Source organism: Faecalibacterium sp. Marseille-P9312, from assembly GCF_902497445.1.
Taxonomy (GTDB): domain Bacteria; phylum Bacillota; class Clostridia; order Oscillospirales; family Ruminococcaceae; genus Faecalibacterium; species Faecalibacterium longum.
In genome coordinates this window covers 1-56460 of the sequence record NZ_CABVEW010000011.1, presented here as the reverse complement: position 1 = coordinate 56460, position 56460 = coordinate 1, and the positions used below count along the sequence as shown (strand labels likewise).

Annotated in this window: 53 protein-coding genes and 3 tRNA genes (1 of these 56 only partly in view); 27 read left to right on the top strand and 29 right to left on the bottom strand. The window is 59.7% G+C overall.

Features of this window, described 5'->3' with window-relative positions; all coding sequences use genetic code 11:
- The 6 genes from gyrB to dnaA all read right to left on the bottom strand — a co-directional run.
- On the bottom strand, positions 1 to 453 hold the 5' portion of the coding sequence (gene gyrB / locus F3G95_RS09510; protein WP_149794739.1) for a DNA topoisomerase (ATP-hydrolyzing) subunit B. 1542 nt of this gene lie to the left of the window's left edge; 453 of the gene's 1995 nt are visible here — the first part of the coding sequence; it begins with the start codon at positions 451 to 453; its stop codon lies beyond the left edge, outside the window.
- A 70-nt stretch (positions 454 to 523) separates the two neighbouring features.
- On the bottom strand, positions 524 to 778 hold the full coding sequence (locus F3G95_RS09505; RefSeq protein ID WP_149794738.1) for an extracellular matrix/biofilm biosynthesis regulator RemA family protein: 255 nt from the start codon (positions 776 to 778) through the stop codon (positions 524 to 526).
- 4 nt (positions 779 to 782) lie between these two features.
- Entirely contained in the window at positions 783 to 1904 is a 1122-nt protein-coding gene (locus F3G95_RS09500; RefSeq protein WP_149794737.1) for a DNA replication/repair protein RecF, read from the bottom strand.
- Positions 1904 to 2119, bottom strand: coding sequence for an RNA-binding S4 domain-containing protein (locus F3G95_RS09495; protein WP_015565050.1), 216 nt, complete (start codon positions 2117 to 2119; stop codon positions 1904 to 1906). Before F3G95_RS09495 ends, F3G95_RS09500 begins: the two co-directional genes overlap by 1 nt.
- 13 nt (positions 2120 to 2132) lie before the next feature.
- Positions 2133 to 3239 carry a DNA polymerase III subunit beta gene (dnaN, locus tag F3G95_RS09490; protein WP_149794736.1) on the bottom strand — a complete coding sequence of 369 codons (1107 nt, stop codon included), beginning with the start codon at positions 3237 to 3239 and terminating at the stop codon, positions 2133 to 2135.
- 398 nt (positions 3240 to 3637) lie between these two features.
- Positions 3638 to 4960 carry a chromosomal replication initiator protein DnaA gene (gene dnaA / locus F3G95_RS09485; protein ID WP_015565051.1) on the bottom strand — a complete coding sequence of 441 codons (1323 nt, stop codon included), beginning with the start codon at positions 4958 to 4960 and terminating at the stop codon, positions 3638 to 3640.
- Between the two features lie 377 nt (positions 4961 to 5337).
- On the opposite strand from dnaA, the gene rpmH reads away from it, so the two are divergent.
- From rpmH to F3G95_RS09400, 17 genes are all read left to right on the top strand, one after another.
- Entirely contained in the window at positions 5338 to 5472 is a 135-nt protein-coding gene (rpmH, locus tag F3G95_RS09480) for a 50S ribosomal protein L34 (protein ID WP_005924258.1), read from the top strand.
- A 274-nt stretch (positions 5473 to 5746) separates the two neighbouring features.
- Positions 5747 to 6142, top strand: a complete 396-nt coding sequence (rnpA, locus tag F3G95_RS09475) for a ribonuclease P protein component (RefSeq protein ID WP_015565052.1) — start codon at positions 5747 to 5749, stop codon at positions 6140 to 6142.
- A gap of 2 nt (positions 6143 to 6144) precedes the next feature.
- On the top strand, positions 6145 to 6429 hold the full coding sequence (yidD, locus tag F3G95_RS09470; RefSeq protein ID WP_149794770.1) for a membrane protein insertion efficiency factor YidD: 285 nt from the start codon (positions 6145 to 6147) through the stop codon (positions 6427 to 6429).
- Between the two features lie 247 nt (positions 6430 to 6676).
- Positions 6677 to 7762, top strand: coding sequence for a YidC/Oxa1 family membrane protein insertase (locus F3G95_RS09465; RefSeq protein WP_149794735.1), 1086 nt, complete (start codon positions 6677 to 6679; stop codon positions 7760 to 7762).
- Between the two features lie 5 nt (positions 7763 to 7767).
- Positions 7768 to 8919, top strand: coding sequence for an RNA-binding cell elongation regulator Jag/EloR (gene jag / locus F3G95_RS09460; protein ID WP_149794734.1), 1152 nt, complete (start codon positions 7768 to 7770; stop codon positions 8917 to 8919).
- 297 nt (positions 8920 to 9216) lie between these two features.
- Complete coding sequence (locus F3G95_RS09455) at positions 9217 to 11028, top strand: 5'-nucleotidase C-terminal domain-containing protein (protein WP_149794733.1); 1812 nt, start codon at positions 9217 to 9219, stop codon at positions 11026 to 11028.
- Between the two features lie 131 nt (positions 11029 to 11159).
- On the top strand, positions 11160 to 12527 hold the full coding sequence (gene mnmE / locus F3G95_RS09450) for a tRNA uridine-5-carboxymethylaminomethyl(34) synthesis GTPase MnmE (RefSeq protein WP_149794732.1): 1368 nt from the start codon (positions 11160 to 11162) through the stop codon (positions 12525 to 12527).
- Between the two features lie 376 nt (positions 12528 to 12903).
- On the top strand, positions 12904 to 14775 hold the full coding sequence (gene mnmG / locus F3G95_RS09445; protein WP_149794731.1) for a tRNA uridine-5-carboxymethylaminomethyl(34) synthesis enzyme MnmG: 1872 nt from the start codon (positions 12904 to 12906) through the stop codon (positions 14773 to 14775).
- Between the two features lie 627 nt (positions 14776 to 15402).
- Complete coding sequence (gene rsmG / locus F3G95_RS09440) at positions 15403 to 16110, top strand: 16S rRNA (guanine(527)-N(7))-methyltransferase RsmG (RefSeq protein ID WP_149794730.1); 708 nt, start codon at positions 15403 to 15405, stop codon at positions 16108 to 16110.
- Between the two features lie 158 nt (positions 16111 to 16268).
- On the top strand, positions 16269 to 17063 hold the full coding sequence (locus tag F3G95_RS09435; protein WP_149794729.1) for a ParB/RepB/Spo0J family partition protein: 795 nt from the start codon (positions 16269 to 16271) through the stop codon (positions 17061 to 17063).
- Positions 17064 to 18017: 954 nt separating this feature from the next.
- Positions 18018 to 18869: a ParA family protein gene (locus F3G95_RS09430; RefSeq protein WP_223386565.1), complete on the top strand. Its 852-nt coding sequence runs from the start codon at positions 18018 to 18020 to the stop codon at positions 18867 to 18869.
- Between the two features lie 16 nt (positions 18870 to 18885).
- Positions 18886 to 19752: a ParB/RepB/Spo0J family partition protein gene (locus F3G95_RS09425; RefSeq protein ID WP_149794728.1), complete on the top strand. Its 867-nt coding sequence runs from the start codon at positions 18886 to 18888 to the stop codon at positions 19750 to 19752.
- Positions 19753 to 19907: 155 nt separating this feature from the next.
- The gene (gene serS / locus F3G95_RS09420) at positions 19908 to 21236 is read left to right on the top strand and encodes a serine--tRNA ligase (RefSeq protein ID WP_149794727.1); all 1329 of its coding nucleotides are present in this window, start codon (positions 19908 to 19910) and stop codon (positions 21234 to 21236) included.
- A gap of 229 nt (positions 21237 to 21465) precedes the next feature.
- Positions 21466 to 21542: transfer RNA gene (locus F3G95_RS09415), tRNA-Met, on the top strand.
- A gap of 91 nt (positions 21543 to 21633) precedes the next feature.
- A tRNA-Glu gene (locus tag F3G95_RS09410) sits at positions 21634 to 21705 on the top strand.
- Positions 21706 to 21901: 196 nt separating this feature from the next.
- Entirely contained in the window at positions 21902 to 22162 is a 261-nt protein-coding gene (locus F3G95_RS09405) for a DUF4160 domain-containing protein (protein ID WP_015565063.1), read from the top strand.
- 14 nt (positions 22163 to 22176) lie between these two features.
- Positions 22177 to 22473, top strand: coding sequence for a DUF2442 domain-containing protein (locus tag F3G95_RS09400; protein ID WP_149794726.1), 297 nt, complete (start codon positions 22177 to 22179; stop codon positions 22471 to 22473).
- Positions 22474 to 22541: 68 nt separating this feature from the next.
- On the opposite strand, the gene F3G95_RS09395 is transcribed toward F3G95_RS09400, so the two are convergent.
- The 6 genes from F3G95_RS09395 to F3G95_RS09370 all read right to left on the bottom strand — a co-directional run bounded on the left by F3G95_RS09395 (position 22542) and on the right by F3G95_RS09370 (position 27170).
- Entirely contained in the window at positions 22542 to 23342 is an 801-nt protein-coding gene (locus F3G95_RS09395) for an SDR family oxidoreductase (RefSeq protein WP_149794725.1), read from the bottom strand.
- A gap of 235 nt (positions 23343 to 23577) precedes the next feature.
- A complete protein-coding gene (locus F3G95_RS09390; protein WP_149794724.1) occupies positions 23578 to 24234 on the bottom strand; it encodes an HAD family hydrolase in 657 nt (218 codons plus the stop codon).
- 22 nt (positions 24235 to 24256) lie between these two features.
- Positions 24257 to 25636 carry a PH domain-containing protein gene (locus tag F3G95_RS09385; protein ID WP_149794723.1) on the bottom strand — a complete coding sequence of 460 codons (1380 nt, stop codon included), beginning with the start codon at positions 25634 to 25636 and terminating at the stop codon, positions 24257 to 24259.
- Complete coding sequence (locus F3G95_RS09380) at positions 25633 to 26064, bottom strand: PH domain-containing protein (RefSeq protein ID WP_149794722.1); 432 nt, start codon at positions 26062 to 26064, stop codon at positions 25633 to 25635. Before F3G95_RS09380 ends, F3G95_RS09385 begins: the two co-directional genes overlap by 4 nt.
- Positions 26061 to 26726: a TrkA family potassium uptake protein gene (locus F3G95_RS09375; RefSeq protein ID WP_149794721.1), complete on the bottom strand. Its 666-nt coding sequence runs from the start codon at positions 26724 to 26726 to the stop codon at positions 26061 to 26063. The genes F3G95_RS09380 and F3G95_RS09375 overlap by 4 nt, the downstream gene beginning before the upstream one ends.
- Positions 26727 to 26756: 30 nt before the next feature.
- A complete protein-coding gene (locus tag F3G95_RS09370) occupies positions 26757 to 27170 on the bottom strand; it encodes a TrkA family potassium uptake protein (protein ID WP_015565069.1) in 414 nt (137 codons plus the stop codon).
- A 227-nt stretch (positions 27171 to 27397) separates the two neighbouring features.
- On the opposite strand from F3G95_RS09370, the gene F3G95_RS09365 reads away from it, so the two are divergent.
- Positions 27398 to 28228 (top strand): undecaprenyl-diphosphate phosphatase, encoded by an 831-nt coding sequence (locus F3G95_RS09365; protein WP_149794720.1) that lies wholly within the window; start codon positions 27398 to 27400, stop codon positions 28226 to 28228.
- Between the two features lie 153 nt (positions 28229 to 28381).
- Positions 28382 to 29506: a DUF362 domain-containing protein gene (locus tag F3G95_RS09360; protein WP_149794719.1), complete on the top strand. Its 1125-nt coding sequence runs from the start codon at positions 28382 to 28384 to the stop codon at positions 29504 to 29506.
- Positions 29507 to 29575: 69 nt separating this feature from the next.
- Here the strand turns inward: F3G95_RS09360 and F3G95_RS09355 are convergent, their stop codons facing one another.
- Complete coding sequence (locus F3G95_RS09355; protein ID WP_149794718.1) at positions 29576 to 30178, bottom strand: hypothetical protein; 603 nt, start codon at positions 30176 to 30178, stop codon at positions 29576 to 29578.
- Positions 30179 to 30389: 211 nt separating this feature from the next.
- Here F3G95_RS09355 and F3G95_RS09350 point away from each other — a divergent pair, with 211 nt between their 5' ends.
- Complete coding sequence (locus F3G95_RS09350; protein WP_149794717.1) at positions 30390 to 31703, top strand: M18 family aminopeptidase; 1314 nt, start codon at positions 30390 to 30392, stop codon at positions 31701 to 31703.
- Positions 31700 to 32647, top strand: coding sequence for a tRNA glutamyl-Q(34) synthetase GluQRS (gene gluQRS, locus F3G95_RS09345; RefSeq protein ID WP_149794716.1), 948 nt, complete (start codon positions 31700 to 31702; stop codon positions 32645 to 32647). The genes F3G95_RS09350 and gluQRS overlap by 4 nt, the downstream gene beginning before the upstream one ends.
- Positions 32648 to 33391: 744 nt before the next feature.
- Here gluQRS and F3G95_RS09335 read toward each other — a convergent pair.
- The 3 genes from F3G95_RS09335 to F3G95_RS09325 form a co-directional block, all read right to left on the bottom strand.
- Positions 33392 to 34051, bottom strand: coding sequence for a phosphatase PAP2 family protein (locus F3G95_RS09335; RefSeq protein WP_188117540.1), 660 nt, complete (start codon positions 34049 to 34051; stop codon positions 33392 to 33394).
- Positions 34052 to 34320: 269 nt separating this feature from the next.
- Entirely contained in the window at positions 34321 to 35823 is a 1503-nt protein-coding gene (locus F3G95_RS09330) for a carbon starvation CstA family protein (RefSeq protein WP_149794714.1), read from the bottom strand.
- Positions 35824 to 36175: 352 nt separating this feature from the next.
- A complete protein-coding gene (locus tag F3G95_RS09325; protein WP_149794713.1) occupies positions 36176 to 37096 on the bottom strand; it encodes a LysR family transcriptional regulator in 921 nt (306 codons plus the stop codon).
- A gap of 130 nt (positions 37097 to 37226) precedes the next feature.
- Here F3G95_RS09325 and F3G95_RS09320 point away from each other — a divergent pair, with 130 nt between their 5' ends.
- Genes F3G95_RS09320 through F3G95_RS09310 form a run of 3 tightly spaced genes read left to right on the top strand, consistent with a single transcriptional unit; the run spans position 37227 to position 38922 of the window.
- Positions 37227 to 37436 carry a hypothetical protein gene (locus F3G95_RS09320; protein ID WP_015565077.1) on the top strand — a complete coding sequence of 70 codons (210 nt, stop codon included), beginning with the start codon at positions 37227 to 37229 and terminating at the stop codon, positions 37434 to 37436.
- A gap of 34 nt (positions 37437 to 37470) precedes the next feature.
- Positions 37471 to 38373 carry a 2-dehydropantoate 2-reductase gene (locus F3G95_RS09315; RefSeq protein ID WP_149794712.1) on the top strand — a complete coding sequence of 301 codons (903 nt, stop codon included), beginning with the start codon at positions 37471 to 37473 and terminating at the stop codon, positions 38371 to 38373.
- Between the two features lie 9 nt (positions 38374 to 38382).
- Positions 38383 to 38922: a histidine phosphatase family protein gene (locus F3G95_RS09310; protein WP_149794711.1), complete on the top strand. Its 540-nt coding sequence runs from the start codon at positions 38383 to 38385 to the stop codon at positions 38920 to 38922.
- 39 nt (positions 38923 to 38961) lie between these two features.
- Here the strand turns inward: F3G95_RS09310 and F3G95_RS09305 are convergent, their stop codons facing one another.
- From F3G95_RS09305 to F3G95_RS09275, 7 genes are all read right to left on the bottom strand, one after another.
- Complete coding sequence (locus F3G95_RS09305) at positions 38962 to 40317, bottom strand: MATE family efflux transporter (RefSeq protein WP_149794710.1); 1356 nt, start codon at positions 40315 to 40317, stop codon at positions 38962 to 38964.
- Positions 40318 to 40329: 12 nt separating this feature from the next.
- Positions 40330 to 40563: a hypothetical protein gene (locus F3G95_RS09300; protein ID WP_149794709.1), complete on the bottom strand. Its 234-nt coding sequence runs from the start codon at positions 40561 to 40563 to the stop codon at positions 40330 to 40332.
- Complete coding sequence (locus tag F3G95_RS09295) at positions 40560 to 43874, bottom strand: SbcC/MukB-like Walker B domain-containing protein (protein ID WP_149794708.1); 3315 nt, start codon at positions 43872 to 43874, stop codon at positions 40560 to 40562. Before F3G95_RS09295 ends, F3G95_RS09300 begins: the two co-directional genes overlap by 4 nt.
- Positions 43871 to 44479: a DUF4194 domain-containing protein gene (locus F3G95_RS09290; protein ID WP_149794707.1), complete on the bottom strand. Its 609-nt coding sequence runs from the start codon at positions 44477 to 44479 to the stop codon at positions 43871 to 43873. Before F3G95_RS09290 ends, F3G95_RS09295 begins: the two co-directional genes overlap by 4 nt.
- Positions 44463 to 45896: a Wadjet anti-phage system protein JetA family protein gene (locus tag F3G95_RS09285; protein WP_149794706.1), complete on the bottom strand. Its 1434-nt coding sequence runs from the start codon at positions 45894 to 45896 to the stop codon at positions 44463 to 44465. The genes F3G95_RS09290 and F3G95_RS09285 overlap by 17 nt, the downstream gene beginning before the upstream one ends.
- Before the next feature lie 436 nt (positions 45897 to 46332).
- Positions 46333 to 46659 carry an acylphosphatase gene (locus F3G95_RS09280; RefSeq protein WP_149794705.1) on the bottom strand — a complete coding sequence of 109 codons (327 nt, stop codon included), beginning with the start codon at positions 46657 to 46659 and terminating at the stop codon, positions 46333 to 46335.
- A gap of 6 nt (positions 46660 to 46665) precedes the next feature.
- Entirely contained in the window at positions 46666 to 48321 is a 1656-nt protein-coding gene (locus tag F3G95_RS09275) for a putative manganese-dependent inorganic diphosphatase (protein ID WP_149794704.1), read from the bottom strand.
- A gap of 281 nt (positions 48322 to 48602) precedes the next feature.
- Between F3G95_RS09275 and F3G95_RS09270 the strand changes: the two genes are divergently transcribed.
- A complete protein-coding gene (locus F3G95_RS09270; protein WP_149794703.1) occupies positions 48603 to 49961 on the top strand; it encodes an MATE family efflux transporter in 1359 nt (452 codons plus the stop codon).
- Positions 49962 to 50030: 69 nt separating this feature from the next.
- On the top strand, positions 50031 to 51047 hold the full coding sequence (locus F3G95_RS09265; RefSeq protein ID WP_149794702.1) for an ATPase P: 1017 nt from the start codon (positions 50031 to 50033) through the stop codon (positions 51045 to 51047).
- A 50-nt stretch (positions 51048 to 51097) separates the two neighbouring features.
- Here the strand turns inward: F3G95_RS09265 and F3G95_RS09260 are convergent, their stop codons facing one another.
- The 4 genes from F3G95_RS09260 to F3G95_RS09245 all read right to left on the bottom strand — a co-directional run bounded on the left by F3G95_RS09260 (position 51098) and on the right by F3G95_RS09245 (position 54148).
- A complete protein-coding gene (locus F3G95_RS09260) occupies positions 51098 to 52465 on the bottom strand; it encodes an MATE family efflux transporter (RefSeq protein WP_149794701.1) in 1368 nt (455 codons plus the stop codon).
- Between the two features lie 19 nt (positions 52466 to 52484).
- Complete coding sequence (locus tag F3G95_RS13810; protein WP_188117539.1) at positions 52485 to 52766, bottom strand: hypothetical protein; 282 nt, start codon at positions 52764 to 52766, stop codon at positions 52485 to 52487.
- 90 nt (positions 52767 to 52856) lie between these two features.
- Entirely contained in the window at positions 52857 to 53609 is a 753-nt protein-coding gene (locus F3G95_RS09250) for a carboxymuconolactone decarboxylase family protein (RefSeq protein WP_149794700.1), read from the bottom strand.
- A complete protein-coding gene (locus tag F3G95_RS09245) occupies positions 53609 to 54148 on the bottom strand; it encodes a flavodoxin family protein (RefSeq protein WP_149794699.1) in 540 nt (179 codons plus the stop codon). The genes F3G95_RS09250 and F3G95_RS09245 overlap by 1 nt, the downstream gene beginning before the upstream one ends.
- Before the next feature lie 117 nt (positions 54149 to 54265).
- On the opposite strand from F3G95_RS09245, the gene F3G95_RS09240 reads away from it, so the two are divergent.
- A complete protein-coding gene (locus F3G95_RS09240) occupies positions 54266 to 54733 on the top strand; it encodes a MerR family transcriptional regulator (protein WP_149794698.1) in 468 nt (155 codons plus the stop codon).
- Between the two features lie 266 nt (positions 54734 to 54999).
- Here F3G95_RS09240 and F3G95_RS09235 read toward each other — a convergent pair.
- Both F3G95_RS09235 and F3G95_RS09230 read right to left on the bottom strand, forming a co-directional pair.
- A tRNA-Arg gene (locus F3G95_RS09235) sits at positions 55000 to 55076 on the bottom strand.
- Positions 55077 to 55143: 67 nt separating this feature from the next.
- Positions 55144 to 55917, bottom strand: coding sequence for a type III pantothenate kinase (locus tag F3G95_RS09230; RefSeq protein ID WP_015565088.1), 774 nt, complete (start codon positions 55915 to 55917; stop codon positions 55144 to 55146).
- Positions 55918 to 56460 lie beyond the last annotated feature (543 nt).

Genomic DNA, 56460 nt, shown 5'->3' with positions numbered 1-56460 from the left:
GCGGCGGACGTTGACGGTCAGCCACTCCGAGCAGGCGTTGACGACGGACGCGCCGACGCCGTGCAGGCCGCCGGCCACCTTGTAGCCGGAGTTCTCGCCGCCGAACTTGCCGCCGGCGTGGAGGATGGTAAAGACGACGGTGACGGCAGGCAGACCGGTATCAGCCTGGATGTCCACGGGGATGCTGCGGCCATTGTCCGTGACCTGAATGATGTCGCCCTTCAGGATCTTGACCTCGATGTGGTCGCAGTAACCGGCCAGAGCCTCGTCGATGGCGTTGTCCACGATCTCGTACACCAGATGGTGCAGACCGCGCTCGCCGGTGGAGCCGATATACATACCGGGGCGCTTGCGCACTGCCTCCAGACCTTTCAGGACCTGGATCTCGCTGGCGTTGTATTCATGGTCCGTCGCAGTTTCTGCGTTGGTACTGGTAATGATTTCCTCTGCCATTTCCTTTCTCCCTTTTGTTTTGTTTCGTTTTTTCGTTACTATTTGTAAAAGCGATCAATCGCTGGTTGGCTTATTCCAGTTTCATCTCCGTGCGCCGTTTGAGCGCAGCCGGCGACAGCTCCGAGAGATAGACCGTATCCACCGGGGAATCTGCCAGCACATAGCTCTGGGGCAGCTCATCGGACAGGCTCACCACTGCCCCGTTTTTCTGGGCGTAGTTCAGAAACTCCCGCCCCCGGGGTGAGATGGTCGTCGTTTCCAGATTGAAGATGCCGATGATGTCCCGGTCGTTCAGGACATAATCGCGGCCAAGGTGTACATACATTGCATCACACTTTCGTCAGCACGCCGCCGTTCATCCGGTAGACCTCGCCGTCTGTTTTGAGGAAAGCGGTGTCGTCGCAGCTGGTCACGAAGGTCTGCTTTTCCCGCATCCGGGTGAGCAGATACTGCTTGCGGCCATCATCCAGCTCGCTGAGCACGTCGTCCAACAGCATCACCGGATGTTCGCCCGTGATGGAGGCAGCTGCGGCGGCTTCGGCCATTTTCAGGCTGAGCACGACGCTCCGCTGCTGTCCCTGACTCGCATACACTTTTGCAGGCTGACCATCCAAAAGAAGGTCCAGATCTTCCCGGTGAGGGCCGCAGAGGCTCTGCCCGGCCCGCAGCTCTTCGGGCATCTTCTGCCGCAGAAGCTGGGCCAGACCGCCCGGCTCAAACTGGGCCGCATACCGCAGACTCAGTGTTTCCGCCCCGCGGGAAAGTTCCTCATAGTTGGCACAGGCCAGCGGGGAGAGAGCGGCGAGATAGGCTCTGCGCCGCTGCTGGATGGCCTCGCCCTGCTGGGCAAGCTCCACATTCAGCACTTCTAATAAGGCCCGCTTTTCGGCATAAGGCCGCTCAATGCCATTGGAAGAGCGTCGAAGCAGCGCATTTTTCTGCTGCAAGGCCCGGACATAGCGGCGGTAGAGGGTCAGGTAGCCGGGGTAGAGCTGGCAGAGGGCAGCGTCCAGAAATTTCCGCCGCCCTTCCGGCGCGCCTTTTACAAGGCTCAGGTGTCCGGGGTCGAAGACCACCGCCGGAAAGCTGCCCGCAAGGCTGGCCGCCCGCTTGACTGCGCCCCCGTTCACCGAGACTGTCCGGCCCGGGCGGGGGGAATCCGGCGCGCCCACCGTCAGGCGGACGCGGTTCGGCTCTTCCTTTTCCTGCTCTTCCTGCTGTGCGCGGAGGGTGGACGCTTTGAGTACGGCGAAGGGTTCGCCCCGGCGCACCAGCTCTGCGTCCTTGCCGCCCCGGAAGCTCTTGCCGCCGGTGAGCAGCCAGATGGCTTCCAGGAGGTTCGTCTTGCCCTGGCCGTTGTTGCCGCAGATGACAGTCAGCTCCCGGCCCGGCGTCAGGCTGGCCGAGGCGATGTTCCGGTAATTTTCGACTTCGAGAGAGAGCAGCCGCATCAGCCGCCCATCCCGATCTCGATGGTCTGGCCGTCCAGCTCCACGGTGTCGCCCGGGCGGCACTTCTTGCCGCGCATGGTGCAGACTTCGCCGTTGACCTTCACGGCCCCGCCCTGAACGAGCTCCTTGGCTTCGCCGCCGGTCTCGCACAGTCCCGCATATTTCAGCAGGGCGTCCAGCTTGATAAATTCGGTATGGATGAGGATCTTTTGCATTTTATTACGCCTCTCAGTCGTTTTTGAAGCGGACGGGCAGGACCAGATACAGGAAGTCATTGCCCTCCACCGGCAGCACTTTCACCGGGCTCAGCGGGCCGCTGATCTCCATCCGCACTTTCTCGGTGCGGGCATTGCGCAGCGCGTCCAACAGGTAGCGGTTGTTGAAGCCGATCTCCACCTCGTCGCCCTCGCACTCGGCATTGAACTCATCGACGACGCGGCCCAGATTGGTCTGGCAGCGGACGACGACTTTACCCTCTGTAAAAGTGATGCGGAGGGGATTTTTTAAACGCTCTGTAATAATCAGAGAAGCGCGCTCGATGGTCTCGATGAACTCCTTGGTGTCGATGGTCACCCGGGTGCGGCTGCCTGCCGGAATGACATTGTGATAGTTGAGGAACTCGCCCTCGATGAGGCGGCTCATGATGGTGTAGCCGGCGGTCATGAACACGACGTAGCGGCGGTTGGCACAGATGTGGACCGGCTCTTCGTCGTCGTTGGGCAGCAGATGAGACACTTCGGTCATGGTCTTGCTGGGGACGATGATTCGGATGTCCTTGACGGCAGTGACGGGCCGTTCCACGATGGCCAGACGGTAGCCGTCCAGGGCAACGATGGTCATTTTATCCGGCTCGATCTCAAAAAGTTCACCGGTATGCGCAGGTTTTTTCTCATCCTGGCTGACGGCGTAGAGGGTGCGGTCGATCATATCGCGGAGCACGCCGGTCTTGATGGTCAGGGTCTCCTCGGCGCCGGTGTTGGGCAGCTCGGGGAAATCGGTGGCCGACATGGACTGGATCTCGAACTGCGCCACCCCGCTCTGGATGGTGGTTTTGCCATTATCGGCAGACTGGATGGTAATCTGGCCTGCCGGCATCCGGCTGATCATGCTGCTGAGTAGCTTGGCGTTCAGCACGATCTCACCGGGTTCTTTGACATTGGCTTCGATGGTGGTCACGATGCCCATTTCGAGGTCGTAGCCGGTGAGGGTCAGCTGGAAGCCTTCTGCCTTCAGTAAAATGCCCTCCAGTACCGGGATGGTAGAGCGCAGAGTGACTGCTTTGGATACGCCGTCAATGGCTGCACTCAGAAGAGTTTTGTCGCAGATGATGTTCAAATCTTCTTCTCTCCTTTTTTGCGTCAGTTTTGCTGTCGTTCCTCATGGGATCCGATGCAAAAACCTGTTTTCTTTATTGAACTTGTTGTAGTAATCGTAGTAGGGGGTGGGGAAGATGTGGAAAACTCTGCAAACCCTTGCCGGGATGCGGGGATTTGGTTTTCCACAGAGATGTTGAGGAACTGTGAATGGAATGTTGAATCGGGGAGAGCGGTGGTTCTTTCCACATCCGCTGTGAAAAACAGAAGTTGAATGTTGAAAACCATGTGGAAAGAGTGGAAAGTTTCGGCCTTTCACCACAATATCTAGGTTTATTTTCCCCTTTTTGTTCCTCTTTCTCCCCATATTTTGGGGTTTGGCCCCTGAATGAGTATGACTTTTACACCGACTCTGGTGCGTTAAGCCTTCACATTCTTGATGATGTCGCTCACCGTCTCCCGCAGGTGCTGGTCGTTCTTCATGTCCCGCTCCATGGTCTTGAGGGAGTAGACGATGGTGGAATGGTCACGGCCCGAGAACTCCCGGCCGATCTCCTCCATGCTCATGCCGGTGACCTCGCGCAGGATGTAGATGGCCACACGGCGGGCGGAGGCCACATTGGCGTTCCGCTTGGTGCCGCGGATGTCGGCAGGGGAGACGTTGAAGGTGCGGGATACCTCACCCACGATCTTCTCGATGGTGACAGGCACGGGCTGGGTCTCGTTGAGGATGTCCTTGATGGCATTCTGTGCCACGCTGATGACCGGCTGGATGCCCTCGAGCATATAGTAGGCATTGAGCTTTTTGACCGCGCCTTCCAGCTGGCGGATGTTATTTTTCAGATGGTTGGCGATGAATTCGGCCACATCCTCGGGCAGATCGAGGTGGAGAAGCTCCGCCTTGCGCTTGACGATGGCCACGCGGGTCTCGAAATCCGGCGGCTGGACGTCGGCGGTCAGGCCCCACTCGAAGCGGGTGCGCAGACGCTCTTCCAGGCTCTTGATCTCCTTGGCCGGGCGGTCGGATGCGATGACGATCTGCTTGTGGGCATCGTGGAGGGAGTTGAAGGTATGGAAGAATTCTTCCTGGGTGGACTCCTTGCCCGCGATGAACTGGATGTCGTCCACCAGCAGCAGGTCGGCCACGCGGTACTTCATCCGGAAGTCCTCGGTGCTGCCGGCGCGGATGGCCGCGATCAGCTCGTTGGTGAACTGCTCACAGGTGACATACATGATGACGAAGTCGGGGTGGGTGCGCTTGATCTCGGTCTGGATGGCCGTCAGCAGATGGGTCTTGCCGAGGCCCGAGCCGCCGTAGATGAACAGCGGGTTGTAGGCACCGGAAGGGTTGGCTGCAACAGCCTGCGCCGCAGCAAACGCAAACTGGTTGGACGGGCCTTTGATGAAGTTCTCGAAGGTGAATTCATAGTTGCCCTGCGGGGAGGCGGGGTTCGCCTCGTACTGCTGGGCCAGCACCACTTCGTGGGGCGGCGTGCTGGGGACGACGAGGGTGATGTCCACGTCAAAGCCCAGCACTGTTTTGAAGGCCTCTTTGAGCAGGCCGAGATAACGGTCCGTCACGATCTTGCAGATGAAGTCGTTGCGCACCGAGAGGGTGATATGGCTGGAGTCCTCAAAGCTGATAGGCTCCAACCCGTCGATATAGAGATTATACGTCGGCTCCGCCATCTGCGCCTTGCAGTAGCTCTGGGCAGCCTCTAAAACGTCCTTGAAAGAATCCATAGTACATCCACTCCATTGAAGTTTTCAACAATGCTGCTGATACCAGGTTAGTATACCACAAAAATCCCCCTGCGTCTATATTATATAAGGTAATTTATAATACATAAAAAAGACATACCTGCGTCTGGGAAACAGCCTTGTGTCCAAGGCGGAGAAAAGCCACAAGATATTGTGGATAAAAAGTTTTCCACGGGAAATGGGTGAAAAAGTTGAAAGTTTCTCCACAGAGGTTTTTCAAAAAAGTTTGAAGGAAAGCGAAAAAAATGCTTGACAGAAGGCCATAGTGTGCGATATACTGTTGAATTGCAAGCCTGTCCCCATTTTGGGACCAGAATAGACCCCATACCGGGGACGAGTTTTTACGGAGGAAATACACCATGAAGAGAACTTTTCAGCCCAAGAAGCGTCAGCGCAAGGAAGTTCATGGCTTCCTGACCCGCATGAGCACCAAGAACGGCCGCAAGGTCATCAACGCACGCCGTGCTAAGGGCCGCAAGAGCCTGACCGTCTGATCCTGAGCAGTATGCATCAGGTCCGGCGCAGAATGGAATATGCGCAAAAAGGCCGCTGATATTGGATTGGCGGTCTTATTTTTTTACCCGGCATTCGGGAAAAAGGCCGGAAAGCTGCGGTGAATAGTCGCATTGCCTAAAAAAACTGTCAAAGATTTGGCAGAGAAAACGCCCGGATGAGCTTTTCATGTCGGCGTTTTTTTGCTATACTGAACACTGAGCATTGCTTTTTTCCGGGCGGTGCTCCCACATCACCTGAAGGGAGGCGCACAGGATGCGCTATCGTCCCATCCGCCGCAACGGCGAGTTTGGCCGCGTGTATGCCCGCGGCAAGTCCTATGTCAACCAGGCGCTGGTACTCTACGTGCTCAAAACGCGGAGCAAGCGCACCCGGGTGGGCCTGACGGCCACCAAAAAGATCGGCCACGCCGTGCAGCGCAACCGCGCCCGCCGCGTTATGAAGGCCGCCATCGACGAACATCTCGACTACAACATCGGCGGCTACGACCTCGTTTTCGTAGCCCGGGGCATGACCCCCCGGCTCAAGAGCTGGCAGCTCAGCGCCATCGTGGCAAAGCTCTTCGCTCAGGCCGGCCTGCCGGATAAGGCAAAGCAGCCGGGCGCAAAGCCCCCAGCCACCCTGCCGCCGGTCCGGAAGCCCGAGGCGTGAGCATCTTTCAGAAAGCCCTCTGCGGGCTCATCCGGCTCTACCAGAAGTTCATCAGCCCGGGGCTGGGGCGGAACTGCCGCTTTTCGCCCTCCTGCAGCCAGTACGGCATCGAGGCCATCCGCACCCACGGCTGCGTCAAAGGGCTGCTGCTGACGGCGTGGCGCATCGCCCGGTGCAATCCGCTGGGCCGCTGGGGCTACGACCCCGTACCGGAAAAGGGCCGCTGGAAAAATCCGGCCCGGCATCTCTCAGCCTCGGCTCTGTTTTCCACCAGACACGAAAAATAAGTGGAAAACCTCTTCGCCGATGTTCTTTGGAAGAGCGCTGAAGCGGGGAAGACCTCTCCGTCAATGCCCTTTGAAAAAGGGCGGCAGAGGGGAGGAAAACCTCTCCGTCACGGCTTCGCCGTGCCACCTCCCCTGGCGAGGGGAGACTGAGAGGAAAATCTATTATCATTGCTTCTTGTGACGTGCTGAACTGTGGGCGGCGTGTCCTACGATAAAAATAACCGTCCCGCACCACAGGCGGGGCAGAATGGACAGAGACATGAATATTTTGTACATCCTCGGTGTACCTCTCGGCTATGTGATGGAGTGGATCTACAACCTCATCCCGAACTACGGCTGGGACATCATCATCTTCACCATCGTCATCCGCCTGCTCAGCATCCCTCTGCAGCTCAACCAGCAGAAGAGCATGGCCAAGATGTCCGCTTTCCAGCCGATGATCGCCGACATCCAGAAAAAGTACAAGGACAAGCCCGAAAAGCAGCAGGAAGAGCTGCTCAAGCTCCAGCAGGAGTACGGCTATAAGCCCACCGCCGGCTGTATGCCCATGCTGGTCAACTTCCTCGTCATGTTCGGCGTTATCGAGGTCGTGTACCGCCCGCTGCAGCGCATCTTCCACATTGGCGCCGACGCCATCACCGCCGCAGGCGATGCCATGACCGCTCTGGGCATCAGCTTCACTCAGGTGACCCGCGACACCAATATCATCGCACAGGTGCTGGCCGGTGAGTCCACCGTCACCTCTGTGTTCACCGCAGACCAGCTGAACACCATCACTGAGTTCGGCCAGCACATGGACTTCTTCGGCATCGACCTGACCCGTGTGCCGCAGTACAGCCTGGCAGCAGACAACCTGCCCCTGCTGATCTTCCCCATCCTGGCTGTCGTCACCATGTTCATCTCCACCCACATCAGCATGAAGGCATCCGGCCAGGAGATGCAGGGCAGCATGAAGCTGACCATGTATATGATGCCTCTGATGTACGTCTTCTTCTGCTTTACCGTTCCCTGCGCATTCTCTCTGTACTACGTCATTTCCAACATCGTGATGACCGTCCAGACCCAGGTCATGCGCAAGATCTATGACCCCGAGAAGATGAAGGAGCAGGTCAAGGCCGAGATCGCTTCCCGCAAGAAGGAAGAGAAGCGCGGCGTGAAGAGCACCACCATCAAGGTCCAGGACGAGAAGACCGGTGAGGTCGTGGAAAAGAACATCTCTGCCAGCGAGATGAACAAGCGCCGCCTCGAGTATGCCCGCCAGCAGGATGCTGAGCGCTACAAGGACGAGCGTACTGTCCCGCTGAGCGAGCTGCAGAACAAAAAGGAGGATTGACGGTTATGATCCGTACGCAGGAAGCGACCGGCAAGACGGTCGATGAAGCACGCACCAACGCCTGCGCTCTGCTGGGCGTGGAAAAGGACGACATCAACGTCAGCTACGAAGTGCTGGAAATGCCCCAGAAGACCGGTTTTCTGGGCCTGAAGCTCACTCCCGCCAAGGTCCGCGTCAGCGTCGAGCTGCCGGACGAGCCTGTGGCAGCTCCTGCTGCCCCCGTTGAGGAGCCCACTCCCGTTGTGGAGGAAAAGGCTGCCCCTGTGGCGGCTGAGCCTGTCGTCGAAGAGACTGCCCCTGAAGCTCCCGCTGCTGTGGAAGAGCCTGCTGCTCCTGCTGAGGAAGCTGCCCCTGCCGAAGAGCAGGCTGCTCCCGCCGCAGAGGGCGAAGAGGTGGAAGTCCCCATCAACATCGAGGAGAACGCCAAGGTCAAGGCCGCTGTGGACTACCTGAAGGATGTCATCGAGAAGATGGGCGTACAGGACGTCAAGTTCAGCGCTGTGCAGAAGGGTGAGGCTACCATCATCCATCTGGACGGCGAGAAGATGGGCGCCCTCATCGGCCGCCGCGGCGAGACGATGGAGAGCCTGTCCTATCTGGCAAGCCTCGTGGCAAACCGCCTCGAGGGCGACTACATCAAGCTGGGCCTCGACGTGGCCGGCTACCGCGACAAGCGCGAGAGCGACCTGACCGCACTGGCACAGCGCATCGGTGCCAAGGTGCGCCGCACTGGCCGCAGCTTTGCCATGGAGCCCATGAACCCCTACGAGCGCCGCATCATCCACTCTGCCATCGGCAAGATGGAGGGCGTCCGCAGCGAGAGCAAGGGCGAGGGCCGTGACCGCCGTGTGGTCATCTACTCCACCGACCCCAACGCTGTGGCTGAGAGCGCAAATGCACGTCCCCGCGGACCCCGCGGCGGCCGTGACCGCAACGGCAATGGCCGCAGCGGCGGCTATCATCGAGGCGGCGAGCGCCGTGGTGACCGGAATGGCCGTGGCCCGCGCAATGGCGGCGGCCGTGGCGGCTACCGCTCCAATGTGCCTGAGCGCACCTACACCCCGCGCGATGCCGAGAATGCTGCCCCTGTGGCACCCAAGCGCACCGAGCGTGTGGATGACTTCGCTGATCTGAGCTTCGGCAAGATCGAGCTGTAAAAGCTGAATGATAAGACCCTCTCCCGCATGGCGGAAGCCGTGCAGGGGAGGGTCTTTTTTGTACGAGGAACACTATAAATTTACACATCTTTTGCATGAAGATGGTTTATGATGAAAAGCGAATCTGAAAGAATAATTTAGAAAGAAAAGTCGTTCTTATCAGAAAATTGGAGAATATGCCCAATTCCGGAAGAAATTTTTCTCCTACTTGCACATTGTAAAACAATGTCGACAAGCCTTATACTAGAGCTACAAATGCTTCGGAGTGTATACCAAGCAAAAAAGAGAGGAATTATTATGGAACAGAATAAGATTTCCCGCCGTAATTTCCTGCGCGTGGCCGGTGCATCGGCTACCGCCGCCGCAATGGGCGGTCTGGTTCCGGCTGCTTCCGCTGCCGGCATCAAAGACCTGTGGAGCATGGACCTGCAGATCCTTGCCACCAGCGATACCCACGGTAAGTTTGACCCCTGGGATTACGCCGCCAACAAGGCCGACGCCTCTGGCAGCGTGGCCCAGCAGGCAACTGCCATCAAGGAGAACCGCACCAAGACCACGCTGGTCGTGGATGCAGGCGACACCATTCAGGCAAACTCCGCTGAGCTGTTCCTGAACGACGATGTCCACCCCATGATCGCTGCTCAGAACGCCATCGGCTACGATGTCTACGTCACCGGCAACCATGAGTACAACTATGGCATGGCCACGCTGGAAAAGGTGCTCTCCCAGCAGAAGGCCAAGGTGCTGACCGGCAACGTCTACAGCCCCGAAGGCAAGCCTCTGGCTGACGGCTACACCATCATCAACAAGGGCGGCGTCAAGATCGGCGTCATCGGTATGGTCACTCCCAACATCACCCGCTGGGACGCCAAGAACCTCGAGGGCTGGACTGTCACCAACCCGGTGGACGAGAGCCGCAAGATCATTGATAAGATCAAGAACGATGTGGATGTCATCATCGGCGTTATGCATATGGATATTGACAATGAGTACGGCGTCTATGGCTCTGGCGTCACCGACCTGGCAAATGCCTGCCCCGAGTTCGACGTCATCGTCGCCGCTCACGGCCACAAGAGCATCCCCAACAAGATGATCAACGGCGTGCTGGTGGTCGAGAACAAGAATGCCGGTGCCACCGTCTCCGACATCCACGTCTATCTGGAGCGCGGCCTGAACGGCAAGTGGAAGGTGAAGGACCGCACCTCTGAGAACCTGATCATCAAGGACTACGCTCCCGACCCCGAGCTGACCGCTCTGCTGGCAGAGTACGACCAGCGCGCTAAGGACGACGCCGTGACCCCCATCGGCCAGCTGGTCGGCGGTGATCTGGCCCCCGAAAACGAGATCGACTGCCTGCCCCAGCCCATGGTGCAGGATACCGCTCTGCTGGACTTCATCAACGAGGTACAGATGTACTACACCGACGCTCGGGTGTCCGCAACGGCTCTGACCTCCATGACCTCCCAGATGCGCGAGGGTACCATCCGCAAGTGCGACATGGCAAGCATCTACACCTACCAGAACACCCTGTACAAGCTGCAGATGAACGGCTGGCAGCTGCGTCAGTTCATGGAGTGGTCTGCTGCCTTCTTTAAGACCTGGGAGCCGGGCGATGTGACCATCGCATTCGACTCTTCCGTCCGCTATTACCTGTACGATGCCTTTGCAGGCGTCAAGTATGACCTCGACATCTCCAAGCAGCCCGGCAACCGCATCCAGAACCTGACCTGGATGGATGGCCGTCCGGTGGAGGACGATGACAGCTTCGTGGTGGCCGTCAACAACTACCGTGCCACCACCCAGCTGCTGACTTATGCTGACATCTTCAAGGAGGGCGACGAGCTGCCCAAGCTGCTGGAGATCGACGTGCGCGGCGATGTGGGCGGCATCCGCGAACTGCTGGGCGAGTACATCCGCACCGTCAAGGGCGGCACCATCGAGCCGCATGTGGATAACAACTGGAAGCTCGTGGGCGACAACTGGAACGCTGCTGATCACGAGAAGGCCGTCAAGCTGCTGCGCGAGGGCAAGCTGGCCCTGTCGGAGAATGCCGACAGCCGCACCCTGCCCGGCAAGGCCATCACCACGGCCGATATTGCCGCATTCTGATTTTTCTTTCACACGCAACGGGGTGTGCAGTCTTTCAGGGGCTGCACACCCTTTTTTGCGCAGCATATTTCTTTTTTTGGCGGTTCGTGGTAGAATATACTGTATTCATCTGCGCATAAGGAGGGGAGAAGATGCAGCATTCGACCATTGCGGCCATTGCTACCGCTCCGGGTGCGGGCGGCATCGCCATCGTGCGGCTGTCCGGCCCGGAAAGCTATGAAGTGGCAGCGAAGGTGTTCCGTCCGGCCAACCCGGCCAAAAAGGTCGCGGACGCCAAAGGCTATACGGCCATGTTCGGTGCGTTCGTGGAGGGGGAAGAGGCTTTCGATGAGGGCGTGGCGCTGTTTTTCCGCGCGCCCCACAGCTACACCGGCGAGGATGTGGTGGAGCTTTCCTGCCACGGCGGCAGCGCAGTCGCCCGGCGGCTGGTGGAAGCCTGCATTGCGGCGGGCGCGTCGCCTGCCGCTCCCGGCGAGTACACCCGCCGCGCGTTCCTGAACGGCAAGCTCAGTCTGACCCAGGCCGAAGCCGTCATGGACATCATCTCCGCCGATGGCCGACAGGGGGCCGCGCTGGCAAATGCCTCCCTGAACGGTGTGCTGGCCCGGAAGATAGCGGCCCAGAAAGATGCTCTGACGGCTTTGCAGGCCCATCTGGCCGCCTGGGTGGATTTCCCTGAGGAAGATGTCCCGGAACTGAGCCAAAGCCACTTGTGCGAGGTCTTAGGCGGGGTAGAGCAGGAGCTGGACGCTCTCATCCAGAGCTACGATGCGGGCGCTGTCCTCCGCGAGGGCGTGGACTGTGCCATCGTGGGCAGACCCAATGCGGGCAAATCCACCCTGCTCAACCTGCTGGCCGGGTTCGACCGGGCCATCGTCACGCCGGTGGCCGGAACCACCCGCGATGTGGTGGAGCAGGCTGTCCAGCTGGGAGACGTCAGGCTGAATCTCTTCGACACTGCCGGTCTGCGTCAGACGGAAGACGAGATCGAAGCCGAAGGTATCCGCCGCAGCTGGAAGAAGCTGGACGAGGCGGGGCTTATCCTTGCCGTCTTCGACGGCTCGGAGCGCCCGACCCGGGAGGACATGGAGCTGGCTCAGCGCTGCGCGGGTCGTCCGGCCATCGCGCTGGTCAATAAAGAGGACAAGCCCACCCGGTTCGACGCCGAGCTCATCGCACCCTATTTTGCGATGGTGCTGCCGGTCTGCTGTCAGGAAGAGGGGGCGCGGAAGGTCATCGCGGCGGCGGTAGCCCGCCTGTTGGGGACCAACCAAATCGACCCCCACGCTGCCAGCCTCTCGGGACAGCGGCAGCTTTCCGCTGCCACCCGCGCCCGGGATGCCGTAGCCGGAGCGCTGGACGCCGCGCAGGGGCTCGGGCTGGACGCTGTGTCGGTCTGCGTGGACGACGCGTTGGATGCACTTTGCGAGCTGACAGGGGAGAACGCCTCGGAGGCGGTCATCAACGAGGTGTTTGAGAGATTCTGCGTGGGGAAGTAAGGACAGTATCGTTGCGCGCCTGTGCGCGGGGCAGAGCGCTTTTACGTTAAGTGGAATTGTTCTCTTTTGCTGGCAAAAGAGAACCAGAAAACCACCAGCGATTTCGACGCGCTGGATCCACGAGAAAGGGGCTGCTCGCCCCTTTCAGACCCCGAAGGGGTTGTCGAAACGGAAAAAAGCTAGTCGCTGCGCTAAGACGGGTTGCGGTGCCCAGCGACCACTTCGTGCCTTGAGTGGCACTCGTGTTCTGCTGACCGCGGCCCCAACAGCTCCTCCCTGTATCCGCCGCAGGCGGCGGTCGTCGCTGTTGCACTTTTTTCTCGTTTCTCCGATTTACGGCTTCGCCGAAGATTTTATGTTGCAAATAGAGGAAAGTATGAACCATTTAGGAGACTACGACGTTATCGTCATCGGTGCCGGACATGCGGGCATTGAGGCGGCCCATGCTGCCGCGATGCTGGGTGCAAAGACGGCGGTGTTCACCATGAGCTTGGACGCCATCGGCAATATGCCCTGCAACCCCAGCATCGGCGGCACGGCAAAAGGCACGTTGGTACGCGAATTGGACGCTCTTGGCGGCGTGATGGGCCTTGCGGCAGATGCCACCTATTTACAGAGCCGGATGCTCAACAAGGGCAAAGGCCCCGCTGTCCACGCCCTGCGCGTCCAGACCGACCGCAAGCGCTATCATGAATATATGAAGCACGCCCTTGAGCTGACGCCGGGGCTGGCTATCCATCAGGCGGAAATCATTTCCATCGAGGCGGAGGACGGCCATGTGAAGGGCGTCGTCACCCAGCTGAACGGGGAGTATGGCGCAAAGTGCGTGGTCATCGCCACCGGCACCAACCTCGGCGGAAAAATTTTTGTGGGCGATGCATGGTACGCCTCCGGCCCCGACGGGATGCACGCGGCCAACGCCCTCACCGAGAGCCTGAAAGCCTCCGGTCTGCCGCTGCGCCGCTTCAAGACCGGCACGCCTGCCCGGGTGCATCGGCGGAGCATCGACTTCGCCAAGCTGGAATGCCAGCCCGGCGACCCGGACAATGAACTTCAGCCTTTCAGCTTCATGACCGATGCGCCTATGCACAACAAGGTGGAGTGCTGGATCGCCTACACCAACCCTGAGACGCACAGAATCATTCTGGACAATATCCAGCGCAGCCCGCTCTACGGCGGCATGATCGAGGGCGTCGGCCCGCGCTACTGCCCGTCGATCGAGGACAAGGTAGTGCGGTTTGCAGGGAAGGACCGGCATCCCATCTTCGTGGAGCCCTGCGGTGAGAACACCGAGGAAATGTATCTGCAGGGTGCGTCCAGCAGTCTGCCGGAGGATGTGCAGAATGCATTCTACCGGAGCATCAAGGGCTTCGAGAATATTGAGATCATGCGCCCGGCCTACGCCATCGAGTACGACTGCGTAGACCCCACCAGCCTCGAAGCCACGCTGGAAAGCAAGGTGGTGCGGGGCCTCTACGGTGCGGGACAGTTCAACGGCACCTCGGGCTACGAGGAAGCCGCCGCGCAGGGCCTGCTAGCCGGTCTGAACGCTGCCCGGAACGCATTGGGCGAAAGCCAGCTCATCCTGCCCAGGCAGTCGAGCTATCTCGGCACACTGGTGGATGACCTTGTGACCAAGGGCGTCATGGACCCCTACCGGATGATGACCAGCCGCAGCGAGTACCGCCTGACCCTCCGTCAGGACAACGCCGACACCCGGTTGACGCCCATCGGCAGGGAATACGGCCTCGTGCAGGACGACCGCTGGACAAAGTACCAGCAGACGCAGGCTGTGCTGGACGCAGAGCGCCGCCGTCTGCATGACGCCCATCTGCGCACGGCGGACCTGCGCGCCGCGATGGAAGCAGCGGGCCTCGCCCCGGCCGCAGAGGGCGGCATTGCCGAAGAGCTGCTGCGCCGGCCGGAGATCGACTATCCGCTCATCGCGGGAATTATAGGCTGGGGCGAGGGCATCACGCCCATGCTGGCTGAGCGTCTGGAAACTGAAATCAAGTACGCGGGTTACATTGCCCGGCAGGACCGGATGATACACGAGGTGGCCCGCCACGAGAAGACCCTCATCCCGGAGGATTTCTCTTACACAGAGCTCACTGGCCTGACATTGGAAGCCCGCGAGAAGCTGGCCCGCATCCGCCCGAAAAACTTGGGGCAGGCGGGACGCATCCCCGGCGTGTCGCCGTCGGATGTGGCACAGCTGAGTATTGCGCTGGCGGCGAAGAGAAGCTAAAGTTCTCTTTTGCGCGCCAAAAGAGAATCAGAAATGGTTGTCGCGCCGGTGGCGCGGAGTCAGAGCGCTTTTTCGCTGGGCTAAGTTCTCTTTTGCGTGCCAAAAGAGAACCAGAAAAGCACCCGCTACTTCCGAGGCGCGGGAGGCACGGGAAAGGGGCTACTCGCCCCTTTCAGACCCCGAAGGAGTAGTCGAAACGGAAAAAAGCTAGTCGCTGCGCTTAACGCTTTTTTCTCGTTTCTCCGATTTGCTGCTTCGCAGCGGGTGTTACGCCCTCGCAGGGCGTGAAGTTCAGCAGAAAGGTAAAATCTTCGGCGGAGCCGTAAATGGGAGAAGCACAAAAAAATGCGTTTAGCGAAGCGGCTAGCATTTTTGGGCTTCGACCTCATCTTTGGAATTGTTAAGGGCGAGGAGCCCTTAACTCGTTGCGGGGAGAGTGGAGTCCAGAGGTAGGGAGGGGGGATTCGAAACACCCCTCCCTACCTCTGGCCCGCGCGGAGCGCAAAGCCATTTGACCGAAAAAGAAAACATCCCCCGCGCCACCGGCGTGAGAGACAGCAATATACCTGTTTGATTCATGCTATTTTTGAAAATTGCGATAAGCTTTTGTGAAATGAGGATAAGTTTATGATCGATAAGAACCGACTGGAACAGAAATGTTCCACATGGAACATCGCGCTCACCGGAACCCAGCTCGACCAGTTGGACGCCTTTGCGGAGATCCTGGTGGAGTACAACCAGAAGGTCAACCTGACCGCCATCACCGACCCGGAGGGCATCGAGGACAAGCACTTCCTCGACAGCCTGCTCTTTGCCTCTCAGCCTGAGGTGGCAGGGAAGATGGTGGATGTCGGTGCAGGCGCGGGCTTCCCGGGCATCGTGACGAAGATTTTCAAGCCCGAGTTGGAGCTGACCCTGATGGAGCCTACCGGCAAGCGGGTGGAGTTTCTGAAATACGCCTGCGGCCAGCTGGGCCTTACCGGTGTGGAGTTCGCCAAGGAGCGCGCCGAGGAAGCTGCTCGCAAGGCGTGGCGTGAACAGTTCGATTTGGCTTCGGCCCGCGCGGTGGCGGCTCTGCCCATGCTGGCAGAATACTGCCTGCCGCTGGTGAAGGTGGGTGGAAACTTCCTTGCCATGAAGGGCGCTTCCGGCGAAGAAGAGCTGGCTGCAGCCCGGGGTGCCATCAAGAAGCTGGGCGGCGAGTACAAAGAGACCCGCACCCTCCATCTGCCGGGCGGCGATACCCGCACTCTCATCCTCTGCAAAAAGATTTCGCAAACTCCGACTGCCTACCCCAGAAACGGCGGAAAAATTGCGAAAAGTCCGCTGAAATAACGGAGCATCGAATAGAAAATGCAAGACCCTGCCGAACGAATCTTCTGGCAGGGTCTTTTATTTTCTGGTAAACTGGGGATGTAAGCAGTTGACTTTTCCACGTTTTCCCGGGAAAGGGTGGAAAACCATGACGATTCCAGACGAAAAGGGGCGGTATCATGTTTGAGAGAAAGAAATCTGCCGGAAAAATCTATGCTCTCCCGATCGAGAGCATCCAGCCGTCGCCATTTCAGGCGCGGACGAATTTCAACGAGCAGGAGCTTGCGGGGCTTGCGGCCAGCATCCGGGAGAATGGCTTGTTGCAGCCGATCGCCGTGCGCAAAAAAGAAGACGGCTATGAGCTGGTGGCGGGGGAGCGGCGCCTCCGCGCCTGCAAGATGGCAAAGATGCAGACCATCCCGGCCATCCTTTGCGACTATGCCGACGACAAGACGGCAGCGATGGGGCTTCTGGAAAATCTTCAGCGGGAGAATCTGAACCCCTTCGAGCAGGCGCAGGGCCTGCGGGATGTGATGGTCTTGTGGGACTGTACGCAGGCGGAGGCGGCCAAGCGGCTTGGCATGGCTCAGCCGACGCTGGCCAACAAGCTGCGATTATTGCAGCTCACCCAGGACCAGCGGCAGTTCGTGCTGGACAACGGCCTGACGGAACGCCACGCCCGGGCAGTGCTGCGCCTGCCGGAGAATCGCCGCAGTGAAGCGCTCATCACCATCGCCAAGCGGAAGATGAACGCCCGGGCTACAGACTTGTACATCGAGCAGCTGCTGAACGCAGCTGCCCCGGGACGTCACCGCATCTCAATGGTGAAGGACGTCCGCATTTTTGTGAATACCATCGACCACGCCATCCGCCTGATGACGGACAACGGTGTACCGGCAACGGCGCACCGGGAAGAGCGGGATGGGTACATTGAGTATACCGTGCGCATCCCGACGGCAGCGGCACAGAGGTGAGGGGAGAGGGCCAGTGTTCCATGTGGAACATTGGCTCTTTTTCTTTTGAGCGGCTTCACGCGCCGGTGGCGCGGGGGTAGAGCGCTTTTTCGCTGGGCTAAGTTCTCTTTTGCGTGCCAAAAGAGAACCAGAAAAGCACCCGCTACTTTCGAGGCGCGGGAGGCACGAACTAGGGGCTGCTCGCCCCTAGTAACCCCGGAGAGGTGGGCTCCAACTCAAAATGCTGGAGATTCGTGCATTCGCACGAAGATCTCTTAACCGCATTTTGAGCCTCCGCCGATTTGCTGCTCCGCAGCAGAATTCACGCTTTTGCTGGACGTAAAGTTCTGCTAAGACATAACGCCATCGGCGAAGCCGTAAATCGGAGAAACGAGAAAAAAGCGTTTAGCGAAGCGACTAGCTTTTTTCCGTTTCGACCTCATCTTCGGAATTGTTAAGGGCGTGCAGCCCTTAACTCGTTGCGGGGAGAGTGGAGTCCAGAGGTAGGGAGGGGGGATTCGAAACACCCCTCCCTGCCTCTGGCCCGCGCGGAGCGCAAGCCACTTGACCAAAAGAAAAAACCTGCCCCGCGCCACCAGCGCGCGAGAACCAGCTTAAAGAAAAAACCAGCCCTGCCTCTGGCCCGCGCGGAGCGCAAAGCAATTTGACCGAAAGAAAACATCCCCCGCGCCACCAGCGCGCGAACCTGCTTAAAGAAGAGTTGGCTCTAATGCAAAGCAAGCTGCCTCAACGCTACAGCTTTACTGCAAAAATCAATTTTTAACCTCAAAGAATGCAAAAAATAGATGCTGAATCTGCATTTCCTACCGTAAAATTATAAAGAACCGGTTCAAAAAGCCGCGCTGATGTGCTATACTAAGCTGTATAAGGGACCTGCTGAGGGGAAAACGGCGGGCTTCGTCCTCGAAATGTTCCATGTGGAACAAATCTTTTTCCCGGAAGGAAGCAAGTAGCGTGGCAAAAATCGTTGCTGTTGCAAACCAGAAGGGCGGCGTGGGCAAGACCACCACAGCCGTCAACCTCTCGTCCTGCGTGGCGGCGCTGGGCAAAAAAGTGCTCATCGTAGACCTCGACCCACAGGGCAACACCACCACCGGTTATGGTATTTCCAAGCGGAGTGTAGATATTGGTACATACGAAATTCTCATTGGCGAGGCCGACGCGCGGCAGGCTGTCCGCAAGACGGAGTTCCGCACCGACGTCATCGGCTCCAACACCCGCCTCGCGGGCGCCAGCCTTGAGATGATCGACCTGCCGGGCCGCGAGAGCCGCCTGCGCAAGGCGCTGGCCCCCATCCAGAAGGATTACGACTTTATCTTCATCGACTGCCCGCCCAGCCTTGACCTGCTGACACTGAACGGCCTGTGCGCCTGCGACAGCATCCTCATCCCGGTGCAGTGCGAGTATTACGCGCTGGAAGGTCTGTCGGAGCTTATCAGCACTCTTAAGACCGTCCGCAAGAAGTACAACCCCTATCTGGACATCGAAGGCGTGGTGTTCACCATGTTCTCCGTCCGCTATAACCTGACACTGCAGGTGGTGGAGCAGGTCAAGAAATACTTTGGAAACAAGGTGTATCAGACCACCATCCCTCGCAGCATCCGCATCTCGGAAGCTCCCAGCTATGGCCAGCCCATCAACTTCTATGAGCCGAAGGGCAAGGGCAGCGAGGCGTATATGGACCTTGCCATCGAGTTCGTGAAGAGCAACCGCCCCGCCGAAGCTGCACCCAAGCGCCGCCGCGGAAAAGCTGCAGCGGAACCGGTCGAGACGATGGGGCTGGCCGATGTGAAGATGGACGGCTGAGGGAGAGAGGAGACCAATGGCAAAAGGAAGAGGAGGACTGGGCCGGGGGCTGGAAAGTCTGTTTGAGGACGCCGCCCCCAGCTTTGAGTCAGATACCAGGATCGAGACGCTGCCCCTGCGGGAGATTGAGCCAGACCCCGGCCAGCCCCGCAAGACCTTCGACGACGAGACGCTGGCAGAGCTTTCGGCCAGCATCGCCGAGCACGGTTTATTGCAGCCCATTGCGGTGCGCCCGAAGCCGTCCGGCGGCTATCTCATCGTGGCAGGCGAGCGCCGCTGGCGGGCCAGCCGGATGGCGGGCCTCACCGAGGTGCCGGTCATCGTCAAGGACGTGACCGATGAGCAGGCCATGGAGCTTGCGCTGGTGGAGAACCTGCAGCGCGAAGACCTCGACCCCGTGGAAGAGGCGGCCGGCATCCGTGAGCTGATGACCCGCTGCGATCTGACCCAGGAGCAGGCCGCCCGCAAGCTGGGCAAGAGCCGGAGCGCACTGGCCAACAGCCTGCGGCTGCTGAGCCTGCCGGAAACAGTGCTGGAACTGCTGAAAAGCGGCTTCATTACGATCGGACACGCGAAGGTCGTTTTGGGCCTGCCTACGCCGGAGCTGCAGGAGGAAGCGGCTCAGATGATAGCGGACAACCAGCTGAACGTCCGTCAGGCCGAAGCTTTGTGCAAAAAGCTGGCAAAGCCCGCAAAAGAGCCTGTGGCCGCGCCGCTGCCGAGTGCGTTGCCGGTGGAGGTGGAAGAAAGCCTCAAGCAGGCGCTGGGCAGCGAAGTCCGCGTGGCCTACCACGACGGCAAGGGAAAGCTTACCGTCCATTTCTATTCGGACGATCAGCTGAAAGCCTTTGCAAATCTGCTGGGGCAGTATAATATGGAGTAAACCTCTCAGTCTCGCGATCGCTCGACAGCTCTCCTAATAGGAGAGCCTGAGCGGAAAAGTTATTAGAAATGCGTACCAAGGCGGGGAACACCGCCTTTGAACGGCACAGCGGGGAACGCCCCCTGTGCAAGCAATAGAGTATAAGGAGAGTTATCATGCTTGACATCAAATTTGTCCGCGACAACCCGGATGCGGTCAAGGAAAACATCAAGAAGAAGTTTCAGGATGCAAAGCTCCCCCTCGTTGACGAAGTCATCGAGAAGGACGCCAAGTACCGCGAGTGCCTGAAGGAAGTCGAGTCCCTGAAGGCTGCCCGCAACAAGCTGAGCAAGGCCAACGGCCCTCTGTTCGGCCAGCTGAAGAAGTGCGACGATGAGGCCAAGAAGGCCGAGCTGCAGGCTCAGATCGACGCCAACAACGCCGCTGTCAAGGCTGATGCCGACAAGATGGCAGAGCTGGAAGCCGAGGAGGCAAAGCTGGCTGAACGCATTCAGGAGATCATGTACACCATCCCCCAGATGATCGACCCCAGCGTACCCATCGGCCCGGACGACACCTACAACGTCGAGGCTCAGCGCTTCGGTGAGCCGGTCGTGCCTGATTTCCCCATCCCGTACCACACCGAGATCATGGAGAGCTTCGACGGCATTGATATGGATGCCGCAGGCCGCGTGGCCGGCAATGGCTTCTACTACCTGCTGGGCAACATCGCCCGCCTGCACGAGGCTGTTCTGGCCTATGCCCGCGACTTCATGATCGACAAGGGGTTCACCTATGTCATCCCTCCCTTCATGATGCACGGCAACGTGGTGCAGGGCGTCATGTCCTTCCCTGAGATGGACGCCATGATGTACAAGATCGAGGGTGAGGACCTCTACCTCATCGGCACCAGCGAGCACACCATGATCGGCCGCTTCATCGACCAGACTCTGGATGAGGCTACTCTGCCCCTGACCCTGACTTCCTACAGCCCCTGCTTCCGCAAAGAGAAGGGCGCTCACGGCATCGAGGAGCGCGGCATCTACCGCATCCACCAGTTCGAGAAGCAGGAGATGATCGTCGTCTGCCGTCCCGAGGAGAGCGCTGACTGGTACGAGAAGCTCTGGAAGAACTCCGTCGAGCTGTTCCGCAGCATGGAGATCCCTGTCCGTCAGCTGAACTGCTGCTCCGGTGACCTGGCTGACCTGAAGGTCAAGAGCTGCGACATCGAGGCATGGAGCCCCCGCCAGCAGAAATACTTCGAAGTCTGCTCCTGCTCCAACCTGGGCGATGCACAGGCCCGCCGCCTGCACATCCGCGTCAAGGGCAAGGATGGCAAGACCTATCTGGCCCACACTCTGAACAACACCTGCGTGGCTCCTCCGCGTATGCTCATCGCATTCCTCGAGAACCATCTGCAGGCCGATGGCAGCGTTACCATCCCCAAGGTCCTGCAGCCCTACATGGGCGGCCTCGAGGTCATGGTGCCTGTCCACAAGAAGTAAGCCTGCTTTCCACCATTCTCCAATAAAATGTTGAAAGTCCCCGCCATTCATACAGGATGACGGGGACTTTTTGCGTACAGACGTATAAAATCAGAAAGAATGAAAAAATTGAAGATTTTTAAAATCAGAAAGAATGAAAAAATTGAAGATTTTTTTGAAAAAGTTGTTGACAAAACGGGGGTTGTTGGATATAATAATAAAGCACTGTTCAAGTGCAACAAATAAATATGGCGGTATAGCTCAGTTGGCTAGAGCATTCGGTTCATACCCGAAGTGTCACCGGTTCAAATCCAGTTACCGCTACCACATTACAGAGTTTCGCTAAGATAAGGGGGACGGTCGTCCGCAATAGTGGATGATGAAAGTCGGAGGTTTTAGCGAAGCTCTGTATTTCTAAGGCCCGTTGGTCAAGCGGTTAAGACACGGCCCTTTCACGGCTGTAACATGGGTTCGATTCCCGTACGGGTCATAAAAAAGCTCCTCAATCTTAGGATTGAGGAGCTTTTTTAGTGTTCGGGTCCCAATCTTCAGGAATGTCTACCGTGGTTGCTGTCGTCTGGGCACATCGGCACAAAGGCGTTTTTTTATTTGACCCATACGGGAATCAATGATAGACATATCAAAAAAAATGCGATATACTAATGATAAACACAAGGAGGTGCGGTATGCCGGAAATCAGTTTGTTTTGCGGAATAAGGGTCATGATGTTTTACAGCGACCATAACCCGCCGCACTTTCACGCGGAATATGGTGGCTGTAAAGCACTTATTGATATTCAAAATGCCTGTGTGATCCGTGGAGCACTCCCAAGCCGTCAGCTGAAGCTGATTCTGGCATGGTGCGAACTGCACAAAGATGAATTGATGCAGAACTGGGAGCTTGCCAGAGACGCAAAGCCTTTGAATCATGTGGAGCCTTTGATTTGAACAGGAGGGCCGCTATGGAATATATGCCGAAAGTCCTGCAGGCGGTTGCAGGAGAGAACTTTACGATTTATCTCTATTTCAGCGATGGCTCAGTGCGGCTGTACGATGCAAAGCCGATTCTGGAACGCGGCGGCGTGTTTGAGCCGATGCGGGACGAAAACTTCTTTCGGGAGCATCTGACGGTGCTGAATGATACGGCGGCATGGGATGTCAATAGAGATTTTGACCCGTGCAACTGCATCGACCTCGACCCCATCGAACTATATGAGTCTTCTGTGGTCGTAGCCGACCCACTGGAAACTGCATCATAAAAAATCACCCCCGCCTGCCGGATAGTGCAGGCGGGGGTTCGTTATGCAAGGAAGCAGATGATGTCGTTTTACGGTCTCTGGCCCATGCCGCCCTCCAGCGTCAGGGTCTCGCCGGACATATACTTGAAATCCGGCATGGCCAGCTGGACGCAGACACGGCCAATCTCCGTCTCAGCGTTGCCGTAGTGGCCCATGGGGGGCATCTTGACGTTGGCCTTGAAAGCGTCGGGGTAGGCGTCCCTGAACTGCTCGAGCTTGGCCGTCCATGCCAGCGGGCAGACCACGTTGACGTTGATGCCGTCCTTGCCCCACTCGGTGGCGGCGACGCGGGACATACCGCGGATACCCTCCTTGGCGGCAGCATAGGCCGACTGGCCGAAGTTGCCGAAGAGGCCGGCGCCGGAAGCGAAGTTGATGACACTGCCGTGAGACTCAGCCAGATAGGGGTAGCAGGCTTTCATGTAGTAGAAAGCGGCGTAGAGGCCGGAGTAGATGGCCAAATCGAACTGCTCGGTGGTGTGCTCGGCCAGCGGCACGCCGGAGGCCGAAGCCTGTGCATTGTTGATGAGCACCTGAATGCCGCCGAAGGTATCGACAGCCTGCTTGACCACATTTGCCACAGTGGCCTCGTTGTCGCCGCCCGCGCAGACATCGGCCTGCACGGGCAGCACCTTGATGCCGTAGAGGCTTTCCAGCTCCTGCTTGGCTGCTTCCAGCTTCTTGACATTGCGGCCTGTGATGACGAGGTTCGCGCCCTCCTTGGCGTATGCGGTGGCGATGCCGTAGCCGATGGAGCCGCAGCTCCCATCCTTCAGGACAGCGCGCCCTGCGCCGGTAATGATGGCGGTTTTACCAGTTAAAAAGCCCATAAGTTGCAACCTCCTGTTTCGATGTTCCTCGGTGTTCTGCCGGGGGTTGTTCTATAGCTCGAGTATAGCAGAAAAGCGGAAAATTGTAAAATAGCGCTTTTGAATCGTTTTTTCTTTGATTGAGGAATGGCTCAGACGCTCACTTGCGGTATTTTTTCATCAGTTCCTTTTGCAAAAAAACTACGGCCCTGCCAGGATGCATTTCAGCGTCCCGGCAGGGCCGTGCTTTTGTTTTTCAGTGCTGGTGGAGATACGTCAGAATATCTTCCGGCTTTGCGGCCAGAGCATCGGCACCGGCGGCGGTCAGCTCAGCTTCGCCCCGGAAGCCCCAGAGAACGCCCAGAGCGGGCAGACCGGCATTGTGTCCCGTAAGGATGTCTACGTCGCTGTCGCCCACGAAAAGGGTGCTCTGCGGGTCTGCGCCGAGGTCAGCCATCAGGGAGTAGACGCCAGCCGGGTCCGGCTTAGTGGGTACGCCGGGGCGGCTGCCCCGCACCAGCGAAAAGCTGTCCGGGCCGAAGTAGTGCTCGATGATCTTTCCACAAAAAGCGTCCGCCTTGTTGGAAAAAACGGCGGTCTGGACACCCTCGGCCTTCAGCGCGGCCAGCAGTTCCGGGATGCCGGGATAGGGGGCCGTTTTGTCTTCCTTGTGGGCGTCATACCGGGCCGAGAACTCGGCCAGCGTGGCGGCAAGCTGTTCGGGCGTCCGGGCGTTTTCCGGGGAAAAGCGCTCCACCAGCTTCGGGATGCCGTTGCCCACGAAGTGCTTGTAGGTCTCTACTGGAAAGGTCGGCCAGCCGTGCTGGGTGCAGACCCAGTTGGCCGCGTTGGCCAGGTCGTCGATGGTGTTCAGTAAGGTACCGTCCAAATCGAAGAGAATGGTTTTTATCATGAGAATCAGACTTCCTTTTGTTTTATGTTTTCTGCTCCAAAGCGTTGAGACAGGGCGCAGCGTCCCGCACGGGGATGCTGCGCACCTTGAGCCGCACCTGCCCGGGCAGAGCCAGCGTCAGCGTCATGCGCTGATAACGTGCCGCCCAGGGCGATTGGAAGGTGCGCAGGCAGACATCCGGGTGGAACACACAGATACAGTGGAGATAAACACCCTTCTGCCGCCGCAGGGTGAACCGGCCCTCCCGGAGCCAGATGCCCTCTTTCAGCCAGCCCATCAGCCCGCCCGCCAGAAAGACGGCAAATACCGCTGTCGGGATGAGCAATGTCCCCGTGAGGGCAGGCAGAACGCTGCGGGAGACCAGCACCAGCAGCAGGCACAGCCCGAACGGGATGCCGGCAGGCGCAAAGAAAACGGCGCTGCGGTGGGTGAGGTCGTGCCGGGTGTCGGGCGGCATCCGGAACTCGGGCAGCAGCTCCCGGAACAGCTCTTCCTGCCCGGAGCGGTAGACGAAAAGCGGCAGCTCCGGGCGGCAGCTGCCTGCCACCACGAATACCGGCCAGCGCTTCATGAGCCGGGCGATGGGGGAGACGCGGACGTCCGCGTAGCTGATCTCACTGCTCCGCACCCGGAACTCGAACCGGGACAGCCAGCCGCCCCGGCTGCCCAGCTGGTCGGCAGTGTGCCAGACCGTATAATGAACGGTCTGGACAAAACTGCGGGCCAGACTGATGCCGAAGAGCGCCCCGGCCAGCACCAGCATCCACGCCGCACCGGCGGGCAGCCAGTGGGCCGCGAACCGGACGAGGAGGTTCAGCCGGGAGAGGGCCACGGCCTCGGCGGTGAGGGGAAATGGTCGGCTCTGTCGGATGGCCAGATAGGTCAGCGCCAGCGTGGACAGGCCGTTGGCACCCAAAACCACCAGCGCGGCCCGCTCGCCCCCGGCAGGGCGGTGGCAGACCGGGTCCCGGACAGGCATCAGGCGGTCGGCAAGCTCCTGCGCGTCTTCTTTGTGCAAATAAAGGGTGACGGCTCGCTTGGCAGGCTGGCCCACCGGGTAGAGCACCACCCGGCTGGCCCCGAGCAGCCGAAAGAAAAGCGGCCGCTCAATGGTCAGTGCGGCCAGAGCTTCGCCCCGGATGATGCGCTCCCGCTTGGAGAGGAACGCCCACCGCAGCCGGAGCACACCGGCCTCATCCAGCGCCCAGCTGCTGGCTTCCAGCAGGATGGAGCTGGCCCCGCAGAGGAAGAGCAGAAGCGCGGCGTCCTGCCGCAGAGCTGTGAGCAGAGCGTTCAGGCTGAATTCCAGCAGGGCGTTCGCCAGAGGCAGCAGGCAGACGACGACCGCCTTGCGCAGGAAGCGGAGGGCGGCGAGAGGATGGTAATGCCGTTGTCGGGTCATGGTGCATCCTCCGCCAGAATGTGAGCCAGGAGCCCGGCCTGCTTGGCCGGGATGGCGGGCAGAAAGAGCTTCGCGCCCGGGGCTGCCACGATGAGCAGCGAGACGCCGCCCAGCCGCAGCAGGGGCGTCCGGAGCAGCCGGACGCTGGTAACGGCCCGGCGGGGAAGCACCTGCCGCACCGGCAGCGCAACGCCGGAGTAGACCGTTACGGTCCGTTCCCCCAGCACGGCGGCGAAGCTGCAGGCCCGCGCCCAGAGGCAGTAGACCAGAAAGCCCCAGAGCAGGCAGAAACCCGCTCCGGCGGCGACGCTCTGCCAGAACACGAAGGGCGCAGCGAACAGCCCCGGCACCGCCGCCCAGACGCAGAGGACGGCCCGGCCAGTAGGCGGGATGATGACGGCGGTGCGCCGCAGCTCCTGCTCCGTCACTTACCGCTGAGGCCCCAGGCCTCGGTCAGCTCGTGCAGGCTGTCGTCACGGGTCAGGCAGAGGATGTGGTCCCAGGGCATCAGGATCGTGCTGCCGTGGGGGATGATGAACTCGGTGTCGCGGGTGATGCTGATCAGGATGGTGTCGCCCGGGATGGGGATGTCCATGATGGCCTTGCCCGCGTAGAGGAAATTCTCGGGCAGCAAGATCTCGTTCAGGCTGGCCGTGCCGCCGCCCAGAGAGAGGAGCTGGCGGATGGTATCCGTCTCGATCTCCCGCTCGAGGATGTGGCTCAGGTTGTCGGTGCCGCAGACCACGGTGTCCACGCCGAGGGTGTGGAGCAGTTCGCGGTTTTTGGGGTTGGAGGCCCGGGCCACGGTGCGGTCTACGCCGAACTCCCGCTTGGCGATCTGGCAGGCCACAAGGTTGTCTTCGTCAGAGCCGGTCACAGCCACAAAGGCGTCGCAGCTGGCAACGTCGGCGGTGCGAAGAGTGTCCACGCTGATGGAGTCGCCGCAGATGACCGGGATGTCCAGCGTATCGGCCAGCATCCGGCACTGGCTCTCCACTGGCTCGATGATGACGATTTCGTGGCGGTTGGCCAGCAGGCTCTGAGCCAGATACCGGCCCACACGCCCGCCGCCGGCAATACAAACTTTCATAACACTACCTCATTATACAAATGGTATCGATTATTTGGCGAGAGAACGGAACACGGCCTGCTCGGTGAGGACGGTGGGGCAGATGGTGTCCAGTTCGTAGGCCTTGTGGTAGAGCACCTGCAGGTGGGGGTCGGAGACGCGGCAGATGACCTTTTCGCGCTGAAAGAGGCTCTTGGCGATCTGAGCGGCCATCAGGTTGAGGGAGTCGTCCTCGCTGACGGCGGCCACGGCATCGCAGTTCTCGATGCCGCCCTGACGCAGTACGTCGGGGTCGGTGGGGTCGCCCACAAGGGCGTTGCCGCTGAAGGTGTAGTCATCGAAGGCGTCCAGACGCTTGAGTTGTTCGGAGTCCTTTTCGATGATGGAGATGTCGTGGCCGATGCGCTCCAGGTCCCGCACCAGCGATGCGCCCACCTGGTCGCAGCCGATTACAAGAATGTTCATGAAATTACCTCGCTGTAAAATATATATTGAACTTCGTCTCCGATAAATCTACATCCCAGTATAGCATATTTTTCCCCGCAGATAAATAGAAAAGCTGTAGGGGATTCCAGAGATAAAATTTTTGAATTCCTGGTGCGCAGAGAGTCGGAATATGGTATACTGAAACAGTATGATGATAAGGATCACAAAAGCCCGTGCGCCCGGCGTGCGGCAGGAGGAGTGCTTATATGTTTCTTGAGATCATCAAAGCGATTTTGATGGGCATCGTGGAGGGCATCACCGAGTGGCTGCCCATCTCGTCCACAGGCCATATGATCTTGCTGGAACAGGTGGTAAAGTTCAACGCCAGCGAAGAGTTCATGTCCATGTTCCGCGTGGTCATCCAGCTGGGTGCCATCCTTGCGGTGGTGGTGCTGTTCTGGGGCAGGCTGTGGCCCTTCGGCCTGCGGCATGGCCGCGTCATCTCCAAGCCCAGCGTCTGGCAGCTCTGGTTCAAGGTGGTCGCCGCCACCCTGCCGGTGCTGGTCATCAGCCCGCTGGACGACTGGATGGAGGCTCACTTCTATAACTACATCACCGTGGCCGCAATGCTCATCCTCTACGGTGTGCTGTTCCTCGTGGTGGAGAGCCGCCGCACTGCGCCCCACGTCACCCATCTGGAACAGATCACTTACCGTGACGCCCTCATCATCGGCGTCTGGCAGATGCTGGCCATCATCCCCGGCACCTCCCGTTCCGGCGCGACCATCGTGGGCGGCCTGCTGCTGGGCCTCTCCCGCGCCTGCGTGGCGGAGTTCACCTTCTACCTCGCCATCCCGGTCATGGCAGGCGCATCCCTGCTCAAGGTGCTCAAATTCGCCGTCTCCGGTGCCGCCATCACCGGCACCGAGGTGGCTGTGCTGGCGGTGGGCTGCGTAGTGGCTTTCGTGGTCAGCCTGGCGGCCATCCGCTTCCTGATGGATTACGTCAAGCGCCACAATTTCACCTTCTTCGGCATCTACCGCATCGCTCTCGGCCTTGTGGTGCTGGCCGTGGCAGTGGTGTCTGCAATGGTGTAAAATCGAACTCGGGTCTTCTGAGCCCCTCGCCCCGGCGAGGGGCTTTTCTTGCGCCTGTCCGTTCGGCGTGCTATAATATTTTTTCAGAGAGTATGAGCGCGGCAAACAGGAGCTGCGCACCTGAATTGTCAAAGAAAACAGGAGGAAAAACCGATGGAAGCATCGACCGTCTACTATACCGATTTCCGCTGTCCCGTAGGTACCAGCCTCACCGAAAAGCTGCGCCGCCTGTGCATCGCGGCAGGCATCAAGAACATCGACATGGAGGGGAAGTTCGTCGCCATCAAGATGCATTTCGGCGAGCTGGGCAACCTGGCCTATCTGCGCCCCAACTACGCCAAGGTGGTGGCCGACCTGTGCAAGGAGCAGGGCGGTATGCCTTTCCTGACCGACTGCAACACCCTGTATCCGGGAAGCCGAAAGAACGCCCTCGAGCACCTGACCTGCGCCCAGCTGAACGGCTTCTGGCCCATGACCACCGGCTGTCAGGTCATCATCGCCGACGGCCTGCGCGGCACTGATGAGGTGGAGGTGCCTGTGCCGAACGGCGAATACTGTAAGACCGCTAAGATCGGCCGCGCCATCATGGACGCCGACATCTTCATCAGCCTGAGCCACTTCAAGGGCCACGAGTCCACCGGCTTCGGCGGTGCCATCAAGAACATCGGCATGGGCTGCGGCTCCCGCGCCGGCAAGATGGAGCAGCACGCCTCCGGCCACCCGGCGGTGCAGGAAGACCTCTGCCGCGGCTGTCATCGCTGCGCCAAGGAGTGCGGCTCCGACGCCATCAGCTACAACGAGAAGAACAAGGCCGTCATCGACCAGGACAAGTGCAAGGGCTGCGGCCGCTGCATCGGTGCCTGCAACTTCGACGCCATCTATGCCCTGTGCGACAGCGCCAACGAGATGCTGGACCGCAAGATGGCCGAGTATGCCGCCGCCGTCTGCCATGACCGTCCCACCTTCCACATCAGCCTTGTGCAGGACATCAGCCCCAACTGCGACTGCCACGGCGAGAACGACGCGCCCATCCTGCCGGACATCGGCATGTTCGCCTCCTTCGACCCGGTGGCCCTCGACCAGGCTTGCGCTGACGCCTGCCTGAACGCCGCTCCGCTGCCCAATAGCCAGCTGGGCCAGAACCTCGTCACCCCGGGCTGGAACTGCCACCACGACAACTTCAAGGACTCTAACCCCAACATCGAGTGGAAAGCCACCCTCGAGCAGGCCGAGAAGGTCGGCATGGGTACCCGCGCCTACACCCTCAAGAAAGTCTGATCCCGATAAAACAAAGGCCGGACGCCTCCCGCATCAAAGCGGAAAGGCGTCCGGCCTTTTCTCTGTGATTTAATACTCGCCCTTTGCCTCCGGCACGAGGGGGTCAACGACATCCTCAAGGGCGTTCCAGTCCTTCTCAGAGAAGGTCAGCTCCTTGGCGTCGAGGCCCACGTCCTCCAGACGACCTGCCATGGCGTCCTTGTCTTCCAGCAGGGCAGCGGCATCGTCCTTTATCATGGGCCATGCCTCGGCGAAGCCCTCCTGCTCCGAGTCGGAGAGGTTGTCGTACCACTGGGTGTAGGCGTCCTCAATGGCTGTTTCCGTGCGGGCAGAGAGGTTTGCCTCGTCGGCCCAGACCAGCAGGGTGGCTGCGGCCTGCACGCTCTTGAGGGAGCAGCCGGACACGCCGGGACCCCAGCCGAGGCTGGGCTCAAAGGCGGCTGCAGTGCCGTCTACGCTGAACAGTGAGTTCTCGTCGAAATCTTTGTTGAACAGCCCGGAGGTGTCAGCCTGCGCGGTGCTGCTTGGGGCGCTCTCGCTGCTGACGCTGGACGGCTCAGAAGCCGAAGAGCTTGCGTGGGAGGCGTCGCCGTTTGTATTGGAGCAGCCTGCCAGCAGGCCGCACAGCAGAGCAGCACTCACAAGGAGCGAAAGGATGCGATTTTGAGTCATAGGGGATGTCCTCCTTCTATCTGCGCCCGGCCCGCAGGCCGGGGAAAATATCTCTCTGAGACTAGTATACTGTTCTGCCGCGCGGTTGTCAATTGGCCTTGCCACGAACAAATTTTAAGGGGCCGTGCAGTGGGGCCGGATTGACCTTTCCGGCGCAGCGGGCTATAATAAAAGATATATGGATCGTTAAAATACCAAGGAGAAAATAACCATGAAGAATGCATCTTTTTCGATAGAAGAGCTTTTCCGTTTTCTGGACGCCGGCGTCAGTGCTTTCCACTCCACGGCTGCTGCGGCCGCCATTCTGGAAGCCGAGGGCTATGTGAACTGCCCCGAGAGCGCCGCGTGGGAGCTGGCCCCCGGCGGCAAGTATTACACCACCCGCAACGGCTCTGCCGTGCTGGCATGGCGTATGCCCAAGGGTGAGCTGACCGGCTGGCACGCAGCCGCCAGCCACAGCGACTCGCCAACCTGGCGCATCAAGCAGTTCGACACGGAGGACAAGGTCTTCGCCAAGGCCGAGGTCGAGGGCTACGGCGGCATGATCATGCCCTCCTGGCTCGACCGCCCGCTGACCGTGGCAGGCCGTCTGCTGGTGCGCACCGAGAACGGCATCGAGAGTCGTCTGGTCTGCCCCGACCGTGCGCTGGCCTGTATCCCGAACCTCTGCATCCACTTTAGCCGCGACCTGAACAACGGCATGAAGTATAACCCGCAGGTCGATCTGCAGCCCATCTTCGGCGGCAAGGGCGGAAACCTGAAAGAAGTCCTGGCCGCTGAGGCCGGCGTGAAGGCCGAGGACCTCCTCGACGCTGATCTGGTTCTCGCCACCCGTGAGAAGGCTGTCCGCATGGGCCTGAACGGCGAGTATTTCATGTCCGGCCGCATCGACGACCTCGAGTGCGCCTATACCACCCTGTGGGGCTTCCTGCAGGGCCGCGGCGAAGAGGAAGGCCGCGGAGACATCTGGGTCATGTTCGACAACGAAGAGGTCGGCTCTTCCAGCCGTCAGGGCGCGCAGGGTACCCTCATGGCCGATGTGCTGGCCCGCATCGAGGAGAGCCTGGGCGTCAGCAGGGAGCAGAGCATCCGCGCCCGCACCAACTCTCTGGTGCTGAGCGCCGACAACGGCCACGCCACCCATCCCAACCACCCCGAAAAGAGCGACCCTGCCAACCCCGTCGTGATGGGCGGCGGCGTCCTGCTGAAGTATAATGCCCGCCAGACCTACACCACCAGCGGATTCACCGGTGCAGCCTTCACCGCCATCTGCAAGAAGGCCGGTGTGCCGGTGCAGGTGTTCGCAAACCGCGCAGATGTGCCGGGCGGCTCCACGCTGGGCAATCTGCTGGGCCATCAGATCCTGATGCCTATGGTGGACATCGGTCTGGGTCAGCTGGCCATGCACTCCGCCATGGAGACGGCAAGCTGCGCCGACGCCGAGTACATGGCAAAGGCCGTGGCAGAGTATTACAACACCCCCATCTTCCAGCCGAAGGACGGGGAGTGGAAGCTGGGCCTGTGAGCGCTGTCGTCGGGCGGTTCGCCCCCAGCCCCAGCGGGCGGCTCCATCTGGGCAACCTCGCGTGCAGCCTCCTTGCATGGCTGAGCGCCAGGAGCCAGGGCGGGCGGATCGTTCTCCGCATCGAGGATCTGGACGCGGAGCGCTGCCCCCGCAAGTACGCTGACCAGCTGGAAGAAGACCTTGGGTGGCTGGGCCTTTTCTGGGATGAGGGCGGCAGCAAGGGCGGCCCCCATGAGCCATATTACCAGAGCGAGTGCAGCGGTATCTACACCGAGAGCTACAAAAAGCTGGAAGCCAGGGGGCTTGTCTATCCCTGCTTCTGCTCCCGCAGTCAGCTCCATGCCGCCAGTGCGCCCCACACCTCGGACGGCAACGTCATCTATCCTGGCACCTGCCGGGGGCTGACAGCCGAAGAAATCGCCGAAAAGCGGAAAAAGAAAGCCCCGGCCTACCGCCTCATGGTGCCGGACGAGAACATCACCTTCACCGACGGCTGTATGGGCGAACATACAGAAAACCTTCTGCGCGACTGCGGTGACTTTTACCTCCGCCGCGCCGACGGCGTATTTGCGTATCAGCTGGCCGTTGTGGTGGACGACGCCCGGATGGGCGTCACCGAAGTCGTGCGCGGGGCCGACCTGCTTTCCTCTACGGCGCGGCAGCTCTATCTGTACCGGCTTCTGGGTCTGCCTGCACCGAAGTTCGCTCACTGCCCTCTGCTGCTGGCGTCGGATGGGCGGCGGCTCTCCAAGCGGGACGGCGACCAGAGCCTTGAGAACCTTCGCGCCCGCTATACGGCCGAGGACATCGTGGGCCGTCTGGCCTATGCCTACGGCCTGCAGGAAGAGCCTGCGCCTCGGACGCCGGAAAGCCTCATCAAAGACTTTTCGTGGGATAAGGTGCCGAAGAAAGACATCTGTCTGCCGGAAGGGCTGTTTGAATAACTGAAACAAGAAAAGACCTTCAAGTTTTCATGAAGAGAACTTGAAGGTCTTTTTATATTTATAAATTGCTTTTGCGGAGAGCTTAGTTCTCTTTTGCGTGTCAAAAGAGAACCAGAAATGGTTCTCGCGCTGGTGGCGCGGGGCGGTTTTTTTCTTTTGGTCAAATGGCTTGCGCTCCGCGCGGGCCAGAGGTAGGGAGGGGTGTTTCGAATCCCCCCTCCCTACCTCTGGACTCCACTCTCCCCGCAACGAGTTAAGGGCTGCTCGCCCTTAACAATTCCGAAGATGAGGTCGAAGCCCAAAAATGCTAGCCGCTTCGCTAAACGCATTTTTTTGTGCTTCTCCCATTTACGGCTCCGCCGAAGATTTCACGTTTCTGCTGGACGTTACCGTCAGCAGAGAGGTAACACCAGCTGCGAAGCAGCAAATCGGAGAAACGAGAAAAAAGCGTTAAGCGAAGCGGCTAGCTTTTTTCCGTTTCGACAACCCCTTCGGGGTCTGAAAGGGGCGAGCAGCCCCTTTCTCGTGGATCCAGCGCGTCGAAATCGCTGGTGGTTTTCTGGTTCTCTTTTGACATCAAAAGAGAACATTAGCCTTAATGAAAAAGCGCTTTACCCCGCGCCACCAGCGCGCAAAGAACTTCATCTTCAATACACAAAAAGACCTTCAAGTTTTCATGAAGAGAACTTGAAGGTCTTTTCTGCTTTCAGAAAGGGGGGACGGCTTCGCCGAGGGGACACGTTATCAGAGCCGCTGCGGAATGCGGCGCATCTCTCCCGAGCGCTCGAGGCTGCTGGCGGCAGCATCCAGCGCAAAGGCCAGCGCTGCGCCCAGCACCACGTCGATGCAGCTGTGCTGCTTGAGCAGCATGGTGGACAGGATGATGGCCACGCCCAGAACATTCGCAGCAGGCCGCATCCAGCGGCGGCCCGGCTCGTCGAAGCAACGGCTCCGGCGGTAGCCGATCATCAGGGTCACCGAGTTGAAAACGTGGATGGAGGGGCAGACGTTCCGGGCGGTGTCAACGGCATAGAGCATCCGCACCAGACGGGCGAAGATGTCGCTGCCATATACCCGGTAAGGCCGCAGAGCAAGCCCTGTGGGCAGAAGGACATAACAGCTCAGCGCGATGGTCATGCCGGCGAAGAGGCACAGGCAGACCCGCCAGAAGTCGCTGCGCTCGCCGTGCCGCAGCAGATAGAACAGGGTAAAGGGTATCCACGCGAACCATGCAAAATAGGGGACGATGGCGTACTTGCAGAAGGGGATGACATCGTCCAGCTGGCAGTGTACCCAGATGGCAGGGACGGTGATATTCACCTCGAGCCAGTGGAACGCGGTCAGATAAAATACAGTGTAAAGAGCCATGAAAGAGATGGGATGGCGTGCAAACCAGCTGCGCATCAGTAACACTTCCTTTTAGGGGCAGTATTCCATTTCGCCCCGGCTTCATAGCATTATACGCCCCAATCATGAACAAAACAAGACAAAAATTTGACAATCTTACTAAAACAGTCTGCGAAAAATTGTGCAGATAGTCGAGCTGTTTTTGCGCTGCAAACAAAAACAAGCCGCTGCCAACTGGCAGCGGCTTGTTGCTTGAAGTTCAAGCAATGCCGTTCGGAATGGGTAAGTTCAGACGGCGGCGAAACTCAGATGAGTACGCTGGGCTGTTATGCATTCTTTGCGGTGTGCTTCTTGGTCGCATGGAGGAAGATGGCCAGCATTGCGATGGCGAAGATGACGCCGAAGGGATATGCAACAGCGGTGTTGTAGATGGTAGCGCCCTCAGCGGTCTTGCTGTTGAGGATGCTGCCCAGGCACTCAGGAGCCAGAACGAAGTAAGTAGAGGAGACTGCGCTCATGAAGGTAGCAGGCACAGCGGTGATCCAGTAGTTCTTCTTCTCCTGGAAGAGGTACATGGAAGCTGCCCACAGAACGATCATAGCCAGAGTCTGGTTGGTCCAGCTGAAGTAGCGCCAGATAACGGTGTAGTTGATGAAGCCCAGTGCATTGCCGATGCCCAGGAAAGCGCCGACGCCCAGAACGGGGATGCAGAGCTTCAGGCGGTTTGCGTAGCTGTCCTGATCGATCTTGAACCAGTCGGCCAGGGTCAGACGAGCGGAACGGAATGCGGTATCGCCAGAGGTGATGGGGCAGACGACGACGCCGATCATAGCCAGTGCGATGCCCACACCGCCCATGGTCTTGGAGCAGACGTCGTAGATAGCAGCGGACTGGCCCTCAGCCAGAGCAGCTGCCAGACCGGTGTTCAGACCGCCGGTGATCTCGTACAGGGAGCAGCCAGCTGCGGCCCAGATCAGAGCGATGATGCCCTCGCAGACCATTGCGCCGTAGAAAACGAAGTGGCCCTGCTTCTCACTCTTCATGCAGCGAGCCATCAGAGGCGACTGAGTGGAGTGGAAACCGGAGATAGCGCCGCAGGCGACGGTGATGAACATGAAGCTCCAGATAGGAGTTCCGGAGGGATGCATGCTGCCGAAGTGCTGCCAGATCTCGGGGATGGTGTAGGCGGGGTTGGTGAAGATGCCAAAGATAACGCCGACGGCCATGATGATCAGGCAGATGCCGAAGATGGGGTAGATCTTACCGATGACGGCGTCGATGGAGATGAAGGTCGCAATGAAGTAGTAGACCAGAATGATGATCAGCCAGAACAGGGTAGTGGTCAGAACACCGGACATACCGCTGTTCTTGCACAGGGTGACGATCAGGCCGGCAGGGCCGACTGCGAACACGGTACCGACCATGATCAGCAGCACGACGGAGAACACACGCATGACGTTCTGCATCACAGGGCCGAGGTATTTGCCGGTGATCTCTGCGATAGAGCCGCCGTCATTACGCTCGCTCATCATGCCGGAGAAGTAGTCGTGGACACCACCTGCAAAGATGGTACCGAAGGTGATCCACAGGAACACCACAGGGCCCCACAGAGCACCCTGCAGTGCGCCGAAGATGGGGCCGAGGCCCGCGATGTTCAGCAGCTGGACCAGAAACAGCTTCCACTGGGGCATCACGACATAGTCAACACCGTCGTTGATGCGGACAGCGGGAGTTTCACGGTCATCGGGTCCGAACGTGTTGTCAACGATCTTGCCATAGACGAAGTAACCGCCGATCAGGATCGCTAAACAGAGTAAGAAACTAATCATACCAGAAACCTCCTTTTTGATTTCTGCAGCCGACCCCATTCTGCCGACTGCCAAAATCATCCTTGGCCTTATGTTAACACATTCTTCATAAAATGAATAATATGCTTCTGGTATGGGCCATATATCAAAAAATATATGGCCCGGCACCCTGTTTGTGGGATGTCGGGCCATATTTTAACGAAGGCACGATTGAATTTTGACACTGTTTCTCTTTGAAACGATTCCGGGAATGCCCAGAAGGCAGTTTGCCGAAAATTTTAGTGCGTTTTTGTGCAGAGTGCTGAGAGAGGGCGCTTTTTTGCCTTTTTCCGTGGCTTTTCTGCATAAAATGGCGAGAGCTGGAAACAGGACCTTATTTTACCGTGAGGGAGGCTTCCCGGTGGAGCAGGTCGATGAATGCCTGTTCTTCGGACCGGAGCGCGCCGTGGTCGGGGTAGACCAGCACGTCCCGCATGACCTGACGCTGGGCGGGGCATTTTTTGAGCACCAGATGGAACTGGTCCAGCGCCCGCTGGGGCATGGGGGAGGCCCACATATAAGCTGAGGGCAGCTGCTGCAAGATAGAAAGCTGGCTGCACCGCTCGTAGACATGGATGCGGCGGCTGTCGTTGACGTGCCAGCGCACGCCGTCGCCGCCGTCTTCGCCGGGGAGCTGGAAGTCGTCGTGCATGATCTCCATATAATGGTTCAGCTCCGAGAGGTCTTTCACCTCGTGCTTGGCCAGCGGGCCGTCCCGGTTGGTGAGCAGGCGGTACTCGAACTCCATCACAGGCTCCATTTTCAGGCCCCGGCGGGCGCAGTAGTGGATGTAGTGGTCGTCGTCCTCGGCGGCATACCGCAGCAGCGCCAGGTGATAACCCCGGCGCAGCACGAAGTCCAGCGCCTCCATGGAGCCGCCCTCCCGGATGTGGATGCGGAGCTGGTCGGCCCCGGCGGCTTCTTTCAGGAAATCCACCGCCGCATAGGAGGCGTAGGTGGCGTGGGGGATCATCACCCGCAGCTCGGCGCAGCGCTCCCGGGCGTGGTGGGCATCTTCGGTCAGGCGGTCTACCTCTTCCAGCACCCGCGCGGCCTGCTCGATGAACCGCCGCCCCTGCTCGGTGGGGATCATGCCGGTGGACGAGCGCTCAAAGATGCGCAGACCGTATTCCTCTTCCAGATTCTTCAGCGCTTTGCTGACGTTGGGCTGGGCGGCGTAGAGCTGCTTTGCCGCAGCGCTCACCGAGCCCCATTTCTTAATGGCAACGAGATAACGCAGTTCTGTGATGTTCAAAGCTCTTCTCCCCCGGTCAATGCAGATTCTCCTTTATTTTATCAGCCCGGCGGCAGACGTGTCAAGCCGCGGTTGACGCCTCGGAGAGCGGGGCTTATAATAAAGAAAAACGCCCCGGGAGGTGGAAGCTATGGAGCGTTACCGCGTTGTGCGCATCGAAGAGCAGATGTACGGCTGCGAAGAGCTGCCCGAAGGGGCCGAGGTCTGCTGTGATGTGACGGTAGAAGCGGCGGACGGCACCCGGAAGACCCTGTCCTGCCCCGACGCCGAGCTGACACGGCAGGGCATCGACGAGGGAGATACCGTGCTCTGGGACGGCACGGCCCTGCGCAAAGCCTGAATTTGGAAAAGAGCTGGAAAAGGAGAGGAACATCATGAAAAAAATCGAGACTTCCGCCCTCATTGGCCTGGGTGCGCTGGGCATCCTCTTTGGCCGGAAGATGCCCGGCGTGAAGGTCATTGCGGACGCGGAGCGCGTTGCCCGCTACTCGGCCCAGCCGGTGGTCTGCAACGGCAAAGAGTGCCATTTCGACTATGTTACGCCGGAGCAGGGCCAGCCGGTTGACCTGGTCCTCGTGGCCGTCAAGGCTACGGTGCTCGAGCAGGCCATCAAGGACATCAAAAAGTTCGTCGGCCCCGACACCATCATCATCAGCGTGCTCAACGGCATCACCAGTGAGAATGACATCGAGGCTGTCTATCCCGGCCACTGCCTGTGGAGCGTCGCCATCGGGATGGACGCTACCCGGGTGGGCCGCAGCCTGACGTTCGGTGCCGAAGGCCGCATCCAGTTCGGCGAGAAGGGCGGCGAGATGACCGACCGCGTAAAAGCGGTGGATGAGTACCTCACCGCCTGCGGCATCGCCAGCGAGCCCTGCAATGACATCCTCTTCAAGCAGTGGAGCAAGCTGATGGTCAACGACGGCCTCAATCAGGCGGCCGCTGCTTTTGACCTGCCCTACGGCGGTCTGACCAAGCCCGGCCCGGCCTATGATAAGATGCTCGAGGCTATGCAGGAAGTCATTGATCTGTCGGTGCTGGAGGGCGTCAACCTGCCTGCCGACAACCACAAAGCCTTCCTCGAATCCATGGCCCCCACCTTCAATCCTGACGGAATGCCCAGTATGCGGCAGGACGTCCTCGCCAAGCGCCCCACCGAGGTGGAGCAGTTTGCAGGTGTCGTCCGCCGTCTGGCCCAAAAGCACGGGATGCCCACTCCGGCCAACGATTTCTTCTATGAGAAGATCCGGGAGATCGAGGCCAATTACAATAAATAAGGAGACACCATGCACAGCATTTATTTTGCCCGCCACGGCGAGACGGTCTGGAACGTGGAGAATAAGATCTGCGGCATGACCGACAGCCCCCTCACCGAAAAAGGCCAGCAGCAGGCCCGGGAGCTGGGACAGAAGGTCAAGGAAAGCGGCGTCCACATCGACGAGATATTGTATTCACCCCTGAGCCGCGCCGCCGACACCGCAAAGGCCGTGGCCGAGGCCACCGGCCTGCCCGCCCGCTGTGAGCCCCGCCTGCGGGAGCAGTGCTTTGGCAAATACGAAGGCACGCCCCGGGACGGCGCAGAGTTTCGCATCTCCAAGACCCATTTTGCCGACCGCTACGACGGCGGCGAGAGCATGATGCAGCTGGCCCAGCGCATCTATAATCTGCTGGACGAGCTGCGGCAGGATGAGAACAAGACCTATCTTCTCGTGGCCCACAACGGCATCGCCCGGGTGGTGGAGTCCTATTTCCACGACATGACCAACGAGGAATATTCCGCCGCCGGCATCAAAAACTGTGAGTTGGTGGAATACCGGTTCGAATAACAGCAAAAGGCCGTCGGGAGATCCCGACGGCCTTTCTTTTCAACAGGATGCTTTGCGATAGTGGAAAACTTTGTCCTTGGTGATGAACATCAGTACCGTGACGCAGAGCGCACCGGCTTCGGCTGCCGTGACGGCCAGCCAGACGCCCTCGATGCCCAGAACCATGGGCAGGAAGATGAGGGCCAGCAGCTGGAACAGCAGGGTGCGCAGAAAGGAGATGAGCGCACTGGTCACGCCGTCGCCCAGAGCAGTGAAGAAGGAGGAGCCGTAGACATTGAAGCCCATGAGGAAGAAGTTCAGGGCGTAGACGCGGAAGGCGTGGCTGGTCAGTGCCAGCAGCTCGGCGTCGTAGCCCACGAAGATGCGGGCCACATAGGGGATGACCAGCATGGAGAGGGCCGTCATAACGACGGCGATGACGCCGATGAGGCGGAGGCTCTTGGAGTAGAGGTTGTTCAGCTCGGCGTGGTTGCGTGCGCCGTAGTGGTAGCTGACGATGGGGGCGCTGCCGACGGCATAGCCCACGAAGACGGCCACAAACAGGAACGCCGCATACATGATGACGCCATAAGCCGCGACACCGTTTTCGCCCGCAAAGCGGAGGAGCTGGTAATTGTAAAGAATATTGACCAGCGACATGGAAAGATTGGTCATCAGCTCCGAGGAGCCGTTGATGCAGGCGCTGCGGATGACGCCGCCGTTCCACTGGGCGCGGCCCAGATGGATGGAGGAGGTGGAGCGCCTGCTGAAAAAGTAGAACACCGGCAGCACGCCGCCCACGGCCTGACTGATGAAGGTGGCGATGGCTGCGCCCTCCACGCCGCCGTGGAGCATACCCACAAGAACAACGTCCAATACCATGTTGGTAAGTCCCGCCGCTACCGTGAAGGCGAAGCCCAGATAGGGCTTTTCGGCGGTGACGAAGAAGCTCTGGAACATATTCTGCAAAATAAAGGTGGGCAGGGACAGCATCAGGATGCGGCCATACCGGACAGAGTAATCCAGCATCTCACCGCTTGCACCCAGAAGCTGGGCCGCGGGGCGAACAGCGAGGATGCCGATGGCGGAGAGGACGATGCCCAAAATCAGGCCCGTCCAGACGAAGAGGCTGAAATAGCGGTCGGCCTTTTCCCGGTCGCCCTCGCCCAGCGTGATGCCTACGATGGCGCTGCCGCCGGTGCCAAGCATGAAGCCCACCGAGCCGACCAGCATCGGCAGGGGCATGATAAGGTTGACCGCCGCAAAGGCCGTTTTGCCCACAAAGTTGGAGACGCACAGGCCGTCCACGATGCCGTAGATGGAGGTGAACAGCATGGTGCCGATGCAGGGCAGCACGAACCGCAAAAGGCGGCTGTAATCAAAGTGGTCGGATAACTGTATTTTCTGCTTTGACATGGGTACTCCTTGTTACATCCCGGGCCGCCAGCCGGTGCAGTAGCGGGCATAATCCCGGTCGGCCTGCTTGACGTAGAGCACCAGCTCCTCGCCGCCGTCCTTTTTGGTGCGCTGACGCACCTTGGTGGGCAGGTTCTGGCGGTGGAGCAGTTCGATCTCGTCGTTCAGCTCTTCTTCGGTGTCAAAGGTGTCCAGCTCGGTCCAGTGGGTGGCAAAGAGCCAGAATTTTACAAGATGTTCGTTCAAGATCCAATTTCCTCCGATGCATTCAGACGGTAAAAGGGCGCGATGGCGTTCACGTCGCCGTGGCGCACGATGGAATAGGTGATGTCACAGTAGGGCTGGATGGCGGTGCTCTTCTCGACGGTGGAGATGAGCAGGACCTGCAGCTGCATCCGGCGGAACAGCTCCATCATGGGGCGGATGCGGTCGCTGGTCATCTTGCTGAACGCTTCGTCCAGCAGCACCAGACGGATGCTGTTCTCGCTCTTCTGGTAGATCTGGAGCAGCGACGCGCAGATAGCTACATAGAAGGGGGCCTGATTCTCGCCGCCGGAGGAATCACGGCTGACGCGGGAAAGGGAAGCCTGCTGGCCGGAGACGGTGTTGGTCACTTTGATGTCGTAGTCGAGGTAGGTGCGGTAGTCTACATAATCCGAAAGGGTGACATTCTCGGGGCGGCGGCCCTCCTGCCGGGCGCGGGTGTTCTCGTCCACATCGGCCATGATCTTTTCCATCAGCTCGTCTACCTGACGCTCATAGACGGGGTCGGCGGTGGCGGCGAGGTTGTCCAGCGAGTCGCCGTCGGTCATCTGCTGGTTTCCCTTGTCCACGATGACCTGATAGAATGCGGCCAGCTGGGGGTCGCGGCTGGGGCCAAGCTCGAAGCGGTAGACCTCTTCGCCGTAGGTCAGCTGTTCCATCACCTTGTTCAGCTCCCGGAACTGCCGCCGTGCGTTGAAGATGTCATCCTTCATCCGGAAGAGGATGTCCTTGCGGAAGCGGTCCTTGCAGTCGCGCTGTGCCTGCTCGAGGCGGGCGGCGTACCGCTCCAAATCAATGCGCACGAGGCTCTCATGCTGGGCGCGGTACTGCTCGATGCCCGTAAGGCCCAGCGGATGATCGCAGACGTAGCGGGTGTTGTACTCTTTCTGGGCAGGCTCGAGGGTGCCGGTGAGGTAGACGGCCAGTGCGTCGTCCAGCCGGGCCTGTGCCTTTTCAGCGGACTGGGCCGCATAGCGCGGGCCTTTGTCCTTGCTCAGGGCCGCGAAGCGCTCCCGTGCCAGCGGCTCCAAAAGCGGGTACTGCCCGAAGAACCGGTCGGCGGCGTCCTTTGCCTGCCTGGCGGTCTCTTCTGCTTTGGTCTGCTCAGCCTCGCAGGAGGCCAGCTGCTTTTCGCAGACACGGATGTCGCCGCCGGCTGTCTCCACAGCGGCGCGGGCGGCGTCCCACGCGGCCTCGCGGGCCTCGTCCTCTTTGTAAAGCTGCTGCAGCATCGGGTTCTCGCGGCACTCGGCCAGCTTCTGCTCCTGTGCGGTGCAGTCGGCGCGGGCCGCTTCCAGCGCGGCGCGGGCGTCCCACAGCGCGGCCAGCTCATCCATGACGCTGCTGTGCAGCACATCCTGATAGCTGTCCCGTGCGGCTTTGAGGGCGGCGGCAGACTGCGCCGCTTCCTTGCTGCGGGCGGTCAGCTCATCCAGAGCTTTCGTCAGCGCTTCGGCCCGGGCGCGGCGGGCGTCAAGGCCGATATACCGCTGGGGTGTGCGGAGACGCTCGAGGCGGAAGGGGTGGTGGCGCAGCAGGTCGCGGGTAGCGCTGTCGGGATAGTTTTCCAGTGTGTCGGGGGTGTCACAGCAGACGATGCGCCGCAGGATGGTGTCGGCATACTGTGCGGCCAGCGGGTTCTCGCTTCGGACCTGCGCGGCGAGGCTGTCGGCAGGGGCGGCGTCGGCCTTGCGGTTGGCCGTGCGGATGCTGGGGGTGTCCAGCAGGCTGATAGGGCCGACCTTGTCCCGCAGGGCCACAAAGGCACTCTTGGCGGCGGCGTAGTGGGCAGGCGGCACGAGGATGTCGAACCGGCGGTCGCCGAGGCAGGCTTCCACGCAGTCCTGCCAGCTCTCGTCCTCGACGCTCAGCAGTTCGCAGAAGATTTTGGCGTCCGGCGTCATGCCGCGGCTCTTGAGCTCAGCGTTCACGGCATCCCGCACTCTGGTGGCGGCGTCGCCGTGGGGGTAGACCCACCGGCCTCCCGAGACGGAGGCCAGCTCCGCCTGCTTTTCCTGTACTTCGGCGGTGAGGGTGTCGGCGCTCTGCCGTGCGGCGAAATACTGCTCTTCCAGCGGCTTTTCCAGCCCGGCGAGGGCGCTTTGGAGCTGGGGCAGAGTCTCCGCCGTCAGCGAGGCGGGCCAGAGCGATTTTTCGACGGCAAAGCCGCTGCGCTGCAAGCTCTGCAAGAGGCTCTGCACGTTGCCTGCGGCGGCTTCGCTTCTGGAAGCGTCCCGGCCGGCCTTGTCCAGTGCGGTCTTTTTGCGGGCCAGCTCTTCGCTCAGGGCGTCCAGCGCCCGGCCCTCGCCGCTGGCGGCGGCACTGTGGGCCGAAAGATAAGCCCGGCGGGCCTCGGCCTCGGCGTCTTTTGCGGCGGCGTAGCGGGCTGTCAGCTCTTCGTGCTGGCGCTTTCCGGCGGCAAGATGCTCCTGCCAGGTGTTCGTCCCGGCGGCGGCTTCCTCAGCACGGGCCAGCAGGGCAGTGCCTCGGTTGACGAGGGCTTCCGTTTCCTTCTGGGCAGCTTCGCGGCCATAGGCCACGATCTGTTCCAGCGCGGCGGCGCGTGTCTGGGCTTCGGCCAGCACGGCGTGGAGGTTTTCCAGCTCCACCCGGTCGCCCTGCAAAGCTTCCAGATCAAGCTCGGGCTGAGGCAGGATGTACTGATATAAAAACTCCCGGAAGTTGGGGATCTCGTCCATGCTGGTACCCATCTGGAAGACTTCGTTGAACTTCTTGCCCAGCGGGCTTGCGGCGCGGCCGATGCCCAGCGCCCGGCAGATGCGGTCGCGGGCTTCGCCGGGGCTGCGGGTGTAGGAGAGACGGCCCACAGCGGGCTTGAAGTTCTCTTTCGAGCTGGGCGCGCCGGTGCGGGGGTCGATGAAGGGCAGTTGCTCGAGGGTGCAGCCGTCCTCGGAGATATACCAGGTCTGGTCGCCGGGGTGGAGCTCCTGCATGGGGCCTTCCGACTCGACCCGGACGGCGATGACGAAGTGGGTGCGCTTGACGCTGTCCCAGAACTCCGCGCCGATGTAGGCCACGGTGCGGCCCGGGCGGCGGTAGGCGTTCTCGCCGCGCTGCTTGGCGTGGACAGAGCCTTGCAGGGTGCGGCCGCTCTTTTTGTTGCCGAGAGCGTTGAAGTTGCGGTTGGTGGTCAGGCAGTAGCGGATGGCGTCGAGGATGGTGGTCTTGCCCACGGCGTTGACGCCGATCATGTAGGTCAGCCGGGCGCAGTCGAAGGTCACGTTCTCAAAGTTGTGCCAGTTGATGAGCTTCAGGCGTTTCAGTTCTATCATTCTTCCACCTCCACGGCAGCGGTGCCGTCCTCCGGCCGCTCATAAAGCGAAAGCTCGCTGCGGGTGCGGGTCACCTCGGCGGCAGCGTCCGCAAGGTCGGAATCTGGCAGAGCAAGCAATACAGTGGGGAATACTTCAATACGGCTGTCCAGCCCGGAAAGCCGTCCCACCGGCCGGGCCAGATTGTACCGGCGCAGGGTGCGCAGCAGCTTTTCCAGCGTGGGCTGGTCGAGGCGGCGGGGCAGGTTCATCTTTTGCAATTCGGCCTGTACCTCTTCCACCGTCACCAGCACCTGATCGGCGCTGGCCGAGAGGCTCTCCCGCTTTTGGAGGTAGAGCAGGCGCAGGACTAAGAGCAGGATGCTCTCGTACTTCAGAAGCCGGGCCTGACTGCCCTCATGCTCGTTGACGAGGGCCGCCGCCTGCAGCGGGGCGGGGTAGAGCACCACCGAGTAGCCCAGCGGCGCAAACACGGCCCGCACCTCGTTGAGGTGGTCCTGAACATAGAGATATTTGGCGCGCTGGTCCTCCACGCCGCCCAGCACAAAGCAGTGGTTGAGCAGATAATTTGCGCACTCTTCCAGCATTTTATTCGTTTCGGTCATCTTCGGCGTCCTCCTTGCGGGGTGTCAGAGTAAATTCTTCAAACCGGAAGCCGCCCCGCGTGGCCCACTCGCCGGTGAGCTGGATGTCATAACAGCGGCGCGGCGACTGGGAGTAGGTGTGCAGTCCGATGATGCGTGCGAAGTCGTTCGGGTATTCGTCGGCGAGGGTGGACGCCGAGACAGAAGGCCGTGCGGCCAGCGCCTGCCGGGCGAGGATGTCCACGTTCTCCTCGGTGACGGCCATCCGGGCGTAGTCCAGCAGGAGCTTCTGCTCCCGGCGGAGCTGCTCCTCGTCCAGCTGTCCGGCCTGCACCGGGGCCAGCGGCGCGTCGGTGCGGGGTGCGGCCGGAGGATAGAGCGGCTTTTCGCCGAAGACCTGCACCGGCCAGAGCTTGAGCCGCGCGGCCAGTGGGCCGTCGTCCGGCTCAAAGAGCTGTTCGGGCGTTTTGATGTCCTCGGCATACCGCCGCAGCAGGGCGGTGACGCTGCCCTGGGCCGAGCGGTCGCTCAGCAGCAGGAACTGCGCCCGCTGAACGGCCCGCTTGCGGTAGCGGACGTGGCTGGCGTCGATCTCCCGGATGAGGGTGCTCATCTCTTCGAGGGCGTCCCGCTGTTTCTGGATGAGGGCGCGGACGGCGGGAGCGGCCTCGCTCGGGGCGCAGCGCTCCACCCGGGCGTAATCCAGCGCCAGCTGGGGCAGGTAGTTCGTCTCGCAGTCGTCCAGTCCCTCTTCGAGGAAGGCGCGGTAGTTGAACAGGTTGTCGCTGGTCTTGAAGCGGTGGTAGGCGGCGGCCACCACCTTTTCTTCGTACTGGTCGAAAAGCTCCAAGACTTCCTGCGGGGTGCGGTTGCGGGTGAGGCGGTCGATGTAGTGGCCGATGGAGGCGTTGAGGGCGCGGAGGGACTTGTTCAGCGCCTCAAGGTCGCCGGCTACCTCCCGCAGGACGTTCTCGTAGGGGCTCTTCTCTTGGCCCACGTTCTGCAAAAGCTGCCACGCCTTGTAGAGCTTGCCGGTGTAGGTGACGACCCGGGGGTTCAGGATCTCTTCCAGCGCCTCGAGAAGCGGCGTCACCTCCGGCACAAAGGCCAGCGCAGGCTCTTCTTCGTAGCTGCCGGGCTGTTCGGCCAGCCAGCCGGTGCGCCGCAGCCGCAGCAGAAAGCCCAGCGCCAGCGTGTGGGGGTCGCGGGTGGGCTGCTCGGCCTCATCGCCCGCGTCGTCGGCGTCCAGTGCCAGCGGCTTTGCCAGCGCGGCGAAGTAATCCTCGGCCCGGGATACGGCCTCGGCCCGCAGGATGCTGTAATCTGCCGTGTGGCGGCACTCCTCCCACAGCAAGAGCAGCAGCTCTGCATAAAATGCCCGGTTCGGCCCCGCCAGCGGCCGGAACAGCCGCGGGCTGACCAGTTCAAACAACTGCATCCGTATGCCCCTTTCGATCGGTAAAGTTCGACTTCTATTGTACCACAGATGGCACGGTTTTGCACCCCGCCGGGAAATAAAAACACGGGCCGGCAAAGCGGTATGAAACCCCTTTGCCGGCCCGTGCGGCGCTCCCTTATTCCCAGGCCCGGCGGCCATGCCGCACAAAAGCCTGACAATGATTGATTCGATGATAGCACGACTTTGGCATTCTGTCAACCAAATTGCTGAAAAAAGAAGAAAGTGTAAGAGGATTTCTCCAATCTTTTCCTGAAATTACACACATTTTCCACGAATTTGTGATAGCCTTAAATACAGAAGAACTCCCCGATAATGTACTCGTTCGAAATACAAGGCGGAACTACTCCTGATAGATACACAACAGCCCCCCGGAATGCAGGACTCCGGGGGGCTTCGTGTTTGTTACAGGCTGTTATCAGTAGCCGCGCACCCGGAAATCCCGTTCCCACGGGTCAGGGGCGAGGTCGCGCTGGCGGATGGAAGTAATCTGGATATAGTCGCTGCGCTGGATGAGGGCGAACAGCTTAAGGAAGAGGGTCGGGTCGCCCTGCACTTCCAGTGTGACCGAGCCGTCGTCTTCGTTTTCCACCCAGCCGGTGAGGCCGAGGCTCTGGGCGGCGTACCGTGCGCGGTAGCGGAAGCCCACGCCCTGCACCTGTCCCTCGATGGAGTAGCGCCGCCGGACTGTCCCCTGAGGCAGGGTGGGCGGCTGGCGGTCCTTTTCGTTCAGAAAGTCAAACATGGTAGCTTAAAGCTCCTGATAGGCGCTCATCAGGGCGGGGATGAACTGCTTTTTGCGGCTGACGACGCCGGGCAGCACCCAGCTGCCATCTTCCTCCGGCTCCTTTTCGAAGCCGCTGCGCAGCATCTCGCCGGCATGACGGCCGGTGCAGATGACGACGCTCTCTTCCTTCGGCACATCGGTCAGCAGCATATAGAGGTCCTCCACGTTCTGCTTGCCGCAGGCTTCGGGCAGATAGGGGGTGAGCAGCTGCTGGGCCGCTTTCAGGTTCTTGCGGGTCATGTAGCTGCCCTGCGCCACGCCGAAGCGGACATCGCCGCACATGAACACCTTGAAATCCTGCAGGAAGACTTCCTCCGGGGTCTTTCCGTCCAGCTTCTCGCCGGCCTCGAACATCTCGGAGGCAAAGGCGTCGATCTCGACGCCCGCGATTTTGGCGAGGCGGTTGGCGGTGGAGACATCGACGGGAGTGCAGGTGGGGCTGCGGAAGACCAGCGTATCCGAGAGGATGGCCGCCAGCAGCAGACCGGCGATCTGAGGCCGTATCTCGACGCCGTTCTCATCGTACATCTGGGTGATGATGGTGGCGGTGCAGCCTACAGGCTGGTTGCGGAAATAGACCGGGCCGCTGGTCTCGAGGCTGCCGATGCGGTGGTGGTCGATGATCTCCAGGATCTCAGCCTGGTCGAAGCCCTCCACGGCCTGGGTGGCCTCGTTGTGGTCCACTAGGATGATGCGGCGCTTGCGCAGGGCGATGATGTTGCGGCGGCTGACCATGCCGCAGTACTTGCCGTCCTCGTCGAGGATGGGGAAGTAGCGGTGGCGCACCTTGGCCATCACGCGGGTGACGTCGGCCACCGGGGTGACGAGGGTGAATTTCATGATGTCGTCGCGGGTCATATAGTAGGAGATGGGGGCGCACTGGCTCATGAGCTTGCCGGCGGCGTAGGTGTCGCAGGGGGCGGTCATGATGGCGACGCCGGTCTCCTCGGCGATGCGCTGGATGGTGCGGCCCACCTTGGCGCCGTTGCAGATGATGAGGAGGGATGCTTCCTTCTCGATGGCGCACAGCTGGCTCTCATAGCGGTTGGTCAGGATGACGATGTCGCCCTTTTCGACGTTGTTTTCCAGCATCTCAGGGGTGGCAGTGCCGATCTTGATATGACCGGTGGTGCAGACGGCGTTCTCGTTGCCGACGACCATGGTGCCGCCGAGGGTCTCGAGGATATTCTTATAGGTGGTGCGGCTGGTGGCAAGCACACCGGTGTCGAACACGTCCATGTTGGCCGTGGCGATGTCCTTCACGGTGATGATGCCTTCCAGCTCGTTGTCGGCGCTCGTGATGGGCAGGGTGTCGATCTTCTGGTCGCGCATGATCTCCCATGCCTTGCGCAGACTGGTGGAGCCGGGGATGCCGGGCATCTCGCGGTAGTCCACATCACGGATCTTCGGGTTGACGTCGGTACACATCCGGGGCGGCGCGACGCCGAACCGCTTGAGCACGAATTCCGTCTCCTGGTTCATCCGTCCGGCCCGGCGGGCCTCGCAGACGAGGGAGCTTGTCTTATTTTTCAGCTCTGCGTACGCAATGGCAGAGCAGATAGAGTCGGTGTCCGGGTTGCGATGTCCGATGACCACGACTTTATGAGCTGTCTTTGGCATAGATTCCTTCCCCCTTATGGGTCTTGGGTTGTCCTTCTTATCATGATACCGGAGCGCCGTTTTGTCCGCGTCCCTGCACGGCGCAGAAAAGGGAAGCCCTCTGGTAACTTTCATTGTAACACAAGATGGAATGGGGGTAAAGTGGAGCAGAGGGGCAGGATCCTTAAAATTTTGAGAGATTCTTGTATACATCTTCTTGCCTTTTGGGGAAAGACGCTGTATCATAGGGATAAGTCTGTATACTTTGAAAAAGCCCCTTCGGGGGCGGCGCGGAGGAGCGAATGACGAGCACAAAATTTGAAACGAAGCCTTTGTTTACCCGCCAGCAGCTGACGGCCCTGCTGCTGCCGCTCATTGCGGAGCAGGCCCTGAGCGTGACCATCGGCCTGGCCGATACCCTCATGGTGTCGTCGGTGGGCGAGGCGGCGGTGTCGGGCGTGAGCCTTGTGGACACCTTCAACACCCTGATGATACAGATCATGACGGCGCTGGCTACCGGCGGCGCGGTGGTCGCCAGCCAGTACATCGGCCATCGGGAGGAGAAGAGCGCCCGGGCTGCTGCCGCACAGATCATGTTCATCATGTCCAGCTTCAGCATTCTTGTGGCAGCGGTGGTCGTGGTGGGACGCCACGCCATCCTGCGGGGCATTTTCGGCTCCATCGACGCCGATGTGATGAAGTACGCCGAGACATATTTCCTGCTGTCGGCCCTGAGCTACCCTTTCATCGGCCTGTATAACGCAGGCGCGGCCCTCTTCCGGGCGCAGGGCAACAGCAAGATCAGCATGATGTCCAGCCTTGTGATGAATGTCGTCAACATCGGCGGCAATGCCATCCTCATCTTTGGCTTCAAGATGGGCGTCATGGGCGCGGCGCTGGCCAGCCTCGTTTCCCGCGCGGTGGCCTGCTGTGCCGTCCTCTTCCTGCTCCAGAAGCCGGATTGTATGCTCCGCGTCACCGGCCTGTCGGCCATGAAGCCGGACGGAAAGCTCATCCGGCGCATCCTGCGGGTGGGCATCCCGGCGGGCATTGAGAACGGGATGTTCCAAATCGGCAAACTGTCGGTGGCCAGCCTCACCAGCACCCTCGGCACCGCCGCCATCGCGGCCAATGCCGTGGCCAACACCACCAGCACCTTCCTGAACATCCCGGCCAGCGCCGTCGGCATGGCGGTGCTCACGGTGGTGGGCCAGTGCCTCGGTGCAGGCGAGAAAGAGCAGGCGGTCTGGTATGCCCGCCGCCTGCTGCTGGTGGCCTACTGCGGGGCCTGGGTCATGAATCTGTCGGCCTTCTTCTTCGCCGACCGCTGGGCGCTGTCCTGGTTCAGCCTCTCGCCGGAGGCTTCGGCCATGGCGCTGGAAGTCATGATGTGGTTCAACATCGTCTCCCTCTTCTTCTGGCCCTCCAGCTTCACCTTGCCCAACATCCTCCGTTCCGCCGGCGACGCCAGCTTCACCATGACCGTCAGCATCGTGTCCATGTGGGTGTTCCGCGTGGGCTTCTGCTACCTGTGGGTCCTGAAGATGGGCGGCGGACTGCTCAGCATCTGGATGGGGATGTATCTCGACTGGGCGTTCCGCTCCATCTGCTTTATGGTGCGTTTTGTCCGGGGAAAATGGCTTGAGCAGAAGGTCATCTGAAACTGCCTCTTGCTTTTTTCGGCTCAGAGTGGCAGAATGAGGGAAAGAAATGGAAGAAGGGGATTCTCTATGCTGTTTCATCCTGCACAACTGGGCCTCGCCCATCTGGACAAAGCAACGCTGGAAGCCGATAAGAAAGTCTGCAAAAAGATCGGCCCCTGCGGCGTGGGCAAAAAGGCCCTCTACCTCAACAGCTTCTACATCGACCGCCGGTATTATCTGCCCTATGGCAGCATCAGCCGCGTGTTCAAGCGGGTGGCCATGAGTCAGGGAGGCTTCTCCGGTAAGGGCATGTTTGCCTCGATGGCTTACCTCGTGGTGGAGTACGACGGCGGCAAGCAGAAGCAGTGCAACTTCAAGGACGAGCGGGATGTGGATGCCCTGCTGGAAGTTCTGGCGAAAGAACAGCCCAACATCCCGCGTCTGAGCGCCGCAGGCGAGGCGGAAATTGCCCGCCAGAAAGCCGAGAAAGCCGCCCGGAGGCTGCCCCAGCTCTCGAAAGAGGCAGAGCAGAGCGTGGGCCAGCTCAAGCGCGCATCGGACTACCTCGCCAGGAAACCGGAGCTTGCCAAAGAGCTCAGCGCTGCCGAGCGCCGCAAGCGCGCCCAGCTGCAGAGCAAGCCGGTGTATAAATATGTGGCCCTCATCATCAGTCTGTTCGGCGTGGTGTCTGCGGCCTATGGCATCCAGAGCATCATCAACCACACCGGAAACTACGGCATCTACTTTGCACTGTTCGGCTTTGCGGCCATCTTCCTCTTCTCCAGCTACAACATGATGCCTACGGCCCACAACAACCATAACGCCATCATGAAGCGTGCCGACAGGGCCGAAGCGGCCATGGCCGAGTACATCAAAGCCTATCCCGGCGGGAACTTCCCGGTGCCGGACATCTACGCTCACCCTGTGGTGCTCAAGCAGATGACCGACGCTCTTCAGGAGGGCCGGGCTGTCACCCTGCCCGAAGCTCTCGAGGCTGTGAAGAACCGCCTCAAAGAGGTCAACGCCGACGTTCAGGTGGAGCAGGAAGAGTACGACGAGATCGTCCAGATCAAGGCCATGTTCCTCAACCACGATTATCAGTAACGAAATAAAGAAATGCCATCGCCGCGGGGCGATGGCATTTTTGTGTCTTATCAGACTTCTGCGGGCTGGGGCTGAGTGAATATCTTCATGCTGTCCTTGTAGGCGTGGATGAAGTAGACGATCTCTGCGATGGCGGTCAGCGTCCAGGAGCAGGGGTAGAGCAGGTAGAGCGAGGGGATGGTATGGAAGTGGGCGAAGATGGTGTAGACCCAGATGACCCGGAACACGCAGGAGCCGAGGACGACGATGACGGTCGGCACTACCGTCTTGCCCAGGCCGCGGGAGGCGGCGATGGTGCAGTCCATGAAGGCCGAAATGCAGTAGGCAAAGCCCATGACGCCCACACGCTTCATGCCGGCATCGATGACGGCGCTCTCGGTGGTGAAGAGGGCGAGGAACTGCCGCCCGAAGATGAACAGCGAACCGCCCAGCACGAGGCCGGCGCCGAAGGAATAGGCGAGGGCGATGAAGTAGCTCTTCTTCACGCGGTCAGGCTTGCCCGCGCCGTAATTCTGGCTCATGAAGCTGGCGCAGGCCATATAGAACGCGGCCATTGCGTCGTATATCATATTGTCGGCGTTGGCGGCGGCGGAGTTGCCCTTGACCATGAGGGAGTCAAAGGAGTTGACACCGGCCTGAATGAAGAGGTTTGCAATGGCAAAGACGGCGTTCTGGAATCCGGCGGGCAGGCCCAGCGCGAGGATGCGCTGGGTGGTGGCAGGGTCGAGAGCGACCTTGTGGAAGTCCAGAGCGTAGCAGTCCTGCACGCGGGTCAGCGCCCGCAGAACGAGGAAGGCCGAGACACATTGGGAGATGGCACTTGCCAGCGCCACGCCCGCCACGTCCAGATGGCAGACGATGACGAAGAAGAGGTTGAGCAGGATGTTCAGCACGCCTGCGATGCACAGGTAGTACAGTGGCTTTTTCGTCTCACCAATGGCGCTGAAGATGGCGTTGCCGTAGTTATAAAGAGCCAGCGCCGGCATACCGAGGAAGTACACCCGCAGGTAGAGCACGGCGCCGGGGTAGAGGTCTTCTTTGGTGTTGAGCAGATGGAGCAGGGCCGGAGAACCCAGCAGGCCGATGAGCAGGAGCAGTACGCCCGCTGCCAGACTGACCAGCAGAGCCGAGTGGACGGTCTTCTCCACATCGTCGGCATGGCGCGCACCGTAGAACCGGGCCACCAGCACGTTGATGCCGTTGCTCAGACCGATGAGGAAACCGGTGAACAGGGTGACGAAGATGCTGGTGGAGCCTACCGAGCCGAGGGCCGTGGAGCCTGCGAACCGGCCCACCACAGCCACGTCCGACATATTAAAGAGCACCTGCAGCAGATTGGACAGGGCCAGCGGCAGGCTGACCAGGAGGATCTGTTTGGCCAGAGGCCCTTCGGTCAGAGACTTTGCGGATGAACTCATAGTTTCTTTTTTCCTTTTCTTATCCCAAAACAGTACCCGCGCACACCGGGGTACAAGCTCTATTATAAAGATGTTTTTGCTTTTTGCAATATAAAAAGATGGCCCCCTGACAATAGAAAAGGGGCTGCTGCAAAATAGCTCCAACAAAAATGAGATAGACTTCTCCAACGACCCGGCCATCCTTGCCTGCTGGAACAGCGAGGAAGGACAGCGGGAGTTTGCCGCATGGCAGGCGGAGCAGGCGCATCTTCCAGGAAAAGAAAAACAGGAAGCTCCCATCGGAGAACTCCCTGTTGTACATATCGCTATCGTCCGTGGCCTTTGGCAGGGTGCGTCTGGATGGATGCACCCTGCTTTTGTTTTATCGTGGTTGGGTGTACGTCAAAACGCATCACCGCAACTCCTTATAGGTTTCTTCCGGCACCGGCTCGCACCACTCGTTAGAGGTGCCTTCGCCGGGCACTTCCACGGCCAGATGAGAGAACCAGCAATCGGGTGCAGCACCGTACCAGTGCTTGACCTCCGGGGAAATGTTTACCACATCGCCCGGATGCAGCTCCAGCGGAGCTTTGCCCCATTCCTGATAGTAGCCCCGGCCTGCCACGCAGACAAGGATCTGCCCACCGCCCTTTGCAGCATGGTGGATGTGCCAGTTGTTCCGGCAGCCCGGCTCAAAGGTGACGTTGTAAATGCCAACCTGTGCGGTGGACAGGGGGGCCAGATAGCTTTTTCCGCTGAAATACTGCGCAAAACCGTCGTTGGATGCACCGATGGGAAACACCATTTCACTCTGGTGCTTTGCCTTGGCATCCTCGGCAGCGTCCTCTGCCCAGACTTCCTTTGCCATGCGGAAAGCCGCCCACGCCTTGGGCCAGCCTGCATAAAACGCCGCATGGGTCAGGATCTCTGCAATCTCAGTCCGGGTAATACCGTTGTTTTTCGCTGCCGTCAGGTGATACCGAAACGAGGAGTCCGTCAGTCCCTGCGCCATCAGTGCTACCACCGTCACAAGGCTGCGGTCCCGGAGGGAGAGTTTATCCTCTCGGCTCCACACCTGCCCGAATAGTACCTCATCGTTAAGTTCTGCAAATTTTGGTGCAAATTCGCCCAGAGCATCCCGCCCTGCTGTCTGTTTCACTGCCATTATACGTTCCTCCCCATCTCGTAAGCCTGTGCCATTGCAGAGGTGTTTCGCACCGCACCCGGCTCGTAAACGCCACATGCTACAAGGACTCCCTTTTCCACGGCACCTTCCACGCAGTCTGCATAGCCCCGGAAGCAGGCCAGCGTAGTGTCCGCAGAGGCTTTTTCCTTGTCTGCCATGGTGGTGATGTAGTAGAATTCCTTGTCTTTGACCTCAAGCCACCGTGCCACGGTACGGTCGATCACTGCCTTCAACTGGGCGCTGATGGAGTAGAAGTATACCGGGCTTGCCAGCACAATGACATCGGCATCGATCATCTTTTGCAGGATGTCTGCCATATCATCCTTGTGGACGCAGGCTCCGCCGTGGGTGCTGCAGTAGTAGCAGCCGGAGCAGGGAGCCACCTTTTTCTCAGCGACCCGGATCTTTTCTGCTTTGTGCCCGGCATCCTGTGCTCCACGCAGAAATTCGTCGCATAGAATATCAGAGTTGCCGCCCTTCCGGGGACTGCCAGACAAAATCAATACCTTCTTGCTCATAGGAGCCTCCTTGACAGCGGAGTGCATCCGCATTATGATGTTGATAAAGTTTGATTTTATCATACAACTTAAAGCGCACTTTAAGTCAAGGGCTTTTTGAAAAAACGGAGGTTTCAGATGATCTATACCGTAGGTGAAATGGCACAAAAGCTGGGCGTACCTGCCTCCACCCTGCGCTACTACGACAAAGAAGGGTTACTTCCCTTTGTGGAGCGTTCCTCCGGCGGCATTCGGATGTTTCGGGAAAACGACTTCGAGTGGCTGCAGGTCATCCGCTGCATGAAAAAAGCCGGAATGTCCATCAAGGACATCCGGCAGTATATTGAGCTTTCCATGCAGGGAGACGACACCATTGACACCCGGCTGGAAATGTTCCGGCATCAGCGGGAGGTACTCACCCAGCAGATCCAGCAGTTACAGCACACGCTGGAGACCGTGGAGTATAAATGCTGGTTCTATGAAGCCGCCAAAGCCGCTGGGACGGTAGATGTCCCCGGTGCAATGACCGATGCGGATGTGCCGGAGCAGTTCCGTGCCATCCGGCAGGAGCTGCGAGGACAGAAGATCCCGAATAGCGAAAAATAAGAAATGCCGTTCCAGTTGCTTTTGGAACGGCATTTCTCTTAATCTTCTAACCCACATCCCGGAGCAGCAGCTCCACGCAGCCGTCGGGAACGAGCCGGAGCTTGTCGGGGGTGAGACCCCTCCATCTTGCTGGCGCAAGACCGCTCTGCCGCTTAAAAGCCCCACTGGGGCTTTCATTGCTGCGCAACCGCGGCATTCTCATTTCCGATGAAAACGAAAAATCCGAACCCTTCTCCCATTGAGAAAAGGTTCGGATTTTCATTGTTTGGTGCGACCGGGAGGATTCGAACCTCTGGCCTTCCGGGTCGGAGCCGAACGCTCTATCCAGCTGAGCTACGATCGCACGATTTGTACTGATGAATCAGTACAATATAGTATAGCACAGCCTCTTGCAAAATGCAAATAAAACTTCAGCGGCGATTCCGCAGCCAGATGCAGTACAGGCCGTCCGTGATGAGCGTCTCACGGTAGAGGATGGGCGTGCGGCAGGCGTCCCGGATGGCCGTGGGCAGATTGCCGGTGGCGTAGAACTTCGTCTCAGGGCCAAGCTCGGCGCAGAAATGGTCAGCCAGCCCGTCCAGCATCCCGGCAGTGCCGAGGACAAAGCCGTTCTGTAAGCAGGCGGCAGTGTTCTTGCCCAGTACGGAGGCGGGCGCAGGCGCGGAGAGGTCGATTTGAGGCAGCTGGGCGGTGTTCTGCACCAGTGCAGCCAGCGAAAGCTGCGGCCCCGGCAGGATGACGCCGCCTACAAGTTCCTGTTTTCCGTTGACGGCCATCAGGGAGATGGCTGTGTCGGCAGAAATGACCACCAGAGGCCCCGAGCCCTCGGCCAGTGCGGCCACCGCGCCGCAGAGCAGTTCGGCACCCAGCTGGGCGGGATTGTCCAGCCGGAGGCGGATGCCGCTCTTGAGTCCCGGCCCGACGGTCAGGATGCGCACCGGGCAGAGCATCTGCAAAGCGGCCAGCACCCGCCCCGTCAGCGCAGGCACCACACTGCCCAGAATGCCGCCCTCAATTTGTTCTGGCGAAGCGCCGTGGAGCGAAAGCAGATTCAGCAGCCGCAGGCCGTATTCATCGACGGTGGCGGCGGGGTCGGTGTGGAGCCGTCCGCAGAATTTCAGGTCGTCGTGCTCGTAGCCGCCAATGGTGATGTGGGTGTTGCCGAGATTGACGGTAAGTATCATGGTTGGTGCCTCCCTGCTTGCTTATAATGTATATATAATATATAACACCTTCGTCTCCCCTTGGCAAGGGGAGACGCTGCGGCCATGGCCGCAGCGGAGGGGTTGGGGCCTGCCGGAAGATGAATTTTGGAGAAAGAAGAAAAAACCTGAAAAAACTTGCAAAAAAGTGTTGACATCCGGCCCGGCGTATGGTATTATACTTGAGCGCCAAGCGCTGAGACAAAAGAATGACTTCTGAGCCTCAGCTGGAAGTGAAGCGAAAAGAACCAATAGACGTCCGAAAGTTCCGGCCAGCGCCGAGAAACCGAGAACGCTCCAAGTTCGATAAGAAACGAAAAACTTCGAAAAAAGAGCTTGACAAAAAATCACTTCTGTGATAAAATAATCAAGTCGTCAGCCACTTGGCTGAGGCGCAAACAGGACCTTGAAAATTGAACAATATCGAAAAACTTGTAACGGAACCTATTTTCGTGTTGGAAAAACACGTTAAACAATTCCAAACAAAGTAATTCACACAGGACGCAAGCGATTGCGTGCTGAGCG

What these genes read in the sequence shown, in the direction of transcription:
- F3G95_RS09315 (WP_149794712.1), top strand. Translation starts at nt 37,471, where the DNA reads ATGAAAAAAATCGAGACTTCCGCCCTCATTGGCCTGGGTGCGCTGGGC.
- F3G95_RS09295 (WP_149794708.1), bottom strand. Translation starts at nt 43,874, where the DNA reads ATGATAGAACTGAAACGCCTGAAGCTCATCAACTGGCACAACTTTGAG.
- dnaA (WP_015565051.1), bottom strand. Translation starts at nt 4,960, where the DNA reads ATGGATTCTTTCAAGGACGTTTTAGAGGCTGCCCAGAGCTACTGCAAG.
- F3G95_RS09435 (WP_149794729.1), top strand. Translation starts at nt 16,269, where the DNA reads ATGTTTGAGAGAAAGAAATCTGCCGGAAAAATCTATGCTCTCCCGATC.
- F3G95_RS09285 (WP_149794706.1), bottom strand. Translation starts at nt 45,896, where the DNA reads ATGCAGTTGTTTGAACTGGTCAGCCCGCGGCTGTTCCGGCCGCTGGCG.
- rnpA (WP_015565052.1), top strand. Translation starts at nt 5,747, where the DNA reads ATGCGCTATCGTCCCATCCGCCGCAACGGCGAGTTTGGCCGCGTGTAT.
- F3G95_RS09505 (WP_149794738.1), bottom strand. Translation starts at nt 778, where the DNA reads ATGTATGTACACCTTGGCCGCGATTATGTCCTGAACGACCGGGACATC.
- F3G95_RS09320 (WP_015565077.1), top strand. Translation starts at nt 37,227, where the DNA reads ATGGAGCGTTACCGCGTTGTGCGCATCGAAGAGCAGATGTACGGCTGC.
- rpmH (WP_005924258.1), top strand. Translation starts at nt 5,338, where the DNA reads ATGAAGAGAACTTTTCAGCCCAAGAAGCGTCAGCGCAAGGAAGTTCAT.
- F3G95_RS09370 (WP_015565069.1), bottom strand. Translation starts at nt 27,170, where the DNA reads ATGAACATTCTTGTAATCGGCTGCGACCAGGTGGGCGCATCGCTGGTG.
- F3G95_RS09245 (WP_149794699.1), bottom strand. Translation starts at nt 54,148, where the DNA reads ATGAGCAAGAAGGTATTGATTTTGTCTGGCAGTCCCCGGAAGGGCGGC.
- F3G95_RS09270 (WP_149794703.1), top strand. Translation starts at nt 48,603, where the DNA reads ATGACGAGCACAAAATTTGAAACGAAGCCTTTGTTTACCCGCCAGCAG.
- mnmG (WP_149794731.1), top strand. Translation starts at nt 12,904, where the DNA reads ATGAACCATTTAGGAGACTACGACGTTATCGTCATCGGTGCCGGACAT.
- F3G95_RS09335 (WP_188117540.1), bottom strand. Translation starts at nt 34,051, where the DNA reads ATGCGCAGCTGGTTTGCACGCCATCCCATCTCTTTCATGGCTCTTTAC.
- jag (WP_149794734.1), top strand. Translation starts at nt 7,768, where the DNA reads ATGATCCGTACGCAGGAAGCGACCGGCAAGACGGTCGATGAAGCACGC.
- F3G95_RS09260 (WP_149794701.1), bottom strand. Translation starts at nt 52,465, where the DNA reads ATGAGTTCATCCGCAAAGTCTCTGACCGAAGGGCCTCTGGCCAAACAG.
- F3G95_RS09350 (WP_149794717.1), top strand. Translation starts at nt 30,390, where the DNA reads ATGAAGAATGCATCTTTTTCGATAGAAGAGCTTTTCCGTTTTCTGGAC.
- F3G95_RS13810 (WP_188117539.1), bottom strand. Translation starts at nt 52,766, where the DNA reads ATGTACAACAGGGAGTTCTCCGATGGGAGCTTCCTGTTTTTCTTTTCC.
- F3G95_RS09395 (WP_149794725.1), bottom strand. Translation starts at nt 23,342, where the DNA reads ATGGGCTTTTTAACTGGTAAAACCGCCATCATTACCGGCGCAGGGCGC.
- F3G95_RS09275 (WP_149794704.1), bottom strand. Translation starts at nt 48,321, where the DNA reads ATGCCAAAGACAGCTCATAAAGTCGTGGTCATCGGACATCGCAACCCG.
- F3G95_RS09495 (WP_015565050.1), bottom strand. Translation starts at nt 2,119, where the DNA reads ATGCAAAAGATCCTCATCCATACCGAATTTATCAAGCTGGACGCCCTG.
- F3G95_RS09305 (WP_149794710.1), bottom strand. Translation starts at nt 40,317, where the DNA reads ATGTCAAAGCAGAAAATACAGTTATCCGACCACTTTGATTACAGCCGC.
- rsmG (WP_149794730.1), top strand. Translation starts at nt 15,403, where the DNA reads ATGATCGATAAGAACCGACTGGAACAGAAATGTTCCACATGGAACATC.
- F3G95_RS09390 (WP_149794724.1), bottom strand. Translation starts at nt 24,234, where the DNA reads ATGATAAAAACCATTCTCTTCGATTTGGACGGTACCTTACTGAACACC.
- F3G95_RS09240 (WP_149794698.1), top strand. Translation starts at nt 54,266, where the DNA reads ATGATCTATACCGTAGGTGAAATGGCACAAAAGCTGGGCGTACCTGCC.
- F3G95_RS09400 (WP_149794726.1), top strand. Translation starts at nt 22,177, where the DNA reads ATGGAATATATGCCGAAAGTCCTGCAGGCGGTTGCAGGAGAGAACTTT.
- F3G95_RS09330 (WP_149794714.1), bottom strand. Translation starts at nt 35,823, where the DNA reads ATGATTAGTTTCTTACTCTGTTTAGCGATCCTGATCGGCGGTTACTTC.
- F3G95_RS09355 (WP_149794718.1), bottom strand. Translation starts at nt 30,178, where the DNA reads ATGACTCAAAATCGCATCCTTTCGCTCCTTGTGAGTGCTGCTCTGCTG.
- F3G95_RS09405 (WP_015565063.1), top strand. Translation starts at nt 21,902, where the DNA reads ATGCCGGAAATCAGTTTGTTTTGCGGAATAAGGGTCATGATGTTTTAC.
- F3G95_RS09310 (WP_149794711.1), top strand. Translation starts at nt 38,383, where the DNA reads ATGCACAGCATTTATTTTGCCCGCCACGGCGAGACGGTCTGGAACGTG.
- F3G95_RS09455 (WP_149794733.1), top strand. Translation starts at nt 9,217, where the DNA reads ATGGAACAGAATAAGATTTCCCGCCGTAATTTCCTGCGCGTGGCCGGT.
- F3G95_RS09230 (WP_015565088.1), bottom strand. Translation starts at nt 55,917, where the DNA reads ATGATACTTACCGTCAATCTCGGCAACACCCACATCACCATTGGCGGC.
- serS (WP_149794727.1), top strand. Translation starts at nt 19,908, where the DNA reads ATGCTTGACATCAAATTTGTCCGCGACAACCCGGATGCGGTCAAGGAA.
- F3G95_RS09290 (WP_149794707.1), bottom strand. Translation starts at nt 44,479, where the DNA reads ATGACCGAAACGAATAAAATGCTGGAAGAGTGCGCAAATTATCTGCTC.
- F3G95_RS09250 (WP_149794700.1), bottom strand. Translation starts at nt 53,609, where the DNA reads ATGGCAGTGAAACAGACAGCAGGGCGGGATGCTCTGGGCGAATTTGCA.
- F3G95_RS09365 (WP_149794720.1), top strand. Translation starts at nt 27,398, where the DNA reads ATGTTTCTTGAGATCATCAAAGCGATTTTGATGGGCATCGTGGAGGGC.
- F3G95_RS09360 (WP_149794719.1), top strand. Translation starts at nt 28,382, where the DNA reads ATGGAAGCATCGACCGTCTACTATACCGATTTCCGCTGTCCCGTAGGT.
- F3G95_RS09465 (WP_149794735.1), top strand. Translation starts at nt 6,677, where the DNA reads ATGGACAGAGACATGAATATTTTGTACATCCTCGGTGTACCTCTCGGC.
- F3G95_RS09385 (WP_149794723.1), bottom strand. Translation starts at nt 25,636, where the DNA reads ATGACCCGACAACGGCATTACCATCCTCTCGCCGCCCTCCGCTTCCTG.
- F3G95_RS09265 (WP_149794702.1), top strand. Translation starts at nt 50,031, where the DNA reads ATGCTGTTTCATCCTGCACAACTGGGCCTCGCCCATCTGGACAAAGCA.
- F3G95_RS09280 (WP_149794705.1), bottom strand. Translation starts at nt 46,659, where the DNA reads ATGTTTGACTTTCTGAACGAAAAGGACCGCCAGCCGCCCACCCTGCCT.
- F3G95_RS09500 (WP_149794737.1), bottom strand. Translation starts at nt 1,904, where the DNA reads ATGCGGCTGCTCTCTCTCGAAGTCGAAAATTACCGGAACATCGCCTCG.
- F3G95_RS09425 (WP_149794728.1), top strand. Translation starts at nt 18,886, where the DNA reads ATGGCAAAAGGAAGAGGAGGACTGGGCCGGGGGCTGGAAAGTCTGTTT.
- F3G95_RS09375 (WP_149794721.1), bottom strand. Translation starts at nt 26,726, where the DNA reads ATGAAAGTTTGTATTGCCGGCGGCGGGCGTGTGGGCCGGTATCTGGCT.
- mnmE (WP_149794732.1), top strand. Translation starts at nt 11,160, where the DNA reads ATGCAGCATTCGACCATTGCGGCCATTGCTACCGCTCCGGGTGCGGGC.